At 70.8% G+C, this 57671-nt stretch carries 43 protein-coding genes, 2 pseudogenes and 1 riboswitch; of the genes and pseudogenes, 25 read left to right on the top strand and 20 right to left on the bottom strand.

Features of this window, described 5'->3' with window-relative positions; all coding sequences use genetic code 11:
• Positions 1 to 96: 96 nt before the first annotated feature.
• Complete coding sequence (locus J5X86_RS41305) at positions 97 to 522, bottom strand: hypothetical protein (RefSeq protein WP_208521773.1); 426 nt, start codon at positions 520 to 522, stop codon at positions 97 to 99.
• A gap of 342 nt (positions 523 to 864) precedes the next feature.
• Between J5X86_RS41305 and J5X86_RS41300 the strand changes: the two genes are divergently transcribed.
• The 7 genes from J5X86_RS41300 to J5X86_RS41270 all read left to right on the top strand — a co-directional run bounded on the left by J5X86_RS41300 (position 865) and on the right by J5X86_RS41270 (position 7881).
• Positions 865 to 1299 carry a VOC family protein gene (locus J5X86_RS41300; RefSeq protein WP_208521772.1) on the top strand — a complete coding sequence of 145 codons (435 nt, stop codon included), beginning with the start codon at positions 865 to 867 and terminating at the stop codon, positions 1297 to 1299.
• A 545-nt stretch (positions 1300 to 1844) separates the two neighbouring features.
• Positions 1845 to 2855, top strand: coding sequence for a LacI family DNA-binding transcriptional regulator (locus tag J5X86_RS41295; RefSeq protein ID WP_208521771.1), 1011 nt, complete (start codon positions 1845 to 1847; stop codon positions 2853 to 2855).
• 84 nt (positions 2856 to 2939) lie between these two features.
• On the top strand, positions 2940 to 4202 hold the full coding sequence (locus tag J5X86_RS41290) for an ABC transporter substrate-binding protein (protein WP_208521770.1): 1263 nt from the start codon (positions 2940 to 2942) through the stop codon (positions 4200 to 4202).
• A complete protein-coding gene (locus J5X86_RS41285; protein WP_208521769.1) occupies positions 4199 to 5101 on the top strand; it encodes a carbohydrate ABC transporter permease in 903 nt (300 codons plus the stop codon). The genes J5X86_RS41290 and J5X86_RS41285 overlap by 4 nt, the downstream gene beginning before the upstream one ends.
• Before the next feature lies 1 nt (position 5102).
• Entirely contained in the window at positions 5103 to 5963 is an 861-nt protein-coding gene (locus J5X86_RS41280; protein ID WP_208521768.1) for a carbohydrate ABC transporter permease, read from the top strand.
• Positions 5963 to 6859, top strand: coding sequence for a dihydrodipicolinate synthase family protein (locus tag J5X86_RS41275; RefSeq protein WP_208521767.1), 897 nt, complete (start codon positions 5963 to 5965; stop codon positions 6857 to 6859). Before J5X86_RS41280 ends, J5X86_RS41275 begins: the two co-directional genes overlap by 1 nt.
• Complete coding sequence (locus J5X86_RS41270; protein ID WP_208521766.1) at positions 6859 to 7881, top strand: nucleoside hydrolase; 1023 nt, start codon at positions 6859 to 6861, stop codon at positions 7879 to 7881. The genes J5X86_RS41275 and J5X86_RS41270 overlap by 1 nt, the downstream gene beginning before the upstream one ends.
• 401 nt (positions 7882 to 8282) lie before the next feature.
• Here the strand turns inward: J5X86_RS41270 and J5X86_RS41265 are convergent, their stop codons facing one another.
• Positions 8283 to 9128: a hypothetical protein gene (locus J5X86_RS41265; protein WP_208521765.1), complete on the bottom strand. Its 846-nt coding sequence runs from the start codon at positions 9126 to 9128 to the stop codon at positions 8283 to 8285.
• 196 nt (positions 9129 to 9324) lie between these two features.
• Here J5X86_RS41265 and J5X86_RS41260 point away from each other — a divergent pair, with 196 nt between their 5' ends.
• A complete protein-coding gene (locus J5X86_RS41260; protein WP_208521764.1) occupies positions 9325 to 9948 on the top strand; it encodes a TetR/AcrR family transcriptional regulator in 624 nt (207 codons plus the stop codon).
• A 94-nt stretch (positions 9949 to 10042) separates the two neighbouring features.
• On the opposite strand, the gene J5X86_RS41255 is transcribed toward J5X86_RS41260, so the two are convergent.
• The gene (locus tag J5X86_RS41255) at positions 10043 to 10636 is read right to left on the bottom strand and encodes a TetR/AcrR family transcriptional regulator (protein ID WP_208521763.1); all 594 of its coding nucleotides are present in this window, start codon (positions 10634 to 10636) and stop codon (positions 10043 to 10045) included.
• A 35-nt stretch (positions 10637 to 10671) separates the two neighbouring features.
• Between J5X86_RS41255 and J5X86_RS52635 the strand changes: the two genes are divergently transcribed.
• Positions 10672 to 11520, top strand: coding sequence for a CPBP family intramembrane glutamic endopeptidase (locus tag J5X86_RS52635; protein ID WP_208521762.1), 849 nt, complete (start codon positions 10672 to 10674; stop codon positions 11518 to 11520).
• Between the two features lie 45 nt (positions 11521 to 11565).
• Here the strand turns inward: J5X86_RS52635 and J5X86_RS41245 are convergent, their stop codons facing one another.
• From J5X86_RS41245 to J5X86_RS41210, 8 genes are all read right to left on the bottom strand, one after another.
• Positions 11566 to 12687: a glycosyl hydrolase 53 family protein gene (locus tag J5X86_RS41245; RefSeq protein ID WP_308124873.1), complete on the bottom strand. Its 1122-nt coding sequence runs from the start codon at positions 12685 to 12687 to the stop codon at positions 11566 to 11568.
• A gap of 233 nt (positions 12688 to 12920) precedes the next feature.
• Complete coding sequence (locus tag J5X86_RS41240; RefSeq protein ID WP_208521760.1) at positions 12921 to 14060, bottom strand: zinc-binding dehydrogenase; 1140 nt, start codon at positions 14058 to 14060, stop codon at positions 12921 to 12923.
• Positions 14057 to 14359: a putative quinol monooxygenase gene (locus J5X86_RS41235; protein ID WP_208521759.1), complete on the bottom strand. Its 303-nt coding sequence runs from the start codon at positions 14357 to 14359 to the stop codon at positions 14057 to 14059. Before J5X86_RS41235 ends, J5X86_RS41240 begins: the two co-directional genes overlap by 4 nt.
• A 6-nt stretch (positions 14360 to 14365) precedes the next feature.
• The gene (locus J5X86_RS41230) at positions 14366 to 15028 is read right to left on the bottom strand and encodes a glycerol-3-phosphate responsive antiterminator (RefSeq protein ID WP_208521758.1); all 663 of its coding nucleotides are present in this window, start codon (positions 15026 to 15028) and stop codon (positions 14366 to 14368) included.
• A gap of 44 nt (positions 15029 to 15072) precedes the next feature.
• Positions 15073 to 16626 (bottom strand): FAD-binding oxidoreductase, encoded by a 1554-nt coding sequence (locus J5X86_RS41225; RefSeq protein WP_208521757.1) that lies wholly within the window; start codon positions 16624 to 16626, stop codon positions 15073 to 15075.
• Entirely contained in the window at positions 16623 to 18296 is a 1674-nt protein-coding gene (locus tag J5X86_RS41220; protein ID WP_208521756.1) for a glycerol-3-phosphate dehydrogenase/oxidase, read from the bottom strand. The genes J5X86_RS41225 and J5X86_RS41220 overlap by 4 nt, the downstream gene beginning before the upstream one ends.
• Positions 18297 to 18369: 73 nt before the next feature.
• The gene (locus J5X86_RS41215) at positions 18370 to 19947 is read right to left on the bottom strand and encodes an FGGY family carbohydrate kinase (protein WP_208521755.1); all 1578 of its coding nucleotides are present in this window, start codon (positions 19945 to 19947) and stop codon (positions 18370 to 18372) included.
• Between the two features lie 202 nt (positions 19948 to 20149).
• Entirely contained in the window at positions 20150 to 21580 is a 1431-nt protein-coding gene (locus J5X86_RS41210) for an MFS transporter (RefSeq protein ID WP_208521754.1), read from the bottom strand.
• Between the two features lie 399 nt (positions 21581 to 21979).
• On the opposite strand from J5X86_RS41210, the gene J5X86_RS41205 reads away from it, so the two are divergent.
• Complete coding sequence (locus tag J5X86_RS41205) at positions 21980 to 22384, top strand: nuclear transport factor 2 family protein (protein ID WP_208521833.1); 405 nt, start codon at positions 21980 to 21982, stop codon at positions 22382 to 22384.
• A gap of 68 nt (positions 22385 to 22452) precedes the next feature.
• Here J5X86_RS41205 and J5X86_RS41200 read toward each other — a convergent pair whose 3' ends face one another.
• Positions 22453 to 23289 (bottom strand): SDR family NAD(P)-dependent oxidoreductase, encoded by an 837-nt coding sequence (locus J5X86_RS41200; protein ID WP_208521753.1) that lies wholly within the window; start codon positions 23287 to 23289, stop codon positions 22453 to 22455.
• A 102-nt stretch (positions 23290 to 23391) separates the two neighbouring features.
• Here J5X86_RS41200 and J5X86_RS41195 point away from each other — a divergent pair, with 102 nt between their 5' ends.
• From J5X86_RS41195 to J5X86_RS41165, 7 genes are all read left to right on the top strand, one after another.
• A complete protein-coding gene (locus J5X86_RS41195; protein ID WP_208521752.1) occupies positions 23392 to 24204 on the top strand; it encodes a helix-turn-helix domain-containing protein in 813 nt (270 codons plus the stop codon).
• A gap of 453 nt (positions 24205 to 24657) precedes the next feature.
• Complete coding sequence (locus J5X86_RS41190) at positions 24658 to 31773, top strand: type I polyketide synthase (RefSeq protein ID WP_208521751.1); 7116 nt, start codon at positions 24658 to 24660, stop codon at positions 31771 to 31773.
• A gap of 5 nt (positions 31774 to 31778) precedes the next feature.
• The gene (locus J5X86_RS41185) at positions 31779 to 36515 is read left to right on the top strand and encodes a type I polyketide synthase (RefSeq protein WP_208521750.1); all 4737 of its coding nucleotides are present in this window, start codon (positions 31779 to 31781) and stop codon (positions 36513 to 36515) included.
• Positions 36505 to 36828: an acyl carrier protein gene (locus J5X86_RS41180; RefSeq protein ID WP_208521749.1), complete on the top strand. Its 324-nt coding sequence runs from the start codon at positions 36505 to 36507 to the stop codon at positions 36826 to 36828. Before J5X86_RS41185 ends, J5X86_RS41180 begins: the two co-directional genes overlap by 11 nt.
• Positions 36829 to 36833: 5 nt before the next feature.
• Positions 36834 to 37655 carry an alpha/beta fold hydrolase gene (locus J5X86_RS41175; RefSeq protein WP_208521748.1) on the top strand — a complete coding sequence of 274 codons (822 nt, stop codon included), beginning with the start codon at positions 36834 to 36836 and terminating at the stop codon, positions 37653 to 37655.
• The gene (locus tag J5X86_RS41170) at positions 37652 to 38839 is read left to right on the top strand and encodes a glycosyltransferase (protein ID WP_208521747.1); all 1188 of its coding nucleotides are present in this window, start codon (positions 37652 to 37654) and stop codon (positions 38837 to 38839) included. The genes J5X86_RS41175 and J5X86_RS41170 overlap by 4 nt, the downstream gene beginning before the upstream one ends.
• 26 nt (positions 38840 to 38865) lie before the next feature.
• On the top strand, positions 38866 to 40713 hold the full coding sequence (locus tag J5X86_RS41165) for an ABC transporter ATP-binding protein (protein ID WP_208521746.1): 1848 nt from the start codon (positions 38866 to 38868) through the stop codon (positions 40711 to 40713).
• A gap of 128 nt (positions 40714 to 40841) precedes the next feature.
• Here the strand turns inward: J5X86_RS41165 and J5X86_RS41160 are convergent, their stop codons facing one another.
• The gene (locus J5X86_RS41160) at positions 40842 to 41678 is read right to left on the bottom strand and encodes an SGNH/GDSL hydrolase family protein (RefSeq protein ID WP_208521745.1); all 837 of its coding nucleotides are present in this window, start codon (positions 41676 to 41678) and stop codon (positions 40842 to 40844) included.
• A gap of 161 nt (positions 41679 to 41839) precedes the next feature.
• Between J5X86_RS41160 and J5X86_RS41155 the strand changes: the two genes are divergently transcribed.
• Complete coding sequence (locus J5X86_RS41155; protein WP_208521744.1) at positions 41840 to 42763, top strand: endo-beta-N-acetylglucosaminidase H; 924 nt, start codon at positions 41840 to 41842, stop codon at positions 42761 to 42763.
• Between the two features lie 304 nt (positions 42764 to 43067).
• On the opposite strand, the gene J5X86_RS41150 is transcribed toward J5X86_RS41155, so the two are convergent.
• From J5X86_RS41150 to J5X86_RS41140, 3 genes are read right to left on the bottom strand one after another with little or no spacing between them, the layout of a single operon-like run.
• Positions 43068 to 44078, bottom strand: coding sequence for a 1-aminocyclopropane-1-carboxylate deaminase (locus J5X86_RS41150; RefSeq protein WP_208521743.1), 1011 nt, complete (start codon positions 44076 to 44078; stop codon positions 43068 to 43070).
• 13 nt (positions 44079 to 44091) lie between these two features.
• Positions 44092 to 45366 carry an MFS transporter gene (locus J5X86_RS41145; protein WP_208521742.1) on the bottom strand — a complete coding sequence of 425 codons (1275 nt, stop codon included), beginning with the start codon at positions 45364 to 45366 and terminating at the stop codon, positions 44092 to 44094.
• The gene (locus J5X86_RS41140; protein ID WP_208521741.1) at positions 45363 to 46754 is read right to left on the bottom strand and encodes a M20 family metallopeptidase; all 1392 of its coding nucleotides are present in this window, start codon (positions 46752 to 46754) and stop codon (positions 45363 to 45365) included. The genes J5X86_RS41145 and J5X86_RS41140 overlap by 4 nt, the downstream gene beginning before the upstream one ends.
• A gap of 188 nt (positions 46755 to 46942) precedes the next feature.
• On the opposite strand from J5X86_RS41140, the gene J5X86_RS41135 reads away from it, so the two are divergent.
• A complete protein-coding gene (locus tag J5X86_RS41135; protein WP_208521740.1) occupies positions 46943 to 47851 on the top strand; it encodes a LysR substrate-binding domain-containing protein in 909 nt (302 codons plus the stop codon).
• A gap of 66 nt (positions 47852 to 47917) precedes the next feature.
• Here the strand turns inward: J5X86_RS41135 and J5X86_RS41130 are convergent, their stop codons facing one another.
• Positions 47918 to 48487 (bottom strand): TetR family transcriptional regulator, encoded by a 570-nt coding sequence (locus J5X86_RS41130; protein ID WP_208521739.1) that lies wholly within the window; start codon positions 48485 to 48487, stop codon positions 47918 to 47920.
• 137 nt (positions 48488 to 48624) lie between these two features.
• On the opposite strand from J5X86_RS41130, the gene J5X86_RS41125 reads away from it, so the two are divergent.
• The 3 genes and pseudogenes from J5X86_RS41125 (at position 48625) to J5X86_RS41115 (ending at position 52414) form a co-directional block, all read left to right on the top strand.
• Positions 48625 to 49485, top strand: coding sequence for an SDR family oxidoreductase (locus J5X86_RS41125; RefSeq protein ID WP_208521738.1), 861 nt, complete (start codon positions 48625 to 48627; stop codon positions 49483 to 49485).
• 33 nt (positions 49486 to 49518) lie between these two features.
• A pseudogene (locus J5X86_RS53060) lies at positions 49519 to 50436 on the top strand (SDR family oxidoreductase); the annotation flags it as partial.
• Positions 50327 to 52414, top strand: a complete 2088-nt coding sequence (locus J5X86_RS41115; protein ID WP_374229366.1) for an NB-ARC domain-containing protein — start codon at positions 50327 to 50329, stop codon at positions 52412 to 52414. The pseudogene J5X86_RS53060 and the gene J5X86_RS41115, both read left to right, overlap by 110 nt.
• A gap of 81 nt (positions 52415 to 52495) precedes the next feature.
• Here J5X86_RS41115 and J5X86_RS41110 read toward each other — a convergent pair whose 3' ends face one another.
• Positions 52496 to 54181 carry a hypothetical protein gene (locus J5X86_RS41110; protein ID WP_208521737.1) on the bottom strand — a complete coding sequence of 562 codons (1686 nt, stop codon included), beginning with the start codon at positions 54179 to 54181 and terminating at the stop codon, positions 52496 to 52498.
• A 386-nt stretch (positions 54182 to 54567) separates the two neighbouring features.
• Between J5X86_RS41110 and J5X86_RS41105 the strand changes: the two genes are divergently transcribed.
• Entirely contained in the window at positions 54568 to 54792 is a 225-nt protein-coding gene (locus tag J5X86_RS41105) for a hypothetical protein (RefSeq protein ID WP_014059247.1), read from the top strand.
• An 84-nt stretch (positions 54793 to 54876) separates the two neighbouring features.
• Here J5X86_RS41105 and J5X86_RS41100 read toward each other — a convergent pair whose 3' ends face one another.
• On the bottom strand, positions 54877 to 55665 hold the full coding sequence (locus J5X86_RS41100) for an ABC transporter permease (protein ID WP_208521736.1): 789 nt from the start codon (positions 55663 to 55665) through the stop codon (positions 54877 to 54879).
• 8 nt (positions 55666 to 55673) lie between these two features.
• On the bottom strand, positions 55674 to 57002 hold the full coding sequence (locus J5X86_RS41095) for an MFS transporter (RefSeq protein WP_243982799.1): 1329 nt from the start codon (positions 57000 to 57002) through the stop codon (positions 55674 to 55676).
• Between the two features lie 114 nt (positions 57003 to 57116).
• Between J5X86_RS41095 and J5X86_RS41090 the strand changes: the two are divergent.
• A pseudogene (locus tag J5X86_RS41090) lies at positions 57117 to 57257 on the top strand (EamA family transporter); the annotation flags it as partial.
• 55 nt (positions 57258 to 57312) lie between these two features.
• Positions 57313 to 57457: riboswitch (cobalamin riboswitch) on the top strand.
• 36 nt (positions 57458 to 57493) lie between these two features.
• A partial coding sequence (locus J5X86_RS51325) for a CbtB-domain containing protein (protein WP_243982805.1) occupies positions 57494 to 57671 on the top strand: 178 nt, incomplete at its 3' end.

The raw sequence follows: 57671 nt of genomic DNA, 5'->3' as shown, positions 1-57671 counted from the left end.
GGTGTCAGCGCATAGCGTGCCGGGGGTGACCAGCCTGTGCCCGCGCAGCCTTCTCGGCAGGAGCCGGACCAGGGCGGTGAGGGTCGCGTGGTCGGCTCAGTTCAGGCGTGGCCTCCGGGTACCGCGGCGCAGCACAGCGACCTCATGACGCAGCACGAGCAGCTCGACGTCCTTGGACGCGGAGGGACGGGCGAGCAGCACGAACCAGCTGAGCAGCCGCGTTACTGATAAAGCCCCCACCTGCTGGGCGGTTGACCAATCAGCGGCTGAGGCGTCAGCGGGTGGTGAGCAGCCGCCAGGGTCAGGACGACCACGGCGCCGCCGAGACATGAAGGAGCCGCTCTCCACGGTCGTGCCGACAGCGTCGTGGTTGCGCACCTGCACAGGAGAGCCGGCGATGCCCGCAACGGCCCCGGCCTCAAGCAGGCGGGCGTCATGCGCATGCGCCGCGTTCCGGACCGCCGCGTCGGTGCGGTCGTAGCCGTCTTGGTCCCCGTACCCGATGGTCACAAATTTCGCCACAACAGGACCCCTCTCTTTCGTTCATACGGAGTGCTCACCCGGTACCGACTCTCGACCGCGCCAAAACTCATCGCTGCTACTTCGTGGCGGCCCGGGTCGGCGCCCGCCGCGTCCCGAAGCCGGCACACGGCACGGAAGTATGTGAGCGCGGGTTCTACGACAGTTCGTGGGGCGAGAATCCCGATCTGATAGCGCAGGTCGCAGAAGCGAGCGCCGGCCACGGGCCGGACGGGGTCAGGACCGCCTCTCCGATGACGACCGGCCGGCAGGGGCCGTCCTCCCGACAACATGCGGATCCTTATCTGGAAGTGAGCAACAGAGTCCCCCTGCTATGGTGCGCCGATGTCATCGATCAGGCAGTTCCAAGTCACCTTCGACTGCGCAGAACCCGAGCGCGTCGCTCGCTTTTGGTGCGAGGTGTTGGGGTACGTCGTACCGCCGCCACCGGAGGGGTTTGCTTCGTGGGACGATTTCGATCGCTCGCTGCCGCCTGAGCGTCAGGGTTCGGCGTTCGCATGCATTGATCCCTCAGGCGTGGGCCCGCGACTGTTCTTCCAGCGCGTCCCCGAAGGCAAGGTCGTCAAGAATCGTCAGCATCTTGATGTGCGGGTCGGCACCGGGCTCGTGGGTGAAGAGCGCCTTGCCACGCTCGAAGCCGAGTGCGTACGACTGGTCGCGCTCGGCGCGGTACGCGTGCGAGTGCTGCTTGCCGATGACCACGATGAGTCGTGCATCGTGATGCAGGACATTGAGGGCAACGAATTCTGTCTCGACTGAGCATCCTCCGAGACGGCGAGGTTGTGAAGTCGGGCGATGCCGAGCATCGCGGTGTGAATGCCGTCGTTCTTCAGCCGCCACGTGCCGCTGGTGTCGTCCTTCATGGAAGACCGTTTTTCCGCGCGGCTGGGACACTGACAAGATCCTGGACAGCGTTGTCGACGTGGCGACGAGGCCGAGTTGCCGCTCCAGCACCATGATCTGGTTGCGCAGGGCGAGGATCCCCGCATCCTTGTCGCGGTCGCTCGGGCCCGTCATCGGCAGCAGGTGAAGCAGGGCGGATGCGTGAGTTACGGCCAGGTGGCCCAGCCACGGAAACATGGTGCCGATGCGCGTGGACCCGGCAGGGAAGGGCCGTCGGCGGGGGATCAGTTGTTGCGCTGACACACCCGCCATACGGCGAGTACCAGCACGTCGGGTCGGCGGTGCGACCGCAATCGCCGGTGCTTACCTGCTGATGTCATGGCCTTGACAGCACGGACAGGCCGAAGGATGCTCGCAACCGGTTGCGCAACCGGTTGCGCAAATCTCGTCAGGAGGACGATGTGACCACCGGTTCACCGCCGACGATCTACGAGGTCGCCCAGGCGGTCGGCGTTTCCGCCTCTACCGTGAGTCGGGTGCTGGCCGGTGCGAACGGCGTTTCGCCGAAGACCAAGGAGCGCGTCCTGGCAGCGGCGGACCGGCTGGGCTACCGGCGCAACAGCCTGGCCAGTGAACTGGCCCGCCAGGCGTCGAACACCATCGCGGTGCTGCTTCCGGACATCTCGAACCCGTTCTTCTCCAGTCTCGTCAAGGAGATCCAGATCCTGGCCGAACGATCGGGGCTGGCGGTCCTGCTGTGCAGCACCCGGGACGACGAGCGCATCGAGCAGCGGAGCCTCGATGTGTTGCTGTCCAAGCAGATCAAGCACGTACTGGTGATGGGGTTGCGGGCCGATTCCGGGGAGGTCCAGGCGTACGAGGACGCCGGCCTGCGGTTCATCGCGCTCGACCGGGCGGTTCCGTCCGCCCACGCGGTGCGGATCCACTCGGATAATTTCGCCGGCGCACGGGCGGTGACCGAGCATCTGATCGAGCTGGGGCACCGGCGGATCGCGCACCTTCGCGGTCCGGAGTTCTGCGACGTCGCGCTGGAACGGTACGAGGGGTACCGGGCGGCGCTCAAGGCGCACAAGATCCGTTACGACCGGCGGCTGGTGGTCCCCAGCACCTTCGACGAGGCGGGTGGCCGTGCGGCGCTGGACACCCTGGTCCGGCGGGCGTCGCCGTTCACCGCGGTCTTCGCCTCGAACGACCTCATCGCGATCGGTGTGCACTGCGCGGCGCGCGATCAGGGTCTGCACATTCCGCGGGACTTCTCGCTGGTGGGCTTCGACGACGTGCCGGTGGCGTCGTACACCACGCCGGGGATCACGACGGTGAGCCAGGACGTACGGGCGATCGCGGCGGCGGCGATGGACACCGTCCGGTCGGAATCGGCGACCGGTGAGCGGGATGTGTGCATTCCGGTGGAGCTCCGGCTGCGGGACTCCACCGCGGCTCCGGTGGTCTGACCCCGCGACAAGCGGGTTGGTACAAGAAAGAGGGAGTTGGACGGTGCTATGAAACGGCGCGCCGGGAGAAAGCTCATATATCTGATGCCCTTGCTGATCGGGCTGACCACGACGGCCTGCTTCGGCCCCATCCCGCATGGCGGGGGGAGCGGGGGCGGCGTCACCCTCCAGTTCGTCGGCGCCCAGCCCGACGGCTACTTCGACAAGGCGATCGCGGCGTTCGAGAAGGCGAACCCCGGCATCAAGGTGAAGTACGTGTCCAACCCGGCGAGCCAGCTCTCCCAGGTGCTACAGGCCCGGCTCGGCGGCAAGGACAGCTCCATCGACGCGTTCACCGCCGACGAGCCGAAGATCCCCTCGATGGCGGACCGGGGCTTCCTGCTGCCGCTCGACGACCTGAAGGACGAGGCCGGCAAGCAGGTCAGCGCCGAGGCCGTCCGGGCGACCACCTTCGACAACAAGCTGTACGCCCTTCCGCTGTGGACGTCCACCGCGCTGCTCTACTACAACAAGGACCTGCTGAAGAAGGCCGGTATCGCCGACCCGGCCAAGGCCACGGACCAGCGGCTCAGCTGGGAACAGCTCACCGCCGACGCCAAGAAGGCCCAGGCCGGCGGAGCCCAGTACGGGTTCGCCTTCGAGCAGCCCGGCCGCTACTACCAGTTGGAGCCGCTGATCCGCTCGGCCGGTGGCGGCACCGGGCTGTCCGGGGCCAAGAACCTCACTCCGGCGATCCAGGACCGGGGCTGGAAGAAGGCGCTGACCTTCTACCAGGGGCTGTTCAAGAAGGGCATCACCCCGAAGGGCATCCAGTACACCCAGCTGCCCTCGCTCTTCGCCAACGGCAAGATCGCGTACTTCCTGGCGAACACCCCGTCCATCGCGATCTTCCAGAAGAACCCCAAGCTGAAGTTCGGCGTCGCGCCGTCGCCGACCTTCGCGGGCGGCAAGCCGGCCACCCCGACCGACTCGTGGGCCCTCGCCGTCAGCCCGTACTCCAGGCACCAGGCCGAGGCCAGGAAGTTCATCTCCTTCCTGTCCCTGAACGAGGCGGGCGCCGCGCTCTCCGGTCAGGACATCGCCCGGATCCCGGCCAACAAGCACGCGTACGCAGCCTGGTCCCAGCTCATCGACGCCGCTGGGCCCGAACTGGCCGGCACCTCGAAGCTGATCGCCGATGAGCTGTCGCGGACCGCGGTGAAGCGCCCCTCCAGCATCGGTTACACCGACTTCGAGAGCGTGGTGAACAAGATGATCGACAACATCGGCAACGGTGGAGACGTGAACGGCTCACTGACCGACGGCCAGTCGCAGTTGGTCAATACGCTGGGACGGTTCGGCACATGACGACGTCCATCAAGCCCGCCGCCAAGCCTTCCGCCGCGCCGGCCCGTCGCGGGCGCCCCGCGAAGATCGGCGGTACCCGGCTGGCCGTGCTCCTGATGCTGGGGCCGGCGCTGGTCGCGATCCTGTTCTTCCGGCTGGTTCCGGCGTTCGAGGCCATCCGGACCAGCCTGTCCGATCCGCAGGGGCCGTTCGCCGCTTACGACCGGGTCTTCGCCGACCCGGCGTTCCAGGCTTCGGTACGGCAGACCCTGCTGTTCACGGTCCTGGTGAACCCGTTCCAGATCATGCTGGCCCTCGCACTGGCCGTGCTGCTCACCCAGCGGCTGCCCCTGGTCGGGCTCTGGCGGACGCTGATCTTCCTGCCGGCGGCGCTCCCGCAGGTGGTCAGCGCGATCATCTGGGGCGTGCTGTTCCGCCCGGACGGGCCGCTCAACGCGGTGCTGAACGCGCTGGGCCTGCCCCACCAACCGTTCCTCACCTCGAAGTTCCAGGCCCTGCCCGGGATCATCATCCTGGTCTCCTGGGTGGGTGTGGGGTACTGGATGATGTTCCTCATCGCCGGTTTGAAGGACATCCCCGGCGACACGCTGGAGGCGGCGAAGATCGACGGAGCCGGACCGCTGCGCACGTTCTTCCAGGTGACGCTGCCGCAGCTGAAACGGCCGCTGCTGTTCGTGCTGGTGGCCGACACGATCGCCAACTTCCTGGTGTTCGCACCGGTCGAGACCCTGACCGCCGGCGGCCCGGACCGTTCCACGAACCTGATCATGTACGACATCTACGAACGTGCCTACGTCGCCGGCGATCTGCCGGCGGCGTCAGCAGAAACGTTCATCCTGCTGTGCATCATCCTCGCGGTGGTCTCGATCCAGTTCAAACTGCTCCCCTCGGAGGACTGACATGTCAACCGGAGACCACTATCAGGCGAGGTCGGGGAGCCGGCTGAAGCGTGGCATCCTGCTGGCCCTGGCGATCGTCGCGACGCTCTGCTCCGTGGGCCCGCTCTGGTTCGCGCTGGTCAGTTCGGTGCGGCCGGAAGGGGACATCTTCCGCTACCTCTCGCCGCTGTCGATCAAGTCGATCTGGCCGACCACCTGGACCGGGTCCAGCTTCCGGACCTTGATGAACACGGGATTCGGCTGGCCGGTGCTGAACTCCGTCATCGTCGCGGTGTTCACCATCGTCATCGGGCTGCTCCTGTGCTCCGCGGCGGCCTTCGCGCTCGGCGTACTGCAGTTCCGCGGGCAGAAGTTCCTGTTCGGGGTCACCCTGGTGGGCTTCCTCATGCCCTTCGACGCGCTGGCGATCCCGCTCAGCCAGGTCCTTACCGGCGCCGGGTTCCAGAACACCTTCGACGGGTTGATCCTGCCGGCCGTCGGGAACGGGTTGGCGATCTTCGCGCTACGGCAGTTCTTCCGGAACATCCCGCGTGAGCTGCTGGAGGCCGCGCAGATGGACGGACTCGGCTGGTGGCGCATCCTGTTCCGGATCTACCTGCCGCTCTCCAAGCCCGCGCTGATCAGCGCGGCGCTCATCCTGTTCGTCTTCCAGTGGCACGCGTTCCTGTGGCCTCTGCTGATCGCGCCGGACCCGGCGATCCAGGTCGCCCCGGTGGCCATCGCGCAGTTCTCCCAGGAGACGTTCGTGGACTTCGGCGCGATCTTCGCGGGCACGGTGATCACCGCGGCGATTCCGCTCGGCCTGCTGCTCTACGCACAGAAGTACTTCGTGGCATCGATCGCCCGAAGCGGAGGGAAGTAATGACACAGCAGCCCTGGTCGGGTGTCTACCCGTACCTGCCCACGCCGCTGGACGGCGACGGAACGGTACGCCGGACGGCGCTGGCCGACATCGTCGAGCGCTGCCTCACCGCCGGTGTGCACGGACTGACTCCGCTGGGCAGCAGCGGCGAGCTGCCCTACCTGACCGGCGACCAGCGACTGGCCGTGGTCGAGGGCACCGTCGCCGCCGCGGCGGGCCGGGTCCCGGTCGTACCCGGGGTCGGGGGTTTCGACACCGCCTCCGTGGTGCGGGACGCGCGCGCCGCGGTGGCCGCCGGCAGCGACGGGATCCTGCTGGTGATCCTCGCCTACTTCCCGCTGCGGCCGGCGGAGATCCTCGGCATGATCGACGCGGTCACCGCCGCCGTGGAGGTGCCGGTGGTGCTGTACCACCACCCCCACCTCACCCACGTCGAGTTCTCCGAGGACGTCATAGCGGCGGCGCACCGCGACCACGGCGTGAACCACGTCAAGGACGCCTCTGGGCGGATCACCAACGTGGCCCGGTGGCTGGACGCCACCTCGGGCGGGATCCGGTACTTCTCCGCCACGGCCGTATCCCCCACCGCCGCGATGCTGTCCGGAGCCTGCGGCTGGATGTCCGGTCCGGCGGCCGCCTTCCCCGCCGAGTCGGTGGAGATTTACGACCTCGCCGTCCGGGGCGAGTGGGCGGCGGCACAGGCGAGGGAACGCCGGCTCGACGCCGCGCTGCATGTGTTCCGCACCCTCGGACCCGGCCGTGGCGTCAAGGGACTCTTCGCCGCGCTGGGCATCGACGTGGGGCAGCCCGTACCGCCGCTCGCGCCGCTGGGCCCGACCGAGGTCACCCCGATCCGTGACGACCTGGCCCGGCTGACGGAACAGGAGGTGGCGTGATGACGGAAACCGCGATCACCCGGCGCCGGATCGTGCTGGACTGCGACACCGGCCTCGACGACACTCTGACACTGATCTTCCTGTCCGGACGGCCCGACGTGGAACTGGTGGCGGTGGGCACGGTGCACGGCAACGTCTCGGCCGTCCAGGGTGCCCACAACTCGGCCGCCGTGCTCAAGACCCTCGGCCGTACGGATGTGCCGGTCACCGTCGGGGCCCGGCACCCACTGGCCCAGCCGGTGCAGTACAGCGCCAAGGTGCACGGCTCCGACGGGCTGGGCGAGATCCCCATCGACCGGGAGGTGCGGGTACGCACCGACATCTCCGCCGCCGAGCAGCTCGTCCAGCTGGCCCGGCAGCACCCCGGCGAGCTGGAGATCATCGCCACCGGGCCGCTCACCAACATTGCGCTGGCACTCATGATCGAGCCGGAGCTGCCGAACCTGATCGCCGGAATCTCGGTGATGGGCGGCGCGGTGACCGTGCCCGGAAACAACACACCCTGGGCCGAGTCCAACATCAAGCACGACCCCGAGGCCGCGAGCCTGGTCTTCTCGGCCGGCTGGCGGCGCTGCGTGCTGGCCGGGCTGGACGTCACCCTCACCACCTGGCTGCGGTCGGCCGACCTGGCCGCGATCGACGCCCTGACCACCCCCGCCGGCCGGCTCGCCCAGCAGATCATCGGCAAGTTCTCCGCGTACTTCTCGGTGACCTACGGCCGGCAGAGCTGCCCCATCCACGACCCGACCGCCGCGATCCTGCTGTTGCACCCCGAGTACGGGGAGTACGGGCGGTGGAGCGTCCAGGTGGAGCTGGCGCCCGGCCTGACCAGGGGAGCGACACTGGCCGACCGGCGGCCGTTCGTCGCCGATAAGCCGGCGCCCCCGCACCCGCCGATCGAGGTCGCCACCCGGCTGGACCTGGACCGGCTGCTGGAATGTTTCGTGGCGGGGATCCGGGCCGCGGGCACCGCACCGGGACAGCAGGGGCAGCCGTTGGAGAAAGAGGTGAGTGGCGACTGACCTCCTGGTCGTGGGGAGCGTCCATCCGGACGAGGTCCACCCGGTGTCGAACGATGCCGGGTACCGACTGTCTCGGTCCCGGATCAGGAACTTCGCCCTGGTGCCTGTCTCTTGGAGGTCCAGGGCGGGGTTCTGGCCGGCTTGGGTGAGCCAGGCCGCGGTGGGGTGTGCGGTCGCGCCGGGGATCCGGACGCGGCGGGTGGCGTGCTCGATCGCTGTGAGGAGTCATTCTGCCGGGACTCGTACGACGGCGGGCCGTACGAGAGGCGGCGGCGCATGACGTGGGAGACCGATGTGCGGCTCCGAGCCGCATCCGAGCCCTCGCTATCCCGGTAGGGCCCGCGAGAACGCGGCCGGTCGGCCTCCACGGTGGAGCCGGCCTCGATGTCCGGGGCGGCCTTTCAGGGCGGCCGTTCCTGCTCGCGGCCGCGGGTCGTCGCCTTCCTCTTGTGCGGGGTCCGCCCAGGCTTGCTCCCGCCCTTGGACTCCGGGGCCGGCTCTTTCGCGGTCCGCCGGGTGGCCCCCGAGGCGTGGCCCGAGGCTTCGCCCGAGACCTTGCCGGACGCCCTGCCCGTGGACTTTTTCGCCGTACGCCCGGCCGACCGCGCGGTCTCGGTGGCGGTGCCGCCCGCCTCCTCGACCGCCCCCGCCGCGCTCTCCGCCACCTCCTCGGTGGCCTTCCCGGCCCCCTCGCCCACCTCTCCCGCCGCCTTGCCGGCCCCCTCGCCGATGTCCTCTACGGCTCCGCCCGCGCCCTCCCCGACCTCCTCGACAGCTTTGCCCGCGCCCTTGCCCACGTCCTGGACGGCTTCTCCGGCGCCCTCTCCCAGCTCGCCGACCGCCTGCTCGGCGCCGCTGCCCAGGCTCTCCGCCGCGGACCCGAGACCGGACGTCAACTGCTCCAGGATCTGGGGGTTGCGGTCGATGGTGGACAGCACCCTGCCGACGATCGCGGCGACATTGTCGAGCCGGACCTTGAGCAGGGCCTGCGCCTCCACGCCCTTGATGTCGAGCTCCACACGGCCGAGCGACACGTCGGCGCCGACGTTGAGCTTGAGCAGGTCCAGGACCTCCGCCTGCAGGGAGACCCTGGCTCGCAGGTCCTCGACCTGCAGGTTGATCTCCTCGACCTGGAGCTGCGGTATGTCGAGGAGCACATCCGGGTCGTCGGACTTGCCGGCGGGCTGCGGCCGAGGTGCCACTTCGAGCTCGTCCGGCTCGTACTCAGCGTCAGCGTCGTCCCTCATGCTGCCCCTCAACGTGTGCGTGTGAGCATGCCGAGTGTGCCATCACTTTTCACCCTAAAGGCGGTATCCGCATTCCGCGCCCAGAGCCGGGCGGCGCTGCCGCGGCCGGTCGTATGGTGGCGGCTGACCAGGGGCTTTGCGATGGCCCGAGCCACCCTGGTGCTCTGTGCTGCTTGCTGCGCTATAGGATCGCGACGTGGTTGGGAATGCCGACAAGCGACAACACATCTTGGACGTGGCAACGCGCCTCGCCGGAACGGACGGTCTTCGGGGCCTGAGCGTGCGATCTGTCGCCGCCGCGGCCGGTATCGGCGCGACGACGTTGCGAGCGTATTTCCCATCACAGGCGTTGCTCTACCGGGCCGTCGCGGGGCGGATTGTCTCCCACGTGCTCAGCGACGATTGGATCCAGGACGTCTCCCTGGCCCCCGCGGATCGCTTGTATGCGAGCCTGCGGCAGTTCCTCCCCGGCGCGGCGGACCGGGATTTCGCCCTCATGATGTGGTTCGAACTGGTCACCCTCGCTCTTGGCCCCAATGCCAACGAGGAGGTTCGCGAAATGGTGCTGTCCGGGCACGATGAGTCGGTCGTGATCGTGACACGCTGGTTCACGCTTCTGGCAGCGGACGGATATGCGCTGCAAGACACGCCAGAGGTGCTGGCCGCCCGGTTTGTGGCCCTCGTGGACGGGTTGCACCTGAGCCTCTTGTTCGACAAGGGCGAAGGAGCGCTCGACCGGGCGGAAAACACACTTCGCTGGTTCGCGGAACAGTCCCTGACCGCTTCCGGCGAGAATGCCCCGGACGCGAAACCGGCGTGAAGGATCGCGGGAGCCGGAGACCGCTGGACGGATCGAGTGCTCGTCGCATAGTGCCTCGGGAGTCGTGGTTCACCACCCCGAGCAAGGCGGAACGTCACCGGGACGACGCGGATCGACTGCCGACCACCCGCTCGGCGAACCAGCGGATCGTGTTCTTCGCGGCATCAAGGTCGGCTTGGTCGGGGTGGAGCAGCGCGTTCAGGTACAGCCCGTTGACAAGCGTCAGCGCGGAGAAGGCATGGCCGTCGACCTCCTCGGGTCTGAGGTGCCCCCGGCCGGCGAGGATGGTCAGCCACCGGCGCACGCGCTCCGCCAATAATCGGTGCGCGCTCTCGACGATGACGCGCGCACCGGGAATGGCGTCAGACCCGGCCGGCAACCGATGCGGCTCGAACCAGCCCTCGACCGCTGCCGTCCGACCGCGTGAAGGCAAGAGCTGAGCCAGGCACTCGAACAGGCGTTGTGACGGATCGCGCTTGTCGTCGGCGATCGAGAGGTCGTCGACGGAACGGCGGACGAACTCCTCGGCGACGACACGGTGCAGCTCCACCTGGGTTGGAAAATAACGCCGGAGCGTCGTCGCCCCCACGCCTGCTTCAACCGCGACACGGCGAACGCTCAGCGAACCGATCCCTCGCGTCACGGCCAGACGGAGCGCGGCCTTGACGATCTTCTCCCGATTGGCCATGCCAAGGAGCGTACCCGCACACTGTACCGCACGATGTGCGGCACACCGTGCAGGTACAGCGTGCGGCACGCTGTGCGGTACAGTGTGCCGCCAGTGGCGCAGCCCAAGCCACCACATATGCGAACCACACCAATACAAACAACCCGTCGGAATATCCGACCCGCATGAGAGGAATTTCCATGATTCCCCAAGCCACTCCGACAGATGTGATCGGTGCGGAAAGGCAGCGACCCGGGTGGCCCGAGATACTCGCCGCCGCCGGCGCCTACATCCTGAGCTACCTCATCGGCCCGCCGATCGTCAGTGCGCTCACCGACGACGAGTCGGTCGCGAGCGGGCTGTCTCTCGCAGCGCTCTCCGGGATCATGGGCCTGCTCGCCTTCTTCGCCGCTTTCGCCATCCGTGTCCGCCCTTGGTCCGCGTTCAATGTCCGCGCTATCACAACTCGCTGGGTCTTCTTCTCACTCGGCTTCGGACTGCTCGCGTTCGTCCTGACCCGTGTAGTCGCCGCCGTCTTCGTGGCGATCGCCGGAAGCACGGACGGCGATCCGCAAGGCGACTACCACGACGCGGCCAACGCCGGTCCACTCGCCCTGACTCTGCAACTGCTGTTCATCGCCGTCCTCACTCCCATCGGCGAAGAGTTCGCGTTCCGAGGCGTGATCTCCACCGCGCTCACCAGGTACGGCCCATGGGTGAGCGTCATCGGCAGCACCGTCGTCTTCGCCTTGGCCCACGGCATCAACCTGGCTCTGATTCCGGCGCTCGTCGTCGGCGCGATCAACGGCATTCTGCTGGTGCGCACCAAGTCGGTGTGGCCAGGTGTCATCGTTCACGCGGTCAACAACGGCGTGGCAACCATCCTCGTCGTGCTGGCCGGCTAAAGGGTGCCCCGGCATCCGCGCGGAGTACAGGGCTCCTCGCCTCGGCTACGGGCTCCAGTTGACGTTCGGGTTCACATGGCCCGTCCAGTCGAAGAGGGCCATGTTGTCCCAGCCGTCTCCGCTGTTGTTGATGTCGGCCGGGTCCCAGCCGTTGCCAGGGACCGCGTACCAGGTCGGTTCCCAGTAGAAGACTCCGATCGCGCCGGCATCGCGGGCGGTGTTCTGCACATCGGTGAAGTTGGCGGCCTGGCCCTCCCAGGTGAGCGGGTAGCCCGAGCACCCGGAGGTGACCGAGTTGCCGGTGCTGTCCGCGTCCGCCGCGGTGAAGGGGTACGCCGTCTCGGCGAGGATCACATCCTTGCCGTACCGGGACTTCATGTCGGCGACCACGTTGTACATGGTGGACAACGAGCCATGCCACATGCAGTAGTAGGACAGCCCAGTGATGTCCCAGTTGACACCTTTGGCCTTGATCCCGTCGTAGAACCAGCGCGCGTGCGCGTCGCTGTCCGCGTTCGCCGTGTGAATGATGACCTTGGTGGCGCTGTCGCACGCCTTGGTCGCGTTGTAGCCCGCCTTGAGCAGCGTGCTGAGGTTGGTGAAGTCGTTATTGATCACCTTGCCGTCGTCCCACAGCATGCCGACGTTGATCTCGTTGCCGATCTGCACACTGTCCGGGGTGGTGCCCTGGGACTTGAGGCTGTTGCAGACGTCGTACGTGTAGTTGTAGACGTCGGTCTGCAACTGGCCGATGCCGTGGCCGGTCCAGGCCGCCGGCTTGTACTGCTTGCCCGGGTCGGCCCAGGTGTCCGAGTAGTGGAAGTCGATGAGCAGTTTGAGGCCCTTGGCCTTGACCGTCTTCGCGTACGCCAGCACCTTGGCCTTGTTGTTGTAGCCACTGGCGGGGTTGTTCCAGACCCGCAGGCGGACGTAGTTCACACCGGCACCCTTGAGGATGTCGAGCGGGTCCTTGGCGTTGCCGTTCGTGTCGTAGTACCTGGCGCCCAGTTCAAGAGCCCGCTGCGCGGTCGACACGTCGGCGCCGCGCATGCTGAGCGCGTTCGCGGCGGAAGCGCTCGGGGGCACGGAGAACATGGGCAGGGCCAGGGCGATCACCGTTGTGAACAAGGTGACCTTCAGTGTGCGGCCGGATCTGTGCGCGGTCACTCCGATCTCCTCCGGTCGAGATGTTGAAGCGGTTGGCTCCTTGGCGTGGCAGGACATCGCGCGTGTGCGGACTGAAGCTGTGAGCGCGCACGGTAATCGAGGCGAGAAGAAGTCTGAAGAGGCGAACGAACCGGGAACGGCCGCCGGAGGTCTGGCGCGGATCGCAGGCGCGCGGAGATCTGACGCATGGTGGCTGTGCGGGTGCGGGCGTTCTGCCGGCGCGGCGGGTGGGGTCAGACGTCCAGCATTCCCGATGTGTCGATGACCTGACGGATCGCCCGGCCCGAGGCCAGCTCCTCCATCGCCGTGTTGATGCCGGTCAGCGGCAGGGTGCCGGTGTGCATCCGCTCCACCGGCATCCGGCCCGCCCGCCACAGGTCCAGGAACCGGGGAATGTCGCGGCGTGGTACCGCGTCGCCCATGTACGAGCCCAGCAGGGACTTGCCCTCGCCCGCGAACGTCAGCGCCGGAACCTCCAGCACCCGGTCGGGGGCGGGCAGGCCCACCGAGACGGCCGTGCCGCCGCGGGCCACGGCCATCAGGCATTCGGCCATCACTTTCGGGCTGCCCACTGCCTCGACCGCCAGCTCGGCACCACCGGAAGTGAGGTCATGAACCGCCTCGACGGCTTCGCCGGGGGCGTAGGTGTGGGTTGCGCCGAGCTGGCGGGCCAGCGCGCGCTTCTCCGGTACCGGGTCGACCGCGATGACCGGGTACGCGCCCGCCGCGCGGGCACCCAGCACCGCGGCCAGGCCCACGCCGCCCAGGCCGTAGACCACCGCCGACTGGCCGGGGCGCAGGGACGCCGTGTTGATGACGGCTCCGGCGCCGGTCAGGACCGCGCAGCCGAACATCGACGCCACCGTGAACGGGATGTCCCGCGGTATCGGTACCACCGACTCCTGGGCCAGCACCGCGTGTTCGGAGAACGCGGAGACGCCAAGCTGATGGTGGACCGGGTTGCCGGAAGCGTCGGTCAGCAGGGACGGGCCGTGCAGCAGTGCTCCCGACCCGTTCGCCGCGGCGGCCTGTGCGCACAGGGCGGGCCGGCCGGCCGCGCAGTCGGCGCAGAAGCCGCAACTGGGCACGAAGACCAGGGCCACATGGTCACCGGGGCGGACCCGGGCGACGCCCGGTCCGGTCTCCCGCACGATGCCCACCGCCTCGTGCCCCAGCGCGATCGGCAGCGGGCGGACCCGGTCGCCGTTGACCACCGACAGGTCCGAGTGGCAGAGCGAGGCGGCCGCGATCCGGACCAGCACCTCGCCCTCGCGCGGGGCGCCCAGCTCCAGCTCCTCCACCTCGACCGGGCGGGTCTCGGAGTAGGGGCGGGCGGCCGATATGCCACGCAGCACCACCGCACGGGTCTTCATGCCCGCACCTGCGGACGCGGGGCGCAGCGCAGCACGTCGCGGCTGTCCAGCAGCGGGACGACCATGCCGAGCACGATCTCCTGAAAGTGCGGGGTGGCGCAGTGCGCGGTGAAGGCGGCTTCGGAGACGTACTCCTCGTACAGCACGATCGCCCGCGGGTCTTCGGTGCCCTGGTGGACGCGGTAGGCGAGGTTGCCCGGCTCTTGGCGGGACGCGGCGGCCACCGTGTCGAGCAGGGGGAGGACGGTGTTCTCCTCGCCCTCCTTGGTGCGGTAGCGGGCGACGACGACGTATGACATGGGGGCTTACTCCTGGGAGGGGGCGGCAGGCCGCTTCAGTGCGGAGGGCGGAACTGGCGGTAGCTGGTCGCGGCGCAGGTGCCAGAGGCGGGAGTCGGACGTGGCGGCGGCAACGGACCCGAGGGCCAGCGCGAGCGCCACGTCCGCGGGGGTTTCCACGAAGCCCGCGGCGACCGAGGGGGACATCGCGCGCTGTGCCCGCGCGGTCATCCGGCCGATGATCGGGGCGGGCATGATCTCGACCAGGTCCGGCGCCCCACGCGAGATCGCGTCCATGGAGCGGGACAGATTGGACCGGTCGGTGACGAACACCTTCATCATCGTCAGCAGGCCCAGCGGGCGGCCCTTCTCAATGAGGGAGAGCCGGGTGCTGACCACGCCGTGCGTGCCCAGGCTCTTGATGTAGTCCAGCGCGCCCCGGTCCTGAGCGAGACCGGGGCTGCTGTCCACGTTCACGAACACGGTCTTCCCCGCCCGGACCAGTGCCGGCACCACCTTGGGCAGCTGCCCCACGGTGAACGACGCGAGGATGCACACCTTGGCCGGTGCGGTCAGGAACTGCCGCAGCGGCTCGGTGCCGATCACCGACGCGACGACCGGCACCTCGGCGAAGACCGAGGCGAGCCGGGGCGCGAGTGGGGCACCGGAACGGGACAGGGAAGGGGCCATGGTGAAGACCTGTCTGGGGAAGGAGGGGGACGTGGCTGATCAGGTCAGTTCAGCGGGCTTGCGCCGAATCGACTGGGAAGGCCCAGCTTGCCAGGGTTGAGAATGCCCGTCGGGTCGAGGGCCTGCTTCACCGCGACGAACGTCGCGAAGCCCGCCCCGAGGGATTCCTCCAGGTAGGGGCCGCGCAGCAGACCGCAGCCGTGGTGGTGGCTGAGCGCCGCCGCGTGCTTGATCAGTACGGCGTTGGCCGCGTCCCACACCGAGCGGTACCAGTCGCGGCGGGACTCGGGCGCCACATCGCCGCGCAGCGAGAAGTAGACGCAGGCGCCGTCGGTGTACGCGTGGGACTGGTGGGCCGAGGCGGCCAGGGTGCCGGGCACCGACTGGATCGCGGCGACCACCTCGTCGTAGATCACCGGGAGGTCGGTCCAGGACGCGGCCATCTCCAGGGTGTCGGCGACGAAGCCCGGACCCGGCTTGAAGCCGTCGGCGGACTTGCCGACCAGCATCCGCTCGTCCAGCCAGCGCTCGAAGACCGCCTTGCTGTCCAGCTCGGGGCCGTACGCCGCGCAGACCTCGGTCGCCACCTTGATCGAGGCGTCGACGATGGCCGGGTCCCCCTCGTCGGCGATGAGCAGGAGGTTGGTCTCCGGGTGGCCGAAGTGGGTGCCGGACTCCAGGGTGTCGTACAGACGCAGGACGGCCGGGGTGGCACCGCGCTGCATGATCTTGCGGCAGGCGTCCAGGCCCTCCGCGAAGGTCGTGAAGCCGAATGCGACGGCGCCGGCGTACTCCGGCAGCGGATGGACCCGCAGGCGCGCCGAGACGATGACACCGAGGGTGCCCTCCGAGCCGACGAACAACTGGCGCAGGTCCGGGCCGACCGCGGCGCGGGCGTAGTCGCCGTACGTGGCGCGCGTACCGTCCGCGTGCACGACGTCGACACCGACGACCATGTCCTCGATCTTGCCGTAACGGGTGGAGAGCTGACCGGCGCCGCGGCAGGCGATCCAGCCGCCGACCGTGGAGACGGCGAAGGCGGACGGCCAATGGCCGGTGGTGACGCCGTACTCCTCCTGGAGTCGCTTCTCGAAGAGGTCTCCGAACATGCCGGCCTGGACATCCACGATGTTCGACTCGGCGTCGAAGCCGGTGATCTGGTTCATCCCGCAGACGTCCAGGACGACGCCGCCGAAGACGGGGAGCGCCGCGCCGGTGACGTTGGAGCGGCCCGCGGAGGGGGTGACCGGGACGCCGGTCTCGTGGCAGATCCGCAGCACGGCCGCGACCTGTTCCGCGTCGGCGGCCTCGACGATCACGGCGTTCGGGGTGGCGGGACGGCCCTCCGTCTCGCCGATCATCGAACCGGCCCACCAGTCACGGGTCCGGGTGACGACCTCGTCGCGGGAGGTGTGGACGGCGTGCGCTGCTGCGCGCAGCGCCTCGACCACGCTCTCGGGGACCTCGACCGGGTTCACCTGGAGCGCGGCCCCGCCCTCCCCGATCGGGGTGTTCCGCGCCCACCTGGCGGGGCTGGGGGCGCCGATCGTGTAGTCGCCCCGGTTGAACGGGTGGGTGATGGTCTGGCGGCTGATCATGCTGCTGCCCCTTCGAGGAGTACGGACTTTTCGTGGTGGACGGCTGCGAGGTACTCGGCGACCGAGCGCTCGACCTCGGCCTCCGTGAGGTTCAGTTCCTGGCCGAGGAGCGCGCCGACGGCCTCGGCGGCGTCGACGGAGGCGTCCCGGGCGAACAGCCGGGCGCGCGTCCGGCGGGAGAGCACGTCGTCGACCGAGCGGGCAAGTTCGGCGCGGGCCGCGTACACGACCTCGGCCTTGGTGTACGGGAGTCCCGCCACGATCGGCTCGGCCAGCGCCGGATCGTCCTGGATCAGATCGCCGACGAAGCGGGCCTCGGTGCCGAAGCGCTCACCCAGGTGCGCGGCCACGCCACCGGACGCGGCGACGGCTTCGGCGTCGTAACCGGCGCCGCCGAGCAGCGGGAGGTCGGTGGTACGGCTCTTCCCCCTGCGGCCGAGGACCGTCATCACCTTGTTGATGACGAGCTCGCCCATGTGCCGGCTGGTGGTGAGCTTGCCGCCGGTCACCGTCACCATGCCGGTGCGGCCGACGGTGATGTGGTGGTCGCGGCGCATGTCGAGCGTCGCGCCCTCGCCGCCGCCCACCAGCGGACGCAGACCGCCGATGGAGCCGATCACATCGTCCGGGGTGAGCTTCCCCTCGAAGGCGGTGTTGGCCCCCTCCAGCAGGAAGTCCATCTCCTCACGGGTGCAGTGCACATCATCCCGGGAGCCCTGGTAGTCCTCGTCCGTGGTGCCCAGCACGACGCTGTTGCCCCAGCGGGTGCAGGTCGCGCGGCGGGCCCGGCCCGGGATCGGCACGGTCACCGTGCAGTTGATCCGCACCTTGTCCCAGGGCACCACGATGTGAACACCCTTGGCCGGGCGGACCTGCGGCCGGTGACCGTCGTCCGCCTTCGCGTCGAGCTCGTCGGTCCACACCCCGGTGGCGTTGACAACGGCCCGCGAGCGGATGTCGAAGGTGTCGCCGTCCGCCGTGACCCGGGCACCGGCCACCCGTTCCGTCTCCATCAGCAGACCCTCGGCCTTGGCACCGTTGAGGATCGTCGCACCGAGCGCGGCGGCGGTGCGGACGATGGTCAGGACGAGCCGGGCGTCATCGGCACGGGCATCGAAGTACATCAGCCCGCCCCTGAGGTTCTCCGCGCGCAGGGTCGGCGCCTGCGCGAGGACCTCGGGGACGGTGAGCCGCTGGTGGAGCTTGCCGATCCGCCAGCCGCCGACCAGGTCGTACGTCCACAGCAGACCCTCGAAGCCCTTGGCGAGGCGGGCGTCGAAGATGCCGTCCTTCTCCAGGATCGGGAAGAGGAACGGCAGCCGGTGTACCAGGTGCGGGGCGTTCTTCCGGAAGCGGTGGCGCTCCAGAAGCGAGTGGCGGACCAGGTTGACGTTGCCCTGCTCGATATAGCGCAGGCCGCCGTGCACCATCTTCGAGGACTTCGACGAGGTGCCGGAGGCGAAGTCGTCCTTCTCGATCAGGGCTGCGCGCAGCCCGCGCGAGGCGGCGTCGAGCACGGCGTACGCCCCGGTGATGCCGCCGCCGATGATGAGCACGTCGTAGGTGTCGTCGGCCAGTTGGCGCTTGATGGCGGCCCGGTCGAGCAGCAGCGGCGTCCGACGGGTCGCCGCGGCGGCGCGCCGCGGTTTCCGGGCGGGCATGGTGATCACAACATCAACTCCTGGTGTTTCGGTACGGCGGCCGCGTGGTCGGCGGGCCACCGGTGCGACGGTCGGTGGGCCGTCAGCGGGGGGTGTGCGGTTCGGGCGGGCCCTCCCGCAGGGGGAGCAGCGCGGGGTCGTCGAGGTGGGCGATCAGCACGTCGCGCCAGGCGGCCCGCTGCTCGGTGCGTTCGGCCGCCGTGATCGCGGGCTCGAAGATCCGGCCGTGCGGCTGCGCCTCGACGACCTCTTCGAGCGAGGGCCACAGGCCCTGGGCGACGCCCGCCAGATAGGCGGTGCCGCGCAGGCTCGCGGTGGCGGAGTCGGCGACCCGCTCCAGTGGCAGGCCGGTCAGGTCGGCCTGGATCCGCAACAGCGGGTCGCTGCCGGAGACGCCGCCGCCGACCCGGAGCCGGGTGAACGGCGTACCCATGGTGTCGGCGACCCCGTCGATCAGATCGCACACCGAGTGCGCGATCCCGTCGAGCACGGCGCGGGCGAGATCGGCGCGAGTGGTGGCGAGAGTGAGCCCGGTGAGGGACGCGGTGGCCTCCGGGTGCCAGACCGGCGTACGGACCCCGGCGAGCGCCGGGACGAAACGCGGGGTGCGGCCCGGCCGGGTGGGGACCCGGCCCGCTTCCTCACCGAGCTCCTTCGGCGACGCGAACAGGCCCAGATCGTCACAGAGCCAGCGCAGCGCCGAACCCACGGTGGAGGTGTATGCCTCCAGGCTGTAGTGGCTGATGTCGCCCTGCCGCCGGCCGGGCTGGGCGAGCACCCCGGAGATGTCCGGCCGGGGCAGGGCGGGCGTGGTGCCGGTCGCCGCGTCGACGAAGGCGCCGGTCCCGTACATGCACATGCTCTGCCCGACGGCGAGACCGCCGAGCGCGACGAGTGCGGCGTGCTGGTCGCCCATGGAGGCGGCGAGCGGGACGGCGATCCCGAGGGCGGCCGGGTCGGTGGTACCGAATCCGGTGTCGTCGGAGCGGAGCTCCGGCAGCAGGTCGAGAGGGAAACCGAGGTGGCTGATCCATGCCTCGTCCCAGGCGTGCCGCTCCAGCAGATAGCCACCGGTGGATGCGGCGTTGGTCGGCGTGGTGGCGTGGACGGCGCCGCCGGTGAGGCGCCAGATCAGCCAGGTGTCGACGGTGCCGAAGAGCAGCCGGCCCTGGCGGTGCGCGGCGGCCACCTCGGGGTGCTCGGCGATCTGCCGGGCGGCCCAGAGGAACGGGGCGCGGGCGCCGACCGGCCGGCCCTGCCGGGCCAGCAGGACGGCGCCCCACTCCGCCTCGTAGGCGGTGAGCTCATGGGCGTACCGGCGGTCCTGCCACACCACCGCGGGCAGTAGCGGCTGCCCGGTGACGCGGTCCCACAGCATCGCGGTGGCCCGCTGGGTGGAGAGCGCGACGGCGGTGATCTCGATGCCGTCCTCGCGTGCCCCGCCGACGGCCCGCCGCGCCACCTCGAGGGTGGCGGTCCAGATCTCCATCGGGTCCTGCTCGACCGAGAGGTCATTCGGATGGCTGACCTTGATCGGCCGGTAGAACACCTCGTGGGTGGCGCCCGAGTCGAGGACGACTCCGGCCCTGGTGCCAGTGGTGCCCTCGTCGATGGACAGCACACCACGCCGTGGGGCGGCGCCGGGGAACGTCTGGGTCATGGCAGCTCTTTCATTCGAGCACCGCGAGCGAGCCGTGCGAAGGGATGCGGAGGGGACGGATGCGGAGGGGAGGGATGCGGAGGGGAGGGATGCGGAGGGGAGGGATGCGGAGGGGAGGGAGGAGGAGGGGAGGGGACCACCGCGCGGTGCGCCAGGTCCGATGGTGGATCAGGTCCGGCGGTGGGTCAGGTCCGGCGGTGGGTCAGCGAGCCGTCACGGAGAGCGCCGCAGTGGCGTCGCGGTCCTGCCCGGCGACCTCGTCGGGCGAGGCGGCCTTCATCGGGTCCCACTTGATCACCAGGCAGGTGATCAGGCCGAGCAGCGGCACGACGGACAGCGTCAAGAAGGTGTCGGCGAGTCCGAGCGAGTCCTTGATCTGCGGGAAGACATACAGACCGGCGACACTGCCGAAGCTGCCGACCATCCCGGTGACACCGGTGCCCAGGGCGCGGACATCGCTGCTGTACGAGAGCGCCGCGATGGACTTGCCGTTGGCCCCTGGGCCCGCGGAGTGGCAGAGGATGAACAGCACCGGCAGCAGGAACGCCACGGCCGTGGGCACCTTCTCGAAGGTTAGTCCCATCGCCACCAGGGCCACGAAGACCCCGGCGAAGCCGGCAGCGGAGCTGAGCCGCAGCCCGAGGCGGCGGCCGAAGAACGCGGACAGCAGCCCGCCCGCGATACCGAAGGCGTTGAAAACCATCGAGCCGATGGTGGCCTTCTCGAAGCTCTCGCCGAAGATCGTCAGGCTGATCAGCGGGAGGTACCAGCCGACCGCGAAGTACTGCATCGACTGCCCGAGCGAGATCACCGACGAGAGGATCGTGCGCGGCAGGTACTCGCCCTTGAACAGCAGCCCGGTCTGGCGGAACCCGACGACCGGTGCCTCAGCCGCGGTGCGGGCCATCGTGTCGGGCGTATCGACGACTGCCTTGATCCCGTAGATCCGGTCCAGGTTGGTGACGGACTCGTCCAGCCGGCCCTTGCTGGCCAGCCAGGTGGGACTCTCCTTGAGCATCAGCGCCTGGCTCAGCAGCAGCGCGACGGCGAAGACCGCGGCCGAGCCGACCGACCAGCGCCAGATGTCCGAGCCGACATCCAGGTTGAAGAAGAGCAGGGCCAGGGCGAGGTTGCTGGTGGTGGCGACGTACCAGACGGCTTGCCACAGGTTGAGCCGGCCGCCCAGCTTCGCGGGCGTGTACTCGGCGAGCAGCGCCATGGCGACCGCGAAGTCGATGCCGTACGCGACACCCACCAGGACCCGGCCGAGCCAGACGACGGTGAAGTCACCGGCGAAGGCGGCGAGCAGGGCGCCCGCGATGGCGAACACCTTGGCGATGAGCAGCGGGGGGACGCGGCCGATGCGGGTGGCGAGCCAGCCACCGAGAGGGTTGAAGATGATGGCCAGCGCTGGAGCAGTGGCCGTGAGGATCGAGACTTGGGTGCTGGTGAGCTCCATCTGGGTGGTCATGGGCCCCAGACCGGCGCTCAGCGCCGCGTTCGAGTAGGCGTCGAGGAACAGTCCGCCGAACACGAGGAACCAGATGATCTGCGCCCGACCGGTGATCTTTCCCAGCCCATCGATGAGCGCAACGACATCGGCGACGCCTTTGACGCTCGGACGTTGTGCCATGAATCCGCCTTCGAGGAAGACCTACCGGCGGCACGGGGAGCACAGAAACAGGCACGACGAAGCCACCGACAGGTGGTCTATGTCTGTGCCTGCCAAAAACTGCGGAGAGCGCCGCAGCGCGTGAACTGCTGGAACTGCCGATTACGCTGCAGCGAGATTAGGAACCAGCCATGAGGAACGTCAAGGGTTTCGGCCAGGTTACCGAAACGTGACGGCCTGGGCTTCAGGGGGGCCTGCGGGAGCCGGAGGGGCTGCCGACGGATCCAGGGCGAACTCATCCGGCTCGGACACCCGGTCGGCTCCGGCCAAAGGGAGGACTTGGCAGCCCAGGTCCGCCTGGCCTCGGGGCGGCTGTGGCCTGGAGTGCCTAGGCTGTCACCGCTGCGGAAGGGCGGTGCCATGGATACTGACTCCCGGACCAGGGCCGCGATCGAGGAGCATTGGCGAGCCTCGGAACGCGGGAACACCGAAGCCGAGCACGCCATCTACGCCACGGACGCGATCCTGGACTACCCGCAGTCAGGTGAGCGGTTCCGGGGCCGAGCGACAATCTCGGCGCAGCGCGGCGGGCACCCTGCCGACCGACACTTCACCGTCCAGCGGATCACCGGCCATGCGAATCTGTGGGTGAGCGAATGCCTCATCACCTACGACGGTGTGCCTTCGTATTCGGTGAGCATCATGGAATTCGCCGACCAGCACGTGGTGCACGAGACGCAGTACTTCGCGGACCCCTTCGGCGCGCCGGCCCGGCGGGCCGCGCTCGCGGAGCCGATGCCGGGCCGGACCATCGCCGGAGCCTGATCCTTGGCCTCGCTCGGGTCAGTCGGGTGACCCGCCTGTCACTGTGTTGCCACGGCACCGCAGTCACGCTATGTCGATGCGTGGGTGAGCTCGTGGGCCCGCTGCCACAGCCGGGCAGCGAGATCCGGGTCCGCGGCGGGGGCACGCAGTGGCTCCGGCTCAAGCCGGTTGTAGAAGACGTTTCTCAGTTTGCCGCGGTCGGTGGTGGCGATCTTGATGATGGGCTCGGCGCCCTCCTCCGGTGACCGCGTCAGGCGCCGACCGATCAGGCTTGCCTTTGCTGCCGTGATCAGTGCGGAGTCGCGGTCGAGGCCGGAGCGGACGGTGCCGGGGTGGAACGCGACAGCGGTCATGGTGTCCGGTGCCCGGCGGTTGATCTCGGCGGCATGCACGACACTTGCCAGCTTCGAGGCGTTGTACGAGCGCATCTGTGCGTACCGGCGCCGATTCTGGTCCAGATCGTCCGGGTCGAGCTTGCCGAACCGGTAGAGACTGGAGCCGGTGTTGATGACAAGGGCGGAGGGGGCCCGCAGGAGCTTCTCCCGGAGAAGCGATGTCAACAGGAAAGGAGATAGGAAATTGACCTGCACCGTCAATTCATGACCGTCTGGCGTCGTTTGCCGCTTAGGCGAAACGATACCGGCGTTGTTGACCAGGATGTCGATCCGCGGAATGCGGGAGATCAGGTGCTGAGCGAGTTCGCGCACTTCGCTGAAGCGCGCGAAGTCCGCGGGAAGGGCGGTGCCGCCGACTTCGTCGGCGACGGCGCGGGTTCTGCTCACCGCGCGGCCCACGACGACGACGGACGCACCCATCGCGGCCAACTGCCGTGCCGCGGCCGCGCCGACGCCGGAACTGGCGCCGGTGACGACGGCGGTCAGGCCGTCAAGTGTTTCTGCTGCCATGGACCGGACGCTAGGTCCCGCGTTGCGGCTGAGGAAGTGAGCCGTGACCCTGGTGCTGTCGGCACCAGGGTCCGGGGCTCGTTCCGGCTTACTCTTGCCCTCATGGATGACCGCACCGTGAATCTGCTCGGCGATTATCTGCGGGCTCGTCGCGAGGTACTGCGTCCTGCGGATGTCGGCCTTCCTGAGAGCGCACGTCGGCGCGTGCCCGGCCTGCGCCGCGAGGAAGTCGCGACGCTCTCCGGTATCAGTGTGGATTACTACCTCGGTCTGGAACAGGGACGTGACCGGCGGCCGTCCGCGGAGATCCTCCGGGCGCTCGCTCAGACTTTACGGCTCGACGCATCCGCGACCACGCACTTGTTCGCGCTCGCCCATTTCGTCCCGGGTTCGCGCGGGCGTGCTCACCGTCATCGGGTTTCTCCCACCTTGGCCCGGCTGATCGACTCCTGGCCGGCGACGCCCGCGTTCGTGCAGACCCAGACGTTCCTGGTGCTGGCGGCGAATCCGCTGGCCCAGGCCCTCTCGCCCGCGCACACACCGGGGACCAACCTCCTGCGGACCGTGTTTTTGGACCCGGACACCTTCCCGGTCGAACCGGATCCGCGTCAGGACTTCGTGGCCTGCCTGCGCGGGCTGGCCGGCGCGGAGGTCGACGATCCGGATCTGGCGGCCCTGGTAGGCGAATTGTCCATGCGCAGCGAGAGCTTCCGACGTCTTTGGGCCAGGCACGATGTCCGGGGTCGCACCAATGGCAGGGCTACGATCGCTCACCCGCGGGTCGGTACCCTCACGCTCGATCTCGAACGGTTTCTCGTGCCCTCCGCACCGGGCCAGCAACTGGTGGTCTATTCCGCAGAGCCGGACAGCCCGTCACATAAGGCACTGCAACTGCTCGCGGAATTGGCCGACTGACCCGTTTCCTGGCCGACGGCGATCCCTTTGCTTTCCCGCCAAGTGCATCCGCCCTCACCTCCGTCGGCGAGTGAAGTGGCCGCAAGACGGCCGCTGCCTTGGAGGTTGGCGCCCTGGACGGGGGCTCGCTGTGCGTTCGCTACGGAGAGTGTGTGACCCCGGTGGCGGTGGGGTGTTGGGCCGGAAAATCGCGTGATCTGCCGCACATTTCGGTGAGTTTATTGCGACGCCTGTGTTTCTGTCACATGACGCATTCACGTGGCTGGCACTCCCGCGTCGTGCGGTGTTTCAGTGAATGCCTTGGGGCGGTATCCCGCGTGCGTAGTTTTCGGTATTCAAAAGGGGATGGTCTGCATGAAGGGGAGTGAGTGGTCACTCTCAGCGACAGGTTGACCGCCTGTCAATGACCCCAGTTGACTACCGATCATCACTCTCCCCCCACAGAGGACTCTCATGCGGACGCTTGCCACCCCTGCGCCGTCAGAGGCATCGGTAGACGCCGTCCTCGCGGTCAACCCGCTGCATCGCCCCTCGCCCCGCCTCACCGCCGCGGCCGGCCGGGCAGGCGCCCTCGGCGTGCTCGAACTGTCCGAGCGTCGCCGCGATGCCATCGAGGCTCTGCGTCGTACCGCCCGCTGGTCCGGCGGCCGTCCCTTCGGGGTCCGGGTCCGTCCTGGCTGCCCGCTCGGCGTCGCGGACCTTCCCGAGGGCGCCACGACCGTGCTGCTCGCCGACCCCGCACGGACCGCCGCCGACTTCCCCGGGCGCCGCGTGCTCGTCGAGGTCACCAGCCTCGCCGGAGCCGCCGACGCCGTTCACGCCGGCGCCGCCGGGCTGCTGCTGCGCGGCAGCGAGTGCGGCGGCAGGGCCGGTGAGCTGAGCACGTTCGTCCTGCTGCAAGGGGTTCTCGCCGACCCGGGGATCGCCGTGCCGGTCTGGGCGTGGGGCGGCATCGGCCCGCGCACAGCCGCCGCCGCGGTCGCCGGTGGAGCGGCGGGCGTGGTGCTCGACGTCCAACTCGCGCTGCTCGACGAGGCCGAACCGGATGCCGAGACCATCGAGGCACTCGGCTCGCTGGACGGCTCCGAGAGCGTCCTCGTCGACGGGGTGCGGTTCCTGCGCCGCCGCGGGCCGCAGGCCCCCGAGCAGCCCGCCGACAGCGCCACCGCCGAACGCGCCTTCGCCGCCACCGATCCCCTGCGGCGCCTCCTGCCGGTCGGTCAGGACGGCTACCTCGCCGCTTCCTTCGCCGCCCGCTCCGCCACCGCCGCCGAGGCGGTCCGAAGGGTCCGCGACGCGATCGGCCGGGCCACCGTCGGCGAGCGGGCCGCCACCGCGCTGGCCGAGGACTCCGCCGGGGCCCGCGCGCTCGGCACCCGCCTGCCCGTCGCCCAGGGCCCGATGACCCGGGTCAGCGACGAGCCCGCGTTCGCCGCCGCCGTGGCAGCCGACGGCGCCCTGCCCTTCCTCGCCCTCGCCCTCGCCGACGCCGCGCGCTCCCGGGCCATGCTGGAGCGCACCCGGGACTCGCTGCCCGAGGGCGCCTCCTGGGGCGTGGGCATCCTGGGCTTCGCCGACGAGCAGGTCAAGGAGGCCCAGCTCGCCGTCGTCCGGGAGCTGAAACCCACGCACGCCGTCATCGCGGGCGGCCGTCCCGCACAGGCCGCCGCGCTGGAGGCGGAGGGCATATCGGCCTTTCTGCACGTGCCCTCGCCGGGGCTGCTGCGGCAGTTCCTCGCGGCGGGTGCCCGCAAGTTCATCTTCGAGGGCGCCGAGTGCGGCGGCCACATCGGGCCCCGCAACAGCTTCCCGCTGTGGGAGGCGCAGACCGAGGTGCTGCGCGAGTTCCTCGCCGAGCAGGGCCCCGCGGCGGCCACGGAGCTGACCGTGCTCTTCGCGGGCGGCATCCACGACGCCCGGTCGGCCGCCATGGCCGCGACCGTCGCCGCCCCGCTGACCGAGGCGGGCGCCGCCTTCGGCGTGCTGATGGGCACCGCCTATCTGGTCACCGCCGAGGCGGTCGGCGCGGGCGCCATCCGGCCGCTCTTCCAGCGGCGGGTCCTCGCCGCCGACCGCACCGACCTGCTGGAGACCGCGCCGGGCCACGCCACCCGGTGCGCGGCCAGCGAGGTCACCCGCGACTTCGCCGCGCTGCGGGACGAACTCACCGCCCAGGGCGTGCCGGACCGCGAGGTCTGGGAGCACTTGGAGCGGTTCAACGTCGGCCGGCTGCGCATCGCCTCCAAGGGCGTTGAGCGGGTCGGGGACGAACTGCGCGCGGTGGACGAGGAACGCCAGGGCGCCGAGGGCATGTTCATGGCCGGCGAGGTCAGCGTGCTGCGCGCCGAGGTCACCACCATCGCGGCTCTGCACCGGGAGGTGACCGAGGGCGCCGCCGCCTGGCTCGCCGAGCGCGTCGTCACCGTCCCCGCCCCGGCCGCCGAGGAGGCACCCCCGCCGCTGCGCGTCGCCGTGATCGGCATGGCCGCGATGTTCCCCGGCGCCCGCGACCTGGGCGAGTTCTGGGCCAACGTGGTGTCCGGCACCGACAGCATCACCGAGGTGCCCGCCGAACGCTGGGACCCCGAGCTGTACTACGCGCCGGACGGTGACGGCGAACGCACCCCCTCCCGCTGGGGCGGCTTCCTGCCCCGGATCCCGTTCGACCCGCTGAGCTACGGCATCCCGCCCGCCTCGCTGCCCAGCATCGAACCCGTGCAGTTGCTCGCCCTGGAGGCCGCCCGGCGCGCACTCGCCGACGCCGGCTACCAGGGGCCGGAAGCCGACCACCGCCGCACCTCGGTGATCTTCGGCGCCGAGGCGGGCAGCGACCTGGCCAACGCCTCCACCCTGCGCACCGTGCTGCCCGCCTACGTCGGCACGCTGCCGCCCGGACTGGAGGAGCAACTGCCGAAGCTGACCGAGGACTCGTTCCCCGGCATGCTCGCCAACGTCATCGCGGGGCGCATCGCCAACCGGCTCGACCTCGGCGGCGCCAACTACACCGTCGACGCGGCCTGCGCCTCCTCGCTCACCGCCGTCGACGCCGCCTGCAAGGAACTCGTCACCGGCACCAGCGACCTGGTCCTGTGCGGCGGCGCCGACCTGCACAACGGCATCAACGACTACCTGCTCTTCTCCTCGGTGCACGCGCTGTCGCCCTCCGGCCGCTCGGCCACCTTCGACACGAGCGCGGACGGCATCGCCCTCGGCGAGGGCGTCGCCTGCGTGGCCCTCAAGCGCCTGGCCGACGCCGAACGCGACGGCGACCGGATCTACGCGGTGATCGACGGCGTCGGCAGCGCCAGCGACGGCCGTGGCCTCGGCCTGACCGCGCCCCGCCCCGAAGGCCAGCGCGCCGCCCTGACCCGCGCCTACACCAACGCCCGGATCTCCCCGGCCGAGGTCGGCCTGATCGAGGCGCACGGCACCGGCACCGTCGTCGGCGACCGCACCGAACTCGCCACCCTCACCGAGGTGTTCCGGGAACACGGGGCCGAACCCGGCTCCTGCGCCATCGGCTCGGTCAAGTCGCAGATCGGGCACACCAAGTGCGCCGCCGGACTGGCCGGACTGATCAAGACCACCCTCGCGCTCTACCACGGCGTCAAGCCGCCCACCCTGCACCTCGGCAACCCCAACCCGGCTTGGGAGGCGGACACCAGCCCCTTCGCCTTCCACACCTCCACCGCCCCCTGGGCCGTCGAACCGGCCGACCGGATCGCGGGCGTCAGCGCCTTCGGTTTCGGCGGCACCAACTTCCACGTCGTCCTGCGCGCCCACGACCAAGCGCCCGCCGCACACGCCCTGGACGCCTGGCCGGCCGAGCTGTTCACCTTCCGCGGCCGCGAGGAGCAGGCCGCCGTCAAGGCGGTCCGCGCCCTGCTCGCCCTGATCGACCAGGACGGCGGCCACAGCCGCCTGCGCGACCTCGCGCGCCACGCCGCCCACCGCAGCGACCAGGCCGCCGTGCGCGGCGAACCCGTACTGATCGCGGTGGTCGCCCGCTCGTCGGCCGAACTGCCAGAGCTGCTGCGCCGGGCCGCCGAGGGCGAACACGCCCCCGCCGACGGCATCCACCTCGCCCGCGCCGTGCCGCGGGAGGTCGCGGAGGGCCGGCTCGCGCTGCTCTTCCCGGGTCAGGGCAGCCAGCGCCCCGGGATGCTCGCGCCGCTCTTCGCGGCTTTCCCCGGACTCCACCGCCACCTGCACCTCGGCGCCCGCTGGGCCGACGCGCTCTTCCCGCCGGCCGCGCTCGACGCCGAGGCCGCGGCCCGCACCCAGGCCCGGATCACCGACACGGCCGTGGCCCAGCCCGCCCTCGGCATCACCGCGCTCGCCGCCACCGAACTGCTCAGCTCGCTCGGCGTGCGCCCCGCGATGGGCGGCGGCCACAGCTACGGCGAACTCGCCGCGCTCGCCGCCGCCGGAGTGTTCACCCCCGACGAACTGCTCGCCGCCAGCGCCGCCCGCGCCGAGGCCATCCTCGGCCGGGTCCCGGAGGGCGACGCGGGAACCATGGCCGCGGTCGGTGCCTCCGCCGACCAGGTCGAGGAGGTGCTGCGCCTCGCGGACCTGTCCGGGGACGTGGTGGCCGCCAACCACAACTCGCCCACCCAGACGGTCATCTCGGGCCCGAGCGAGGCGATCGCCGCCGCCGTCGCCCAACTGAAGGACGCCGGATACAGCGCCAAGCCGCTGAGCGTGGCCTGCGCCTTCCACAGCCCGCTGCTCGACGGCGCGGGTGAGGACTTCGGCACCCACCTCGCCGGACTGGACCTGCCGGCCCCGGCCTTCCCGGTCTGGGCCAACCGCACCGCGGCCCGCTACCCCGACGACGCCGAGGGCATCCGCGCCGAACTGACCGCCCAGCTCGGCTCCCCGGTCCGCTTCGCCGAACAGATCGAGGCGATGTACGAGGCAGGCGCCCGGGTCTTCGTCGAGGGCGGGCCCGGCCGGGTGCTCAGCCGCCTGGTGGCGGACGTGCTCGGGGACCGCCCGCACCGCACCGTGCCGCTGGAGGACGGCCGCGACGGCGGACTGCCCGCCTTCCTGACCGCGCTCGCCCAACTCGCCGTCAGCGGCACGGAGCTGCGCACCCGGCCGCTGTTCACCGGCCGCGACACCGTGGACCCGGCTACCGCCAAAGCCGTCCGGCGGGCCGGTTTCACCGTCGACGGCCACCTGCTGCGCCGCGCCGACGGCGCCTTCCCGCCGCACGCCCTGCTCCCCGCCCGACCCGTGACGGAGTTCACCGTGTCCGACCCGCGTCACCTCCCCGCGCCGGCCGCCGGTCCCGAAGCGCTGATCGCGGAGTTCCTCCGCAGCAGCCGGGAGATGGTCTCCGCCCAGCGCGACGTCCTGCTCTCCTACCTGGGAGCACCCGAACTTCCGCCCGGGACAACGCGGTCGACCACGCAGGCGATACCCGCGGCACACATCGTCCCGGCCGTCACCACGTCGTTGCCCGTCGCCCCGGGGCCCGTCACCGCGCCCGCCGCCGCGCCGGGTACCTCGGTCCTGGACACCGTTCTCGAAGTGGTCGCGGGGCTCACCGGCTACCCGGTGGACATGCTGGAGCCGGATCTCGATCTGGAGGCCGATCTCAGCATCGACTCCATCAAGCGGGCCGAGATCGCCGGTGAACTGGCCGCCCGGCTGGGCGTCGCCGCCGAGGGAGGCGAGCAGTTGGAGGAGCTGAGCGGCGTCCGTACCGCCGAGGGCATGGCCTCGCTCCTCGCCGCCCGGCTCGGCACTCCCGCCGCCGTCCCGTCCACCGCGCCCGCCTCCGCCGCGGCAGCGGCAGGCGCCTCGGCCCGTGACGTGCCGGTCCTGGACACCGTTCTCGAAGTGGTCGCGGGGCTTACCGGCTACCCGGTGGACATGCTGGAGCCGGATCTCGATCTGGAGGCCGATCTCAGCATCGACTCCATCAAGCGCACCGAGATCGTCGGCGAACTCGGCGGCCGGCTCGCCCTGGACACCGCCGGGGCGGACCTCGAAGCGCTCAGCGGCGCCCGTACCGTCGCCGCGCTCAGCGCACTCCTGGAGACAGCCCTCGGCTCCGTTCCGGCGCCCGCCGAGGCCCCCACCCCCACTCTCGCCGTCGACGGACCACGCCCGGAGATCACCGCCCCGCAGCGGCTGCTGTTCACCGAACACGTCCTCGAACCGGTCACCGCCCGCCCGGAGCCCGGCCACCGGGTACAGCTCCTCGGCGGCGGCGAGACCGCCACCGAGCTGTCCGCGCTGCTGGCCGAGGCCGGCGTCGAGACCGAGCTGGTCCCCGACGGCGAAACGCCCGCCGTGGGCGATGAGACGGTGGTGCACCTGACGCCGCTGGACGCCGAAGGACCCGTCCTGCCCGCAGCCTTCGCCCTCTACCAGCGGGTCCTCGCCGCCGGGCCGCGTCGCCTGCTCGCCGCCGACCGGCGGGGCGCCGGGGCGCCCAGCGGGCTGCGCGGCTTCTTCCGCACGGTGGCCCGCGAGTACCCCGAGACCCACGCCACACTGGCCGAGATCCCCGACGCGGCGAGCGCCGCCGAGGCCGCCCGCGCCCTCTTCGCCGAACTCGCCGCCCCCGAGCACGAGCCGGTGGTCCTGCTGGACCAGGGCGGCGGGCGCCGCGCCCTGCGCCTGGCGCTCACCCCGCTCGGCTCGATCGCCACCAGCGGCGCCGGACCGGCGGGTGACGGCGTCGCCGAGGCCGAGGCCGTCGGGCTCGACCGTGAGTCGGTGGTCCTCCTGGTCGGCGGCGCCCGGGGCATCACCGCCCGCTTCGCCCGCACCCTCGCCGCCGCGGCCCGCTGCCGCCTGGTCCTCTTCGGCCGCACTCCGGAACCCGCGGCCGCCGAGGACCCGGCCACGGCCGGTGCCACCGACCGTGCCTCGCTGCGCGGCGCCCTGCTCGCCGCGAAGCTCACCACCACTCCCGCCGATACCGAACGCCGGGTCTCGGCGATCCTCGCCGAGCGCGAGGTACGCGCCACCCTGGCCGCCCTGCGAGAGATGGGCGGTGAGGTCGAGTACCAGCGGGTGGACGTGACGGACACGGAGGCCGTCGGCGCCGCGGTCAAGGAGGTGTACGCCCAGTACGGACGGCTCGACGGGCTGGTCTACGCCGCCGGGCTCATCGAGGACAAGCTGATCGCGGAGAAGACCCCGGAGTCCTTCGCCCGGGTCTTCACCACCAAGGCCGACGGCGCCCGCACCGTCCTCGACGCGGTGGACCGGCTGCCGGTGAGCCCACGCTTCGCCGTTCTCTTCGGCTCCATCGCCGCCGCCCTCGGCAACCGCGGCCAGAGCGACTACGCCGGCGCCAACGACGCCCTGGAGGAACTGGGCCGCCGCTGGTCCGGTGCCGAGCGGCGCGGTCTGACCGTGCACTGGGGCCCCTGGGCCGCCTCCGAGACCGGCGGCGGCATGGTCGGCCCGGAGCTGATGCGCTCCTACGCGGCCCGCGGCATCAAACTGATCGACCTGGAGGAAGGCCCGCTCAGCCTGTTGCGCGAACTCGCCTATGGCGCCCCGGACGAGCACACCGTCGTCCTGACCGCCTCCGGCTGGTGAACACGATGCCCACTCCCGTACCCCTCGGCGGGCCCGAGGCGCAGGGTGAGCCGGTCGCCGTCGTCGGCATGGAGGTCTTCCTCCCCGGTGCCCCCGATCTGGCCGCCTACTGGCACAACATCGCAGCCGGCGCGGATGCGATCACCGAGGTGCCCGCCGACCGCTGGGACCCGCTCTTCTACGACCCGACCGCGGCGACCGACCCGACCGCCGGGCGACGCAGTGACCGCTTCTACTGCCGTCGCGGCGGATTCGTCGACAGCGGCGCCGAGTTCGACCCGACGCGCTTTGGGATCATGCCGAAGTCGGTGCCCGCCACCGACCCGGACCAGCTCATCGCGCTCGACGTGGCGTACCGCTCCCTTCAGGACGCGGGCGGTGAGTCCGTGCTGCCCGCCCGCCGCGAACGCGCCGGGATCGTACTCGGCCGCGGCGGTTACCTCACGCCGGGCCTGGTCCGCCTGGACCAGCGGGTCCGCACCGCCAACCAGCTCGTGCACACCCTGCGCGAGCTGGCCCCGCAACTCGACGAAGCCCAACTGGAGTCGGTGCGCGCCGGGTTCTGCGAACGGCTCGGACCCGAGGAGCCGGAGTCCGCGATCGGCCTGGTGCCCAATCTGGTCGCCTCCCGCGTCGCCAACCGGCTCGATCTGCGCGGACCCGCCTACACCGTGGACGCCGCCTGCGCCTCCTCGCTGGTCGCCGTGGACCACGCGGTACGCGAACTCACCTCCCGGCGGTGCGACGTGATGCTCGCGGGCGGGGTGCACCACTGCCACGACCTGACCCTGTGGAGCGTCTTCACCCAGCTCGGCGCGCTGTCCCCGAGCGAGCGCATCCGCCCGCTGCACCGGGACGCGGACGGCGTCCTGATCGGCGAGGGCACCGGCGTGGTCGTCCTCAAGCGGCTGGCGGACGCGCGGCGCGACGGGGACCGGATCTACGCGGTGATCCGCGGCACCGGAGTGGCCAGCGACGGCCGCTCCGCGAGCCTGTTCAACCCCGACCCGGGCGGTCAGATCCGTGCTGTCCGCCAGGCGTGGGAGGCCGCCGGACTCGACCCGCGCGCCGCCGACGCGCTCCAGCTCCTCGAGGCGCACGGCACCGCGACGGCCGCCGGGGACGGGGCCGAACTTCAGACGGTGGCCGAGGTGTTCGGCCCCGCGACCGCCGGGCGCGCCGTCATCGGCTCGGTGAAGTCGCAGATCGGGCACACCATGCCGGCCGCCGGCGTGGCCGGTCTGATCAAGGCGGCGCTCGCCCTGCACCACGAGACGCTGCCGCCCACCCTGCACTGCGATGACCCCAACCCGGCCCTCGAAGCCACCCGGTTCAGCACGCTCGCCGCAGCCCGTCCCTGGGACGAGGTCGCGGGCGGCGCCCCGCGCCGGGCCGCGGTCAACGCCTTCGGCTTCGGAGGCATCAACGCGCACGTGATACTCGAACAGCCCGCCGCGGTCCGTGGCCGCCGCCCGCGGGTGACCGTCGGTGAGCCGGAGCGCGTGCTGCGGCTGGCCGCCCGGACACCCGAGGAACTGGCCGCCCGGCTCGACGCCGAGGACGGCGCGGTGCTCGCCGCGAGCCTGCCCGAGACGGGCTCGCCTGCCGCGGGCCCGGTGCGGCTCGGCATCGTCGACCCCACGGCACGCCGCCTGAAAATGGCGCGCCGGGCGGTCGGCAAGGGCGAGCCCTGGCGCGGGCGTGGCGACGTGTGGTTCACCCCGCGCCCGGTGCTCGGCCCGGCCGGTGGGCGCACCGCCTTCGTCTTCCCGGGCCTGGAAGCCGAGTTCACCCCCAAGGTCGACGAACTCGCCGCCCGGCTCGGCCTGGACTGGTCCTACGACGAGGAGGCGGAGGTCGGCGACGTGGGCCGGCACGGCGCCGCCGTCTTCCAACTGGGCCGGCTGCTCGACACCGCGCTGCGCCGCCTGGACGTGGCGCCCGACGCCGTGGCGGGGCACAGCGTGGGGGAGTGGACCGCGATGGCGGCGGCGGGGGTGCACACCCCCGAGGAGGTGGACGCCTTCCTGGCCGGCTTCGACCCGGACGCGCTGCGGGTGCCCGGCCTGGCCTTCGCCGTCCTCGGCACCGCCGCCGACCGGGTCCTCGACCGGCTCGCCGGCCGCGAGGACGTGGTCCTCAGCCACGACAACGCGCCCAACCAGTCGATGATCTGCGGACCCGAGGAGGCCGTCGCCGACCTGGTGGCCGGCTTCCGCACGCAGGGCGTCATCGCGCAGGTGCTGCCCTTCCGCTCCGGCTTCCACACCCCGATGCTCGCCCCCTACCTGGACCCGATCCGCGAGGCGGCCGAGCGGTACACCCTGCACCCGCCGCACACCACCCTGTGGTCCGCGACCGTCGCCGCTCCCTTCCCGGCCGAACCGGAGGCGGTCCGCGAGCTGTTCGTGCGCCACCTGCTCGAACCGGTCCGCTTCCGCGAACTCGTCCTGCGGATGTACGAGGCGGGCTTCCGGGCCTTCCTGACACTGGGCGCGGGCCAGCTCGGCTCCCTCATCGACGACACCCTCGCGGGCCGCGATCGCCTGGTGGTTCCCGCGCACTCCACCTCCCGCGACAGCCTCGCCCAGCTCCGCCGGGTGACGACCGCGCTGTGGACAGAGGGCGCCGACCCGGACGTTACCCCGCTCAACCCTCCTGCCGGCCGGGGGAGTTCGAGCATCCGCCCGGTGCGCCGCGCCGGGATGAAGCTCGACCTCGGCGGCGCCCTGGTCTCCCTCCCCGCCGCCGGGCACGGTCTCCTCGTCACGACACCGGATGGCACCGCGCGGACCCGGCGCCCGGCTGTCCCGGCCGCCCGAACCGAGGCCCGCGCCGACGGGCTCGACTGGCCCGGCCGCGCCGGCGGACACCACCCGGTGGCCGCCGAGTTCTCCGCGCTGCTCACCGACACCACCGCCGTCGCCGCGGAACTCCTCGACGCGCTGGGGCAGCGCCGCGGCCCCCGTGTCCCGGCGCGTCACCGGCCGCCGACCCCGCGATCCGGTGCCGTCGCACCGCCACCGGCCGCACCGCGGGCCCTGGGCCACGCGGTCGGCCCGGACGGGTCCGGCGGGCCGAACGGCTTCGGCACCCCAGGCGGTTCCGGCGGCCCGAGCGGTTCCGGCACCCCGAGCGGTTCCGGCGGTCCGAACAGCTCCAGCGGCGCCGACGGCCTCGCGACCGTCCCCGCCGCCCTGCGGATCGACGTGGACCGGATGCCGTACCTCCGCGACCACTGCTTCTTCCGTCAACGGCCCGGCTGGCCCGACGAGGCCGACCGGTGGCCGATCGTGCCCGCGACCACCGTCATCGACCACCTCGTCCGGATCGCGGAACAGGCGATGCCCAGCCAGCGGGGACAGCGGGTGGTGGCCGTGCACAACGTGCGGCTCCAGAAGTGGATCGAGGCCATGCCCGCCCGTGACGTGCCCGTCGCGGTGCGCCGCTCGGCCCCGGACCGGATCGAGGTCGGGCTCACCGGCTTCGCGGGCGCCGAGGTCCGGTTCGCCTCGGGACCCGCGACCCCGCCCGCCGTGTGGCCGGTGGACCCGGCCCGCGAACGCGTTCCCGAACTGGCCGCCGGACAGCTCTACACCGAGCGGTGGATGTTCCACGGCCCCGCCTTCCAGGGCGTCACCGAACTCACCGCGATCGGCGAACGGCATGTGCGCGGCGTCCTCACCGCGCCCGGACCACCCGGCGCGCTCCTCGACAACGTCGGCCAGCTCCTCGGCTACTGGATCATGGCCACCCTCACCGAACGCACCACGGTCTTCCCGGTCGGCATGGCCCGGATCGACTTCTACGGCCCCGAACCGGCCGCCGGCACCGCCCTGGACTGCCATATCCGCATCCGAGAGCTCACCCCCACCACCCTCACCGCCGATATGCAGCTCGTCCACGCGGGCCGCGTCTGGGCCGAGTGCACGGGCTGGACCGACCGGCGCTTCGACACCGACCCCGGCATGCGTCTGATGGACCGCTTTCCCGGCCGGAACACCCTCTCCGAGGCGCGCACCGAGGGATGGAGCCTGCTCCACGAGCGCTGGCCCGATCTCGCCACCCGCGAGCTGATCATGCGCAATGTGCTCGGCGGGGCCGAACGCGACCGCTACGCCGGCCAGCCCCCGACCCGCAAGCGCCGCCACCTGCTCGGCCGGATCGCCGCCAAGGACGCGGTCCGCAGGCTGCTCTGGGCGGAGGGCGCGGGCGACATCTACCCGGCCGAGATCGCCCTGCACAACGACGCGGCCGGCCGGCCCGTGGTGACCGGCGTGCACGGCCGCGCCATCGGCCCGCGCCTGACGGTCTCCCTCGCGCACAGCGCAGAGGCGGCGGTCGCCCTGGCCCGCCGCGGACCCTGCGGCATCGACCTCGAAGAGGTCACCGCCCGGCCCGCCGCCGCCGTCGCGGCGGCCTGCGGCCCCGAGGAGCGCGCGCTCCTCGCCCGTACCGTCGCCGCGGGCGACGAGAGCGAAGACCTGTGGTTCACCCGTTTCTGGGCGGCTAAGGAAGCCGTCGCGAAGGAGCGCGGTACGGGGCTGCGCGGACGACCTCAGGAGTACCGGGTCACCGCCGCCCGTCCCGACCTGCTGCGGGTGGAACACGCGGGCCGCGCCTGGGAAGTGCGCTGCGATCAGGTGGCGGCCCCCGCGGGGCTGCCCGAACGGAACTATGTCGTCGCCTGGACCACGGGCGGCGCCGAGCCAGTCAGTCAGGAGAGCCAGCATGACCAGTGAGGCGGCCACCCCCACGGCCCTCAGCATCGACGAGGACACCGTCCTCGCACAGATCGCCGCGACGCTGCGCGAGCTGCCCGACGCCGGTCTGGAGGACGCCGAGATCAGCCGCGAGACGCTTTTCCACGACGACCTGGAGCTGGAGAGCATCGACCTGGTCACCCTCGCCGGCCTTCTGCGCGAGCAGTACGGCGAGCGCGTCAACCTCGCCCTGTTCATCGCCGACCTGGAACTCGACGAGATCATCGCGCTGACCGTGGGCCAGCTCGCCGACTACGTCGCCACCTCGCTCCGCGCCACCGAGGAGAGCTGACCCGGATGGCGAAGACACCCACCGGCGACATCACCACCCATGTGCAGGAACTGCCCGCGAGCGCGGCCGGCGAGGGCGAGCCCCCGGTGGTCGTCCTCGTGCACGGTCTGCTCACGGACTCGCTCGCCAGCTACTACTTCACCCTCGGCCCGGCGCTGTCCGCGGCGGGCATGGACACCGTGATGTACGACCTGCGCGGGCACGGCCGCACCGACCGGCCGCCCACCGGCTACCGCCTGGAGCACTTCGTCGAGGACCTGGCACTGCTCCTGGACGCCCTGGGCGAGCACCGCCCGGTGCACCTGGTCGGCAACTCCTTCGGCGGCACCGTCGCCGCGGGGTTCGCCGCCTGGCACCCGGACCGCACCGCCACCCTCACCATGATCGAGTCCGAGCCGCCGGTGGCCACCTGGGCCACCCACATCGCGGACGGCCTGGCGCACGCCCGCCGTGACCTGGTCCACGACCAGGCCATCGAGTGGATCAAGGAGCGCTACGGGGCGCACACCGCCCGGCTCTCCCGCACGGCGGCGCGCATTCTGCAGACCACCACGCTGGCCGAGGACGTCCCGGCCGGGCGGCTCATCGACGACGACCTGTCCGCGCTGCGCTGTCCGCTGCTCGCCGTCTTCGGCGCCGACTCCGGGCTCAGCGCCCAGGTGCCGGAGCTGGAGGCCAAGGTCGCACAGTGCCGCACCGTGGTCCTCCCGGACCAGGGCCACTCGGTCCTGGTCGAACAGCCCGGCCGCACCCGTGACCTGGTCCTGGACTGGGTGCGCGAGCACCACGCGCGCCGGTCGGGCGCCTGGGCCGGAGCCGTCGGATGAGCCGCTTCCTCCTGGTCGCACCGCCGCTGACCGGGCACATCAACCCGCTCGTCGCGGTGGCGGCCGAGCTGACCGCTCGCGGCCACGAGGTCGAGTGGTGCGGCTACGCCGACCGCATCCGTGACGCGGCCGGACCCGCCGCCGTCGTCCACGAGTGCGCTCTCCCCGAAGCCGGCGAACTGGTCCGCCCACCGACCCTGACCGGACCGGCCGCCTTCCGCTTCCTCTGGGAGGTCTTCTTCATCCCGCTCGCCGAGGCGATGGCGCCCGCCGTGGCGAGCGCGGTGCACGCCTTTCGCCCGGACGCGGTCGTCACCGACCAGCACGCGGTGGCCGGCGCCCTGGTGTGCGAGCGCCTCGGCGTCCCGTACTTCACCTCGGCCAGTACCTCGGCCGAACTCATCGACCCGCTGGCCGATCTGCCCAAGGTGGCCGCCTGGCTGACCGGCCGGCTGGACGCACTGCGGGAGGCGATCGGCGACCCGGCCGCCACGCACGACCCACGCTTCTCCCCGTACGGCGTCCTCGCCTTCACCAGCCGGGAACTCGTCGGCGACGCCACCCTGCCCTGGGAGCGGGTCCACCTGGTCGGCCCGGCCATCGCCGACCGGCCCGGGGACCCGGACTTCCCCTGGGAGGCCCTCGACCCCTCCCGTGACCTGGTCTTCGTCTCGCTCGGTACCGCCAACACCGACGCCGGTGCACGCTTCCTCCACGAGGCCGCCGGGGCGCTGGACCTGCTCGCCGACCGGGTGCAGGGCGTCGTCGCGGACCCCGGCGGCCAGCTCACCGACCCGCCGCCCGGCATCCTGGTGCGCCCCTACGTCCCCCAGCTCGAACTGCTCGGCCGGGCCAGGGCGGTCGTCAGCCACGGCGGCCACAACACCGTCTGCGAGGCCCTCTGGCACGGGCTGCCGCTGGTGATCGCCCCGATCCGGGACGACCAGCCGATCGTGGCACGCCAGGTGGCCGAGGCGGGCGCCGGTATCCGGGTGCGCTTCGGACGGGTGGACGCGCCGAAGCTCGCCGAGGCGCTGCGCACGGTCCTGGACGACACCGGCGGGCACCGCACCGCGGCGGCGGCCATCGGCAGGTCGTTGCGCGTCGCGGGCGGCCGGCACGCCGCGGCCGACCACCTCGAACAGCTCGTCACGGCGCACCCGGCGGCATCCGCAGGCCGCTGAACGCATCCCCCATCCCGGAGCACCCCATGACCACAGCCCACCCGATGCCTCCTCCGCAGGCGCCGAGCCCCGCGTCCGACGACCCGCCGGCCCCCGGCATCCGCCCGCTGCGGGCCCTGCTCCAGCAGGCCCGCCCGTACCGGTTCGTCCTCCTCGGCTCGCTTCTGCTCGCCCTGGCCGCCAGCGCCTGCGGGCTCGTCCAGCCGCTGGTGGCGCGGTCGGTCCTGGACGCCCTGGCCGACGACACGGCGGTCACCGGGGCGCTCATTGTGCTCAGCGTCCTGGTGGTGGCGGGCGCCGTCCTGACCGGACTCCAGTCCTGGTGGCAGCAGCGCACCTCGGAGCAGGTCGTCCGCTCCATCCGCCGCGACCTGGTCTTCCGCCTCATCCGGCTGAAGATCCCCGAGCTGGACCGCCGCCCGCCCGGCGATCTGGTCGCCCGTGTCACCTCCGACAGCGCCCTGGTGCAGAACGCCGCCACCCAGGGCCTGGTCATGATCACCAATGGGTTGCTCACCGTCGTCGGCGCCATCGTCCTGATGGGCACGGTCCACCTCGGCCTGCTCGGCGTCACCCTCGCGGTCCTGCTCGGCACCGGAGCACTCCTCGGACTGATCCTGCCCCGCATCCGCGAGGCCGTCGCCCGCGCCCAGAACTCCGTCGGCGCCATCGGTGCCGCCCTGGACCGCTCACTCGGCGCCGCCCGCACCGTCAAGGCCAACGGTGCCGAATCCCGGGAGACCGCCCGCGCCGAGGCCGCCGTCCAGGAGGCGTACAAGGCGGGTCTGACCGGCGCCAAGTATGTCGCCCTGGTCCAGGTCCTCTCCGGCGTCGCCATCCAGACGGCCTTCCTGGCGGTGCTCGGCGTCGGCGGCGCCCTGGTGGCCTCCGGGGACCTCGACGCCTCCCAGCTCATCGCCTTCCTGCTCTACGTCTTCTATCTGGCCAGCCCGATCGCCTCGCTCCTCGGTGGCCTCGGCATGCTCCAGCAGGGCCTCGGCGCCATCGTCCGCATCGAGCAGGTCAGGCACCTGCCGGCCGAGGACGACGTGGACCTCCCCGAACGGGTGGCCCCGCACGCCGCGCGGTCGACACCGGCGCCACCGGTCGAGTTCGACGCCGTCCACTTCGCCTACCCGGGGCGCGGCCCGGCCCTGCGCGGCATCAGCTTCACCGTGCCCGGCGCCACCCGTACCGCCCTGGTCGGCCTCTCCGGCGCCGGCAAGACCACGATGTTCGCGCTGCTCCAGCGCTTCTACGAACCGCGGGCGGGCGCCATCCGGATCGGCGGCCAGGACATCGCCCTGATGTCCCGCGCCGAGGTCCGCCGGCGCATCGCCTACGTCGAGCAGGAGTCCCCGGTCATGGCGGGCACCCTCGGCGACAACCTCCGCTACGCCGCGACCGGCGCCGGCGACGAGGACATCGCCGAGGTACTGCGACTGACCCGGCTCGACTCCCTGATCGCCAGGCTGCCCGACGGTCTGGACACCGAGGTCGGAAACCGCGGCGTCACCCTCTCCGGCGGGGAGCGCCAGCGCCTCGCCATCGCGCGTGCCCTGCTGCGCAGGCCCGAGGTACTGCTGCTCGACGAGGCCACCGCCCAGCTCGACGCCAGCAACGAACAGGCCCTGCGGGAAGCGGTGGACCAGGCCGCGCGCCGCTGCACCGTCATCCTGATCGCCCACCGCCTGTCCACGGTCACCGACGCTGAGCAGATCATCGTCCTGGAGGACGGCGGGATTCGCGCCGCGGGCTCCCACGACGACCTGGTCGGCGCCGACACCCTCTACCGCGAACTCGCCGCCTCCCAGATGCTCGTGCCCGCCGTGGACGACCGGCCTCCGGGCCCCGACGCGCAACTGACGCTGTGAACGAGCGCCCCGGGCCCCGGAAGTGACGAGGCGGCCCGGGGCCGTATACGAACGGTGGCCGGATCCGTCGGATCCGGCCACCGTCTACCGGTCCGTCCGTGCCCTGCCGGACCCGCCGGTTCCCGCCGTCAGCCCGTGATGGCGTTCAGGGCGGGCAGGTAGCCGTCGCGGTGCCCGGCCTGGTTCGGGTGGTACGACTCGTTCAGCTTGTCCCACTCCAGGCTCGTCACCCAGGTGGTGTTCTCCGAGCAGATGGTGTGCGGGTCGAAGGCCGGCCGCGGGTCGAGGAAGGTGAAGCCCGCGTTCGCGGCCTGCTGCGCGAGGACGGTGTTGAGGACGTCGGCCGCCGAGTTCAGCGCGCTGCGCTCAGTGTCGCTCAGCCCGAGGATGCCGCAGCTACCGCCGATCTTGTACAGCCGGGGATACCCCACCACGACCACCCTGGCGCCCGGCGCGGCCCCCTTGATGGCCGCGTAGGTGTCGGCCAGCGTGCCCGGCAGTACGCCGGTCGCCGCCGCCTTCGCGGCATCCACCCCGGCGACACAGTCCTTGTCGTCCAGGGTGAGGATGCAGTTCTGCAGCACGCTGACGAAGCCCACGTCGTTCCCGCCGGCCTGCACCGTCACCAGCGTCGCGTCCGCGCTGAGCTGAGGCACCTGCCGGCTCTTGACCTCCGCGGCGGTCGCCCCGGAGCAGGACGCCTCCACGAAGGAGTAGGAGGTGTGCTGCGCCGCCCACAGCCGGGGGTAGGACAGCGGTCCGCGCCGGCAGGCGTCGTTCGGGTCGTCATAGGTTCGGGTGCCGGGCCCGACGGCGTACGAGTCGCCGAGCGCGATGTACTTTCCGGCCGCCTCCGCCCCGGTCGGAGCAGCCTGCGCGGCGGGGGCCGCGGTGACGGCGAGGCAGACCGCCGCCATCGCGGTGAGAAGAGAGGTCAGTGGTCTGCGTGCGCGGATAGGGCGCATGCGAACTCCCGTGAGAGTAGGGGAAGTTTGACTCCACTGAAGTAGCATTTCAAGAATTCGGAATCGATAACTCCAAGGAAAGCCAAGGGCCTTCCGCAAACAGCGGAAGACATCTTCAGTCAGGTCGGACACCGACCTATGCGAGGGGAGACCGGTCAGCGATGTTCAGTCTGGTACGGAGCAGAGTACGGGCGGCCGCGTTAGCGCTCACGGCGGTCGCGGCCCTCGCCTTCGGCGGAACCGCCACGACCGGCGCGGCAGCGGCCCCCGCTCCCGCTCCCGCGAAACAGGGGCCGACCTCGGTGGCGTACGTCGAGGTGAACAACAACAGCATGCGGAACGTCGGCAAGTACACCCTCGCCAACGGCGGCGGCAACGTCTTCGACGTCGCCGTGGTCTTCGCGGCGAACATCAACTACGACACGGGGACGAAGGCGGCGTATCTGCACTTCAACGAGAACGTGCAGCGCGTCCTCGACAACGCCGCCACGGAGATACGGCCGTTGCAGCAGAAGGGCATCAAGGTCGTCCTCTCGGTGCTCGGCAACCATCAGGGCGCGGGCTTCGCCAACTTCCCCTCTCAGCAAGCGGCTTCGGCGTTCGCCAAAACACTGTCGGACACCGTGGCCAAGTACGGCCTCGACGGCATCGACTTCGACGACGAGTACGCCGACTACGGCAACAACGGCACAGGCCAGCCCAACGACAGCTCGTTCGTGCACCTGGTGACGGCGCTGCGCGCGAACATGCCGGACAAGATCATCAGCCTCTACAACATCGGCCCCGCCGCGTCGCGCCTGTCCTACGGTGGCGTCGACATCTCGTCCAAGTTCGACTACGCCTGGAACCCGTACTACGGCTCCTGGCAGGTTCCCGGCGTGGCACTGCCCAAGTCGAAGCTGTCGCCGGCCGCTGTCGAGATCGGCCGGACCTCGCAGAGCACGGCCGCCAACCTCGCCCGCCGCACGGTCAGCGAGGGCTACGGCGTCTATCTGACGTACAACCTCGACGGCGCCAACCGCAGCGCCGATGTCTCCGCGTTCACCAGGGAACTGTACGGCAGCGACGCCGTCTACACGCCGTAAGGCGACCGCACGCCCCAGCGCGCGGACGGCCATCCATGCGGCAGGTGTCACCTCACCAAGGCCCGGTTGGCCCGTGCCGTTCAGAAATGCGTCGCCTCAGGTCGTAGGCGGCCTGGCGGCTGCGGCCGGCGCGGGAGAACCCGTGCCGGCCCGGCTCCCCGCCGCGGCGGGGAGCCATGGCGCGATTTCCTGACATCCCAGGCCGACGCAATGTTCGATTGAGGGACGGCTTTCGAGAGTCCCCGGACACGGGATGAAGTCGCCGGTGACGTAGTCACGCCGGCGCGAGCATCCGCCGCAACGCCTACCCGAACAGGGCGCTGTAGCCGTTCAGTGCCGGCTGCCCGCCGAGGTGGGCGTAGAGCACCTTGGCGTCCTTGGCGATCTCGCCTCGGGTGACGAGGTCGATGAGGCCCGCCATGGACTTGCCCTCGTACACCGGGTCGGTGACCATGCCCTCGGTCCGCGCGGCCAGCCGCATCGCGTCCATGGTGGACTCGTCCGGGATGCCGTAGGTGCCCGCGTGGTAGCGCTCGTCGAGCAGGATCTCGTCGTGGGCGAGCTCCCGGTCCAGGCCGATGAGCGACGCGGTCCCGCGCGCGATCCGCGCCACCTGGTCCCAGGTCTCCTTCGGCTTGGCCGAGGCGTCGATGCCGAGGATCCGCCGCGGCCGTCCGCCCAGCGCGGCGAATCCGGCGATCATGCCGGCCTGGGTGCTGCCGGTGACCGAGCACACCACGATGGTGTCGAAGAAGACCCCGAGCTGCTGTTCCTGCTCCGCCACCTCGCACGCCCAGTTCGCGAAGCCCAGCCCGCCGAGCCGGTGGTCCGAGGCGCCGGCGGGGATCGCGTAGGGCTTGCCGCCCGCCGCCTCGATCTCCGCGATCGCCTGCTCCCAGCTCTCCTTGAACCCGATGTCGAACCCGGCCCGCACCAGCCGCACGTCCGCTCCGGCGAGCCGGGACAGCAGGATGTTGCCGACCTTGTCGTACACCGCGTCCGGCCAGTCGACCCAGCTTTCCTGGATCAGCACGCACTTGAGCCCCGCCCGGGCCGCGACCGCCGCGACCTGGCGCGTGTGGTTGGACTGCACGCCGCCGATCGACACGAGCGTGTCGCAGCCCTGCGCCAGGGCATCGGCCACGAGGTACTCCAGCTTGCGGGTCTTGTTGCCGCCGTAGGCGATGCCCGAGTTGCAGTCCTCGCGCTTGGCCCAGATCTCCGCGCCGCCCAGGTGCTTGGTCAGGCGCTCCAGGCGGTGCACCGGCGACGGGCCGAACAGCAGCGGGTAGCGGTCGAAGTCGTTGAGAGACAAGGGATTCCTCCGATCAGTGAACGCCGAGCCTGCGCCGCGCGAACACCACGCTGCACAGGCTGAGCACGGCCAGGAACATCAGGTAGAAGGTCGGCGCGAGCTTGCTGCCGGTCATGTCGACGAGCCAGACGATCACCAGCGGCGTTGTGCCACCGAACAGCATGACGGCGATGTTGTAGCTCACCGCCAGGCCGGTAGCCCGGTTGGTGACGGGGAACAGCTCCGCCATCATCGCGGGCAGCGGCGCGAAGTAGCCGGCCTTCAAGACGCCGATCAGGAACATCACGCCGAGTATCACCGTGAAGCCCGGGGCGGCGACCAGGAACGCGAAGCTCGGGTATACCAGCGCGAGGATCAGCGCCGCGAAGATCAGCATGATCCGGGTGCGGCCGAACCGGTCCGACAGGTGACCCACCACGGGAGTCAGGCCCGTCAGCACGATCCCGGTGACCAAAGTGGACGCGAATCCGGTCGACGCCGGCAGGTCCAGCTCCTTCACCGCGAAAGTGGGCATGTAGGTGATGAGATAGCTGATCGCGGTGGACACGGCGAGCGCGCCCATGGCCACGAGTATGCGGTCCTTCTGGGTGCGGAACGTCTCCTTCACCGGCGCGCGCTCCAGGTCCGCGGTCTTGACGAACTCACCGGCCTCGTCGACGTAACGCCGGATGTAGTAGCCGACCGGGCCGATCAGCAAACCGAAGAGGAACGGGATGCGCCAACCCCACGACTCCAGCTGTGCGTCGGACAGAGTGGCCGTGAGCACCGTGCCGAACGCCGACGCGAGCAGCGTCGCGAGCCCCTGGCTCGCGAACTGCCAGCTGGCCATGAAACCGGGCTTCTCGGGCATGTGCTCGACCAGGAACGCGGTGGCGCTGCCGAACTCCCCGCCCGCGGAGAAGCCCTGGACGAGCCGGGCGAGCAGGATCGCGATCGGCGCGATAAGCCCGATCTTCGCGTACGGCGGCATGATCGCGATGACCAGCGTCGCGGCCATCATGAGCCGGATCGACATCATGAGCGCACGCTTGCGCCCGGCACGGTCGGCATACGCGCCGAGCACGAGTGCCCCAACTGGACGGACCACATAGGCCACCGCGAACGTGCCGAGCGTCAGCAGCAGCGACACGGTCTCGTCGGCGGCGGGGAAGAACTGCTTGGAGATCGTCGCCGCGAAGAAGCCGTAGATGAGGATGTCGAACCATTCCAGTGCGTTCCCGATGGACGCGGCGATGATGACGCGGTGCACCTTCACCGGCGCTTCGGGGGAGACCGTCCGTGTGGTCATGGGCGACTCCTCACGGGAGAGTCCTCACCGAGGTCCCAGAACAGGCCGGCCATGATGCGCAGGCTCTCCCGCGCCACGGGGGCCAGCAGGTGCTCGTCCGGGGCGTGCTGGGCGCAGGCGGGGTAGGAGTGCGGGATCCACAGCGTGCACAACCCGAGCTCGCCTGCGAAAGCGTCGTTGGGAAGGCTGCCGCCGAGGTTCGGCAGCAGCGCGGGTTTCGTTGCGGTGGTGCGGCTGATCGAGCCGAGCGCCCAGCGCACCCAGGGGTCGTCCGGATCTGTCCGGGTCGGCGGCATGGTCGGGCCGGCCTCGACCTCGACCATGGGAAAGCCGTGCTCGTCCAGGTGCTTACGGAGGATGACGCCGAGCTTGTCGACTTCGGTGCCGACCACCGACCGCAGCTGGCAGTGCGCGTGTGCGCTGCCGGGAATGGCGTTGACCGGGTTGTCAGGGTTGCCGGCGGCGAGCGAGAGCACCTCGATGCTGTTCCAGCCGACGAGGCGCTCGGCCGGGGTGAGACCGGGTTCGCCCCAGCCGTCGTCGACGGTCGGATCGTCCGGTCCGCCGCCGACCGCGATGTCGCGCAGGGCTTCCCGGACGTTCTCGGGGATCTCCCGCGGCCGCAGACCGGAGACGAGGATGCGGCCCCGGGCGTCGACGATGGTGGCGAGTGCGCCCGCCAGCACGGTCGCCGGGTTGCGCAGCAGACCGCCCCAGTTGCCGGAGTGGTAGGAGGCCTCGCGCAGGTCGACCCGCAGCGTGAACGGGGTGGAGCCGCGTGAACCGAGGAACAGCGTCGGCCGCTCCGCGGCCACGCGTGGCCCGTCGGACGCGATCAGCACGTCGGCGGCGAGCTCGTCCCGCAACTGGGCGCAGACCGTGCGCAGGCCCGGCGAACCGGACTCCTCCCCGGTCTCGACCAGCACCTTGAGGTTGAAGCCGAGCCGGCCGCGCACGCGGAGCACTTGCTCGAGTGCCGCGAAGTTGATGGTGTGCTGGCCCTTGTTGTCGGCCGTGCCGCGGCCGTACCAGCGGTCGCCCTCGACCACGACCTGCCACGGATCGAGGCCGGGCCGCCATCGCTCCGGCTCGCCGAGGACGACGTCGCCGTGGCCGTAGACCAGCACCGTGGGCAGCTCACCGTCCTCGTGCCGGGTCGCCACGAGCAGCGGGTAGTCGCCGACGGGGTTGTCGAGGACGCGCGCCTCGCAGCCCAGTCGGCCGGTGAGCGCCGGGGCCAGCTCGTCGGTGAGGTAGGAACGCAGCGCCCGCGCCCCGGACCGGTCCTGGCTTTCGGTCGCGAACGCGACCCGGCGGCCGAGGTCGGCGAGGAATTCCCCGGAATCGTAGTATTCGGTGGCACGATCGATCACGGCAGCACGGGTCATCGTTACCCTTAACTTTGGAAACGTGCAATTTACAATGCGTCCGGCCGGTGCGCCGAGTTTACGGAGCGGCGATAGAGGGGACAATTGCACGTTTTCGAAAGGTGTATTGCCCTGGCGGCAACGGCTACGGTCGGCCGCTTCCCCGCCACTCTCAGTGGGCGCGCAGCGCGCTGCAGTACATTCTCGGAATGCATCTCCTGCCCACGTCGCTGCGCTACTTCCTCGAGGTCGCGCGCACCGGTTCGATCAGCGAGGCCTCGGAGCACCTGCACGTGGCCACGTCGGCGATCAGCCGGCAGATCGCGAAGCTGGAGCAGGACGTCGGGGCGCCGCTGTTCGAGCGCCAGCCGCGGGGGATGGTGCTGTCGGAGGCGGGCGAGATTCTCACCGCCTACGCCCGGCGCAGCGCGCTCGAAGCCGAGCAGGTGCTCGCCGACGTGCACGGCGTCGAGGCCCTGCACCGCAGTACCGTCAAACTCGCGAGCTCCGAGGGTTTCGCGCGCGATTTCCTGCCGACGGCTATCACCGCATTTCGGGAAAAGCATCCGGGGGTTCGGTTCCGGCTGAATGTCACCGGGCCGGCGGCGGCGACGCGGCAGGTGATAGACGGCACGGTGGACCTGGCCGTCACTTATAGCCTCGGACCGGAAGGGGGAATCAAGGTCGAGTATTCGCGGCAGCAGTCAATCTACGCGCTGATGCCCGACGATCATCCGCTGGCGTACCGGGAGTACGTCGAGCTCGCGGACCTGGTGGAGTACCCGCTCGCGCTGATGGACGAGGGGACCACGATCCGGCAGCTCTTCGATGTCTGCGTCGCCCTGGAAGGGCTGAGTTTCGAGCCCGCGCTCGTCAGCAACTACTCGGGTGCGCTGCAGAGTTTCGCGCAGCTACGCGGTGGGGTCACCCTGGTCGGTCCGCTGACGGTGCGGCGGCGGCTCGGCGCCGACCGCCTGGCGATCGTTCCCATCCGCAACCCGGAGCTGAGCCGCCGGAGCATGCAGATCCAGTCGATGGCGCGGCGCGCCTTGCCCGCGGCGGTGCGGGCCTTCCTCGCGCACCTGATCGAGCAGATTGGTGATGACCGTCTCACGTAGACAGATCCCTGGTGGCAACCCAGGCCGACAAGGCCCTGGACCAGGCCGAGGATCCCGCATCGAGGCTCAGGGGGCGCAGACGGCGCGTACGGCCGTCATCATGGCAGTCCGGAAGGTCCGCTGCCGGTCGGAGGCCGGTGTCTGCGGGGCGAGCGACTTCAGAGCAGGGGACGCGTTGGCCCACGCGGTGACCAGTCCCAGCAGAGCGGCCATGAGGTCTACGGGCTCGATGTGTGTGCCGACCTTCCCGCGGGCTTGCGCGGCGGAGATCGCTTGCAGCTTGGTGCGGTACGCGTCGACCTCGACCGGGATCGGCTCGGGGCGCTCCAGGAGGGCCCATGCGGTGAGCCTCAGCACGTCGGGGCGCTGTTGGAGGAGGTCGAACAGTGCGCCGGCGTAGCCGGGGAGGTCGTCCGGTGTGAAGGGCACGGTGTCGGCGAGGCTGACCAGCGCCTTGCCGACGACCAGGTCGAAGAGGTCCTCCTTGGTGCCGAAGTGAACGTAGATGAGGCGTTTGTTCGCCTTGGCGTTCGCGCCGATCCGGTCCACGCGGGCACCGGCGAGGCCGTAGTTGGCGAACTCCGCGGTCGCGGCCTCCAGTAGGCGTTTCTTTGTGGCGGTGGCGTCGGGTGGCATGGATCCAGTCTAGCGGTAACTCCCTGGTTGTTTACCTTCGGACTCGGGGTGCGCTAAGGTAGTTATCTAGATAGTTACCCCGACTCGGGGCGACCTTCGACCATCCTCCACCCCACCCGAAGAGAGCGGTCATCACCATGAAGACCTGGTTCATCACCGGCACTTCCTCCGGCTTCGGGCGCCGGCTCACCGAGCTCCTGCTGCAGCGCGGCGACCGTGTCGCGGCGACCGCACGGCGCCCCGAAACCCTCGACGACCTCGCGGAGAAGTACGGCAAGCGGCTGTGGACCGCGGCCCTGGACGTCACCGACACCCAGGCCATCCGCACGGTGACCAACCGAGCGTTCGCCGATCTGGGCAGCGTGGACGTGGTGGTGTCCAACGCCGGCTACGGACTGTTCGGCGCTGTCGAGGAGGCCACCGATGAGCAGATCGACCGGCAGCTCGCCACCAACCTGACCGGCTCCATCCAGCTCGCCCGCGCCGTCATCCCCCACCTGAGGGCCCAGGGCGGCGGGCGGATCATCCAGATCGCCAGCGTCGGTGGGCAGGTCGCCTTTCCCGCCATGAGCTATTACCACGCCACCAAGTGGGCGATCGAAGGCTTCTGGGAGTCCGCCGCCGCGGAGCTCACCCCCTTCGGGATCGATGTCACCCTCGTGGAGCCGGGTGTCTCCCGCACCCAGTTCGGTGGCGCGAGCGCCGTCCTGGGCCCGCCGCTGGATGTCTACGCCGACGGCCCGTCCGGTCAGCTGCGTGCCATGCTCACCGGCCGGGCCCCGGCCATGCCGGCGCCCGGCGACCCCACGAAGATGGCCGAGGCGATCATCGCCTCGGCCGACCAGCCGGAAGCCGTCAAGCGCCTCACTCTCGGCTCCGACGCATACCACCTGGCCACCACCGCGCTGCGCCAGCGCCTCGAGTCGCTGGAAGCCGCCAAGGAGTTGGCCTACTCGACGGACGCCGACGATTACCCGGCCATGGCCACCCGTGCTTGAACCTGAGGACATTCCCGTGAAGCGCTTGTCAACCTCGACGTCACCAGCGAAGACCTCTGGACCCGGGCCGTCCAGGCCACCGAGGAACGGCTCGGCCCGGTCGATGTCCTGATCAATAACGCCGCTTACCTGCATGAAGGCACCGTGGAATCCATCGACCCCGATGCCTTCCGCAAGGTCATCGACACGAACCTGACCGGCGGCTACCTGGGGATCCGGGCCGTCGCGCCCTCCATGCGCAAAACCGGTGGCGGATCGATCGTCAACATCTCCTCCACCCCCGTCCTGCGGGCCCCGCCCCTTCGGCCGTTTCCTGTTCGACGGTGTCCTGCAGGAGTACGCAGCGAGGCGGCTGTCCAAGCGCCCAAGATCTCTCTACGGTGGGTCCGACTGCCCTGTGGGGCCGGAAAGCGAAGGGGGCTGTGTGGAAGCGGAGTTGGCGGCGCTCGCCGCGACAGGGGCGACAACGCTGGTCGGGCTGATGGTCTCGGAGTCGTGGGAACGGGCGAAGGGCGGGCTGGCCCGCTTCTTCGGACGACGCGCCGCAGGGCAGACGGCCGAGGACGAACTGCAGGTGTCCAGCGCGGAGTTGGACAGCGCGCGGGCAGCGGGAGACGCAGGCGCCCAAGCCGACATCCAGGCCCGGTGGCGACAGCGACTGGAAGACATTTTCCAGGAGGACCCCGCTGCCGCGGAAGAACTGGCACAGCTGCTGTCCGAGCTCGCTCCGGACGCGTCGCGCACTTTCGTCAGTCTGGTCAGCGGAGGGGTGAACTATGGTCCGGCCTTTCAGGGGTCGCACATTCACGGTGGCATCACCTTCAATGTCCAGCCGGCGCCATTGACCGAGCGGAACAGGCCCGATCAAGTACCCGTCGTGACCGTGCCATTCAGCAATCGGACGGCCGAACTCGCGCGCCTGGACGAAGCCCTCGGGACGAGAGCCGGTGACCACGGATCCGTTGGTGTCGGAGTGCTGGACGGGCTCCCTGGAGTAGGCAAGACGACCATGGCGTGGCGGTGGGCGGACAGAACCCGGGGCCGCTTCCCGGACGGGCAGCTGTATGTGGATTTCGCCGCCCTGCGTGATCAGTCCGGGGCTGCGAGCGCGGCTGGTGCGGACGTCTCGGAGGCTCTTGCCATGTGCCTGCGGTCGCTGCCGGGGAGCGGCGACGGCATTCCGAGTTCACTGGCGGAGCGGACCAACCTGTTCCGATCGCGCTCGGCCAATCTGCGTATCCTGCTCGTCCTTGACGACGTGAATCAGCCCGCACAGGTCCGCGCCCTGATCCCCAAGGGGGCGGGCAGCGCGGTTCTGGTGACGAGCCAGGGCAGGCTCGGTGAGCTGGCCATGAACGGGGCCCGGTTGATCTCCGTCAAACCCCTGGACGCGCATGGCGGGCTGGAACTGCTGAAGGACCGGTGCGGCGCGGGGGCGGTCGAGGCCGAAGCGGAGGCCGCGAAACGTCTGGTGGTGCTGTGCGACGGTCTGCCGGTGGCCCTGCAGATCGTAGCGGCCCGTCTACTGGCCGATGACACCCTCACCATGACCGAACTGGCGGCCGAACTGGACGATGAGGCCGTAAGGCTTGCGGGGATGGCACTGGAGGGAGAGGAGTTCTCGGTGTCCGCTGTTCTGGGGCCTTCCTACCGGCTGCTGGCGCCCGCCGCGGCCCGGCTGTACCGGCTGCTCGGGTGGCTTCCGACCGGTACCTTCGACGCCGGTGTGGCGGCGGTCGCCGCGGATATCGACACGAGGAGCGCGAAGCGGCTGCTGGGTGTCCTGGCGAAGGCGAGCCTCGTCGACCTCATGGGTGACGGCCGTTACCGCATGCACGACCTGGTCCGTCTGCACGCACGAGAGCGCGCGGCGGAGGAGGAGCCGGAGAGCGAGCACGCGGCGCTCACCGAGCGGGTGGGCACGCACTATCTCGTCCTCACCGCCTTCGCCGACCGGGCGATGCGCGAGGACCGGCTGCGGGTCGCCAGACTGTCCGCGCTGCTCCGGGACGCCGACAACCCGTTCGCCGTCGCCGACGGGCCTTCCCCGCTGGAGTGGATGGACACCGAGCGTCCCGCCATCCTGGCGGTACTGCGCACCGCTGTCGGGCACCGGCTGCACACCTTGGCCTGGCCGCTGGCCGAGGCGTTCACGGCGCTGTTCCTGCACCGCCGCTACCTCGGGGCCTGGAAGGAGTCGCTGGAACTGGGCGTGGAGGCGGCCGCGGCGGCAGCGGCAGCGGCGAGTACGGCGGAGGAGATCGAGCTGGCCACGGCGGCCGAGGCACGATTGCGCAGCCTGCTGTCGCGCCCGTTGCTCGACCTCGGTGAGAACGATCGCGCGGGAGCGGAACTGGAGCGGGCCGCCGCCCTCGCCGAGGCGGCCGGCGACCTCGTCGTACGCGCCTCCGCGCTGGAGTTCCTCGGGCGGTACCGGGATCTCCACGAGCCGTCCCGATCCGTCGAGACGTACCAGCTCTCCCTCGAACTCAACGAGCGTGCCGGAGAAACCCGCGGCGCGGCGATCGCCGCCTTCTTCCTCGGGCGCGCGCAGGACGCGCGGGGCGATCACGCGGAGGCCATGGCCACGCTGCGCCGGGCCCGGGAGGACTTCACGGCCCGGGAAGAGCCCGACCGGCGAATGGCGGCGCGGGCGAGCGCGGCCATCGGCGTCGTACACGACCACCTCGGTGAGACCGAGGAAGCGATCGCTGAACTGCGCGAAGCCAGCAGGGTGCTGGGCGAGGACGTGGGAGCGACACACTACGAGGCGGAGGCCCGGGAACACCTCGCCGACGTGGCGGAACGCGCGGGCGGGCGCGAGGACCTGGTGCGCGAGAATCTGCGGCGTGCCATCGAGATCTACGAGGCGACCGGCAACCCTCGGGCGGAGACGCTGCGCAGGCGGTTGGAGGCCCTCGACCACTGACACGCGCATGGGAACGCGTGGAGCGGTCTGTTGCAGAGCGGCCACTTCGGAGCGGCCACTTCAGCGGCCACTTCAGAGCGGCTACCCGGTCGGCCGGGCGGGACGCAGGCGCAGGATGACGTCCTCGTCCCGCAGGTCACCGATCCGCAGCGTCACCAGTGTGTCGTTCAACCGGAGCCCGGCACGCAGACACGCGTAGACGACCGCGGCGGGCAGGCCCGGATCCATCGCCGGTCCCGTGGCCGTCACCTCCACGGTCCGGCCGTCCCTGAGCCCGACCAGACAGCAGTTCCCGCGCACGGCCGATGCCGCGAGCAGGCTTCCGGGCAGCCGGGCGAGGGTCTCCTCGATCCAGCGCAGGGCCCCGACCGCGGTGGACGCGGGGTGGCGCCGGATGAGTACGGAGGCGCTTTCGGCCAGCCGGTGGTCGCGCTCGTCGTCGGTGCATGCCAGATGGGTGAAGGAGACGGGGGAACGGGGGAGGGCCGCGTCGTACGCCGATACGGCTGCCGGAAAGCGGCACACGGTGACGGTCGGCTCTTCGCCGTCCCCGGTGACGTCGGTGGACACCTGCCATGAAGTGACCGGCGAGGCGGGCGAGTCCGGAACGGGAAGCGCGAGCGGGGAGGGTGGCGGTGAAGGCGGCTCCGGGAGCTTCAGCAGGTGATAGACAGCGGTGCGGAGCCGGGCGAGGGCGTGGCCGGATTCGGCGAAGGCATGCTCGGCGACCGCCGCGTAACGCTGCGGCGTGTGCTCGCGAGCGACGTCCTCCACCTGCCGGCGCAGATCCTTGTGCGTGTCCAGCCGGGGCGCGACGGCTGCCAAGTGGTGGACAGCCGTTCCGGGCACCGCGTCACGGCCGAACGCGGCCAACAGCAGCGGCGTTCCGGCTGACGCTCCGTACAGTGTGACCGAGCCGTGGTCGCCGATGAGGACGTCCGCCGCGACGAGCGCGGGCCGCCACGCGTGGACGGTCGGCATCAGCAGCAGTCCCGCGTCCAAGGCGGCGGCCTGCAGCGTACGCATCTGCCACGCCCCGTGTGCCGACCAGACATTGGGGTGGACGATCGCGCCGACCCGGTATTCGTCGCAGGGGAGCTGCGCGAGGAGGCGCGGCAGAAGCTCCGGGTGACTCGCCAGAAGCGAGGTGGGGCCCCAGGTGGAGCTGACCATGACGAGACGCTGGTGCTCCGCGACACCCATCGCCTCTCGGTATGTCTCCCTGTGCGGCCGGCTGCCGACCAGCTCGTCGAAGCATGGGTCGCCGACCAGCAGCGTGCGCCCGGCCGCCTTCGGGTGGGCGGCGAGCAACTGCTCCTCCTGCGCCGGATGTGACACCGCCAGCCAGGCACGACCCGTCTCCAACAGCGAGTCCTTCACGACCCCTGAGAGCCTGTCGTGCGGACTCCGTGAGTCCGGCACGAGCTTCTGGAATCCGACGCCGTGCGGCAGCACGAGCACCGGGCAGTCGCCTTCCGGTACGTCGATGTTCTCGCTGGCGGAGAGGATGAGGTCAGGGGCGGTGTGTCCGAGCTGCTCCCAGGGCATGACCCGACACCCGGTGTCACGGAGGAGGTCGAGGACGCCGGCGTTGAAAGCGGACGTGGGGTCGTAGGCGAAGACGACGGTCACACGGCTGTCATCGCGCAGAAGCGATGGGAGCGTTTCGAGGGCGCGTACGGTCGAGGTGACCGTACGGGCGGCGACGACCAGGGTGCGCCGGCCGCGGAAGGTGCTCCAACGGTGGGCGTCATGCCCCACGGGCACGCGAAGCGGCTGGCTACCGAACAAGGCGGCCGCCTCTAACAAACCGGCGCCTCCAACCGGCTCGCGGCTCGCGGCTCGCGGCTCGCGGCTCGCGGCTCGCGGCTCGCGGCTCGCGGCTCGCGGCTCGCGGCTCGCGGCTCGCGGCTCGCGGCTCGCGGCTCGCGGCTCGCGGCTATGGTGCTTTTATCGCCTTTCAATCCGATTGGCAACCTTTCGGGCGGTCCGTGGCATTTCAGCGGTCAGTGGCAGCGGTGTGAATGCGTACACGGTAACGAATTACGCGACCGGCACCGCAAGGATCAGCGGCTGGGGCGCGGTGACGGCCAGACGGGAGGAGTCGACGGCTACGGGTTTGGCCTGGCCGCGCCGTTTCCTACACTCGCGGCATGAACAACTACACGTGCACCCATTGCGGCAACGTCGGTCTGGCGGAAGGTTTCATCGAGGACGCCGGTGAGCACTCGCGCGGATACGCGCGCTGGATCGAGGGCGCGATGGAGCGGGGATTTTTCGGGGGTGCCAAGCGGACGGGCCGTCCCCGGCGGAAGATAGTGGCGTTCCGCTGTCCTGAGTGCGGGCACCTTGAGCTGTTCGCCACCGAGGAGGTGTAGTCGGCCCTCGTCGTCCCGGACGCCCCTGCGCGCGGTCTGCCCTTCATGCCCGCGGTGCCCGCGGTGCCCGCGGGGGCGTACCCCTCACCCGCGACCGTCCTTGGGGCGGTGGAGGTGGCCGCGAGCGATGAGTTCGACGGTGCAGGCAACGGCCACCGCCTGGATCGCCATCAGGGCGACGAGGACGAACAGTTGGACCGCTCCCGCGGCGGTGGGGCTGGCGCCGCCCAGCAGCATGCCGACAAAGGCGCCCGGGAGTGTCACCAGTCCAACGGTGCGCGTCTGGTCGAGACCGGGCAGCAGGGCATCCGACGCGGCCGGGCGGGCGATCTCCATCCGTGCGTCCCGGTCCGACAGCCCCAGGGCCAGGCCCGCCTCGAACTCACCGTGCCGCAGGCCGAGTTCGTCCAGCGCCCGCCGTCCCGACAGCACGGTCGCGGTCAGCGCTCCACCGATGAAGATCCCGGTCACCGGAATCAGCACGATGCCTTTCAGGGGCACCAGGCCGGTCAGCAGCAGCAGGCTCACGACCGGCAGCACGCTCAGCGCGATGGGCCACAGTGCCAACCACCACGACCGGTCCGGTGTCAGGCGCCGCCCGGCGGTCCACACCGCCACGCCCAGCATCAAGATCAAGAAAGCCACCGTCGCGAGGCCCGAGCCCACCACCTTCGTGATGACCGCGGAGACGGCGGCCAACTGGAGCGCGGCACGCACACCGGCCAGCAGAACCTGCCGGGCCCGGTGCGTGTGTACGTCCGGCGACAGATGGAAGAGGGCAACGGCCGCGATCGCGGCCAGGAGGAGGACGACGAGCAGTACGGCCAGTGTGGTGTTGACCGGCAGAAGGGAGGAGGCTGCGTTCAGACGCATGGTGCGGGCTACCTTCCGTGACGGCTTCCGCTCTCGTCCGCACCATGTTGCTGGTGACCGTGGTCGACAATACGGTGCTCACGTGGGGCTCCCCGCGAGCGGCGTGGCATTCGCCTCTGCGTACGCCGGCGGCTGTTCGCCGAGCCGCCGGTGGCCGGCCTGCGACCGGTGAGGAGAACCGTGAGGGCCGCGACCGCCATCACCGCGGACATCGTGGTGAAGCCGGTGGAGAAGGTGGCCGTTTGGGCCGCCAGGCCCAGCAAGAGGGATCCGAGTCCGGTGCCCGCGTCGTAGCCGATGTTCCACGCGACTGATGTCGTATGCCGGTTCTCCGCGCCCGCGTAGGTGAACGCCTGTACCAGCGTGAGGCTCTGCAGCCCTCCGTACGCCGCTCCCAGCACGACCAGTCCGGCCGGCAGGACGAGGACGGGGACGCTCTCCGATCCCACGGCCAGGGCGATCAGCGCCAGGCCCGCACACGCGGCCGAGACGAGGACGCCGCTGATCGGCCGCAGAGCGATCCGGTCGGCCAGCACTCCGCAGCCCCAACGGGACACCGCGGCGGTGGCGGTGAGGGCGAGAAGGGCCGTGGCGGCCAGCGTCGGGGTGGTGGTGAACTGCGGGGCGAAGGTGAGTACGGCACCCCCCGCGGCCGTGACCAGGAGCAGCACGGTGAGCGGGAGCAGGATGCGCCGGAGCACCGTGGCCGTGGGGGCGGGGTGCCGCGGGTGGCTGTCGTGTAGCGCGGGGCTGTCGATGCGGGCTTCGACGGCGCGGCCGAGGGCTCGTGTCCAGGGCAGTGCCAGGACGGGGAGAGCGCCGCACGCGATGATCGCGGGGAGGGCGAACGTGTCCACCAGCCAGGGCGCCGCCGGGGTGAGGGCGACTTGGGGGAGCGCGACCGCGAAGCCGTAGAGGCCGATGGCCGCTCCCTGGCGTCCGCGTGGGGCCAGCGCGGTCGCGGCGGTGGATCCACAGACGGTGACGATGCCGAAGCCCGCTCCGCGGAGGGCTGTGGTCAGCAGGATGGGCAACAGGTGGTCGCTGAGGGCTTGCAGCAGGGCGGGCAGGCCGAGCAGGAGGGCACCGAGGACGAGGGTGCGGGTCCATCCGAGTACGCGAAGCGCCGTTTTGACGCACAACTGGGCCAGAACGGTGGCGGCCATCAGGACGGCGGTGACGAGCCCGGCACCGAACTCATCCGCTCCTCCGCTGACGGCCCATGCCGGGGAGACGGGCAGCAGCAGGGCGAATCCGGAGAAGCAGCAGAGCACCACCATCAGCAGGTGCGGTATGCCCGGGGCCCGTATGACGGATTCTTTCGCGCGCTCGGACATGAACCTCCTGCTGTCCTTGATCTTCGAAGCGGGTAGGGGACGGAACGGGACGGGTGGACGTGGTCAGGCGGGGCCGGGTGGCAGGTGGACGGTCATGATCAGATGGCAGGTCCCGCCGCCGTCACCCTGGCCGCGGCCGGGGAAATGTACCGCAGGCTCGGCTTGACGAAGCCCACGGCCGCAGTGCTGGACTCGCGGGCGAATCTGCTGTTCCTGCTGGCTGCCCGCAGCGGCGACCTGGCCGTCGTCGCCGTCAGCCTCCTCGCCCTCACCTGACCGTCTCGCCAGGTGGCCGGTCTTGGCCATGAACCCGACACGCGGTACGGTCGGTGCGATATCGACGACGGTAAGACGGAAGCCGGTGGGAATCCGGCACGGTCGCGCCACTGTGAACAAGAGGTCCCGGACGGGATCTCTCGTGAGTCAGACCCGTAGCCGTCGTCCTGTGCTCCACTGAGATGGGACGCGAACTCCCTTAAGGAGGCCTGGCCATGGCGCAGCATGTTGCGCAGCCCACAGCCACCACGCCCGAATTGCCCGCCACGCTGCCGCTGAAGGCGATAGCTCCGTGGGCGGTGTTCTTCGGCATTCTGATGCTGGTCCTGCTGTACTTCGTCGGCGCCGAGCAGGGCGCCACCGCGGTCGTTTCCGGTGAGAACGTCCATGAGT

The organism is Streptomyces sp. NEAU-YJ-81, from assembly GCF_017592595.1.
Lineage (GTDB): Bacteria > Actinomycetota > Actinomycetes > Streptomycetales > Streptomycetaceae > Streptomyces > Streptomyces hygroscopicus_B.
Note: the sequence above shows the minus strand (reverse complement) of the source record. Positions and strands in the feature narration are given on the sequence as shown.

Bases quoted from the DNA above. Each gene is read 5' to 3' on its own strand.
- J5X86_RS41300 (WP_208521772.1), top strand. From the start codon at position 865: ATGTCATCGATCAGGCAGTTCCAAGTCACCTTCGACTGCGCAGAACCC.
- J5X86_RS41290 (WP_208521770.1), top strand. From the start codon at position 2,940: ATGCCCTTGCTGATCGGGCTGACCACGACGGCCTGCTTCGGCCCCATC.
- J5X86_RS41285 (WP_208521769.1), top strand. From the start codon at position 4,199: ATGACGACGTCCATCAAGCCCGCCGCCAAGCCTTCCGCCGCGCCGGCC.
- J5X86_RS41280 (WP_208521768.1), top strand. From the start codon at position 5,103: ATGTCAACCGGAGACCACTATCAGGCGAGGTCGGGGAGCCGGCTGAAG.
- J5X86_RS41275 (WP_208521767.1), top strand. From the start codon at position 5,963: ATGACACAGCAGCCCTGGTCGGGTGTCTACCCGTACCTGCCCACGCCG.
- J5X86_RS41270 (WP_208521766.1), top strand. From the start codon at position 6,859: ATGACGGAAACCGCGATCACCCGGCGCCGGATCGTGCTGGACTGCGAC.
- J5X86_RS41265 (WP_208521765.1), bottom strand. From the start codon at position 9,128: ATGAGGGACGACGCTGACGCTGAGTACGAGCCGGACGAGCTCGAAGTG.
- J5X86_RS41255 (WP_208521763.1), bottom strand. From the start codon at position 10,636: ATGGCCAATCGGGAGAAGATCGTCAAGGCCGCGCTCCGTCTGGCCGTG.
- J5X86_RS41240 (WP_208521760.1), bottom strand. From the start codon at position 14,060: ATGAAGACCCGTGCGGTGGTGCTGCGTGGCATATCGGCCGCCCGCCCC.
- J5X86_RS41235 (WP_208521759.1), bottom strand. From the start codon at position 14,359: ATGTCATACGTCGTCGTCGCCCGCTACCGCACCAAGGAGGGCGAGGAG.
- J5X86_RS41230 (WP_208521758.1), bottom strand. From the start codon at position 15,028: ATGGCCCCTTCCCTGTCCCGTTCCGGTGCCCCACTCGCGCCCCGGCTC.
- J5X86_RS41225 (WP_208521757.1), bottom strand. From the start codon at position 16,626: ATGATCAGCCGCCAGACCATCACCCACCCGTTCAACCGGGGCGACTAC.
- J5X86_RS41215 (WP_208521755.1), bottom strand. From the start codon at position 19,947: ATGACCCAGACGTTCCCCGGCGCCGCCCCACGGCGTGGTGTGCTGTCC.
- J5X86_RS41210 (WP_208521754.1), bottom strand. From the start codon at position 21,580: ATGGCACAACGTCCGAGCGTCAAAGGCGTCGCCGATGTCGTTGCGCTC.
- J5X86_RS41205 (WP_208521833.1), top strand. From the start codon at position 21,980: ATGGATACTGACTCCCGGACCAGGGCCGCGATCGAGGAGCATTGGCGA.
- J5X86_RS41200 (WP_208521753.1), bottom strand. From the start codon at position 23,289: ATGGCAGCAGAAACACTTGACGGCCTGACCGCCGTCGTCACCGGCGCC.
- J5X86_RS41195 (WP_208521752.1), top strand. From the start codon at position 23,392: ATGGATGACCGCACCGTGAATCTGCTCGGCGATTATCTGCGGGCTCGT.
- J5X86_RS41190 (WP_208521751.1), top strand. From the start codon at position 24,658: ATGCGGACGCTTGCCACCCCTGCGCCGTCAGAGGCATCGGTAGACGCC.
- J5X86_RS41185 (WP_208521750.1), top strand. From the start codon at position 31,779: ATGCCCACTCCCGTACCCCTCGGCGGGCCCGAGGCGCAGGGTGAGCCG.
- J5X86_RS41180 (WP_208521749.1), top strand. From the start codon at position 36,505: ATGACCAGTGAGGCGGCCACCCCCACGGCCCTCAGCATCGACGAGGAC.
- J5X86_RS41175 (WP_208521748.1), top strand. From the start codon at position 36,834: ATGGCGAAGACACCCACCGGCGACATCACCACCCATGTGCAGGAACTG.
- J5X86_RS41170 (WP_208521747.1), top strand. From the start codon at position 37,652: ATGAGCCGCTTCCTCCTGGTCGCACCGCCGCTGACCGGGCACATCAAC.
- J5X86_RS41165 (WP_208521746.1), top strand. From the start codon at position 38,866: ATGACCACAGCCCACCCGATGCCTCCTCCGCAGGCGCCGAGCCCCGCG.
- J5X86_RS41160 (WP_208521745.1), bottom strand. From the start codon at position 41,678: ATGCGCCCTATCCGCGCACGCAGACCACTGACCTCTCTTCTCACCGCG.
- J5X86_RS41155 (WP_208521744.1), top strand. From the start codon at position 41,840: ATGTTCAGTCTGGTACGGAGCAGAGTACGGGCGGCCGCGTTAGCGCTC.
- J5X86_RS41145 (WP_208521742.1), bottom strand. From the start codon at position 45,366: ATGACCACACGGACGGTCTCCCCCGAAGCGCCGGTGAAGGTGCACCGC.
- J5X86_RS41140 (WP_208521741.1), bottom strand. From the start codon at position 46,754: ATGACCCGTGCTGCCGTGATCGATCGTGCCACCGAATACTACGATTCC.
- J5X86_RS41135 (WP_208521740.1), top strand. From the start codon at position 46,943: ATGCATCTCCTGCCCACGTCGCTGCGCTACTTCCTCGAGGTCGCGCGC.
- J5X86_RS41130 (WP_208521739.1), bottom strand. From the start codon at position 48,487: ATGCCACCCGACGCCACCGCCACAAAGAAACGCCTACTGGAGGCCGCG.
- J5X86_RS41125 (WP_208521738.1), top strand. From the start codon at position 48,625: ATGAAGACCTGGTTCATCACCGGCACTTCCTCCGGCTTCGGGCGCCGG.
- J5X86_RS41105 (WP_014059247.1), top strand. From the start codon at position 54,568: ATGAACAACTACACGTGCACCCATTGCGGCAACGTCGGTCTGGCGGAA.
- J5X86_RS41100 (WP_208521736.1), bottom strand. From the start codon at position 55,665: ATGCGTCTGAACGCAGCCTCCTCCCTTCTGCCGGTCAACACCACACTG.
- J5X86_RS41095 (WP_243982799.1), bottom strand. From the start codon at position 57,002: ATGTCCGAGCGCGCGAAAGAATCCGTCATACGGGCCCCGGGCATACCG.